Annotated in this window: 43 protein-coding genes and 9 pseudogenes (1 of these 52 running past the window's edge); 22 read left to right on the top strand and 30 right to left on the bottom strand. The window is 62.3% G+C overall.

Annotated features, from left to right (window positions below):
- The 3 genes from RN629_RS11070 to RN629_RS11060 all read left to right on the top strand — a co-directional run.
- Window positions 1-3,432: the 3' portion of a conjugal transfer protein TraG N-terminal domain-containing protein gene (locus RN629_RS11070; protein WP_407035277.1), read on the top strand. The gene continues 297 nt to the left of window position 1, outside the view; the window shows 3,432 of its 3,729 coding nt (coding positions 298-3,729); its start codon lies off the left edge, out of view; its stop codon occupies window positions 3,430-3,432.
- An 89-nt stretch (window positions 3,433-3,521) separates the two neighbouring features.
- Entirely contained in the window at window positions 3,522-4,601 is a 1,080-nt protein-coding gene (locus RN629_RS11065; RefSeq protein WP_281124265.1) for an IS630 family transposase, read from the top strand.
- Between the two features lie 69 nt (window positions 4,602-4,670).
- A protein-coding gene (locus RN629_RS11060; RefSeq protein WP_407035272.1) for an IS5 family transposase occupies window positions 4,671-5,616 on the top strand; the annotation gives its coding sequence in 2 pieces (ribosomal slippage) (window positions 4,671-4,948 and window positions 4,947-5,616; 948 coding nt in all).
- 128 nt (window positions 5,617-5,744) lie between these two features.
- On the opposite strand, the gene RN629_RS11055 is transcribed toward RN629_RS11060, so the two are convergent.
- The gene (locus tag RN629_RS11055) at window positions 5,745-6,101 is read right to left on the bottom strand and encodes a hypothetical protein (protein WP_407035271.1); all 357 of its coding nucleotides are present in this window, start codon (window positions 6,099-6,101) and stop codon (window positions 5,745-5,747) included.
- Between the two features lie 742 nt (window positions 6,102-6,843).
- Window positions 6,844-7,596, bottom strand: coding sequence for a helix-turn-helix transcriptional regulator (locus RN629_RS11050; RefSeq protein ID WP_052192319.1), 753 nt, complete (start codon window positions 7,594-7,596; stop codon window positions 6,844-6,846).
- Between the two features lie 124 nt (window positions 7,597-7,720).
- Here RN629_RS11050 and RN629_RS11045 point away from each other — a divergent pair.
- Window positions 7,721-7,828 (top strand): annotated as a pseudogene (locus RN629_RS11045) (IS5/IS1182 family transposase); the annotation flags it as partial.
- Between the two features lie 72 nt (window positions 7,829-7,900).
- On the opposite strand, the gene RN629_RS11040 reads toward RN629_RS11045, so the two are convergent.
- From RN629_RS11040 to RN629_RS10995, 10 genes are all read right to left on the bottom strand, one after another.
- Window positions 7,901-9,589 carry a long-chain-fatty-acid--CoA ligase gene (locus RN629_RS11040; protein ID WP_281124267.1) on the bottom strand — a complete coding sequence of 563 codons (1,689 nt, stop codon included), beginning with the start codon at window positions 9,587-9,589 and terminating at the stop codon, window positions 7,901-7,903.
- 26 nt (window positions 9,590-9,615) lie between these two features.
- The gene (locus RN629_RS11035) at window positions 9,616-11,376 is read right to left on the bottom strand and encodes an acyl-CoA dehydrogenase C-terminal domain-containing protein (RefSeq protein WP_281124268.1); all 1,761 of its coding nucleotides are present in this window, start codon (window positions 11,374-11,376) and stop codon (window positions 9,616-9,618) included.
- Between the two features lie 18 nt (window positions 11,377-11,394).
- The gene (locus RN629_RS11030; RefSeq protein WP_281124269.1) at window positions 11,395-12,246 is read right to left on the bottom strand and encodes an enoyl-CoA hydratase/isomerase family protein; all 852 of its coding nucleotides are present in this window, start codon (window positions 12,244-12,246) and stop codon (window positions 11,395-11,397) included.
- Window positions 12,182-13,303: a thiolase family protein gene (locus tag RN629_RS11025; RefSeq protein ID WP_194917806.1), complete on the bottom strand. Its 1,122-nt coding sequence runs from the start codon at window positions 13,301-13,303 to the stop codon at window positions 12,182-12,184. The genes RN629_RS11030 and RN629_RS11025 overlap by 65 nt, the downstream gene beginning before the upstream one ends.
- A gap of 191 nt (window positions 13,304-13,494) precedes the next feature.
- Window positions 13,495-14,205, bottom strand: coding sequence for an OmpW/AlkL family protein (locus tag RN629_RS11020; RefSeq protein ID WP_407035270.1), 711 nt, complete (start codon window positions 14,203-14,205; stop codon window positions 13,495-13,497).
- Between the two features lie 66 nt (window positions 14,206-14,271).
- The gene (locus tag RN629_RS11015) at window positions 14,272-15,900 is read right to left on the bottom strand and encodes a GMC family oxidoreductase (protein WP_033964749.1); all 1,629 of its coding nucleotides are present in this window, start codon (window positions 15,898-15,900) and stop codon (window positions 14,272-14,274) included.
- A gap of 48 nt (window positions 15,901-15,948) precedes the next feature.
- Window positions 15,949-17,409, bottom strand: coding sequence for an aldehyde dehydrogenase family protein (locus RN629_RS11010; protein WP_081988692.1), 1,461 nt, complete (start codon window positions 17,407-17,409; stop codon window positions 15,949-15,951).
- Window positions 17,410-17,472: 63 nt separating this feature from the next.
- A complete protein-coding gene (locus RN629_RS11005; protein WP_025549963.1) occupies window positions 17,473-17,688 on the bottom strand; it encodes a rubredoxin in 216 nt (71 codons plus the stop codon).
- Complete coding sequence (locus RN629_RS11000) at window positions 17,685-17,906, bottom strand: rubredoxin (RefSeq protein WP_348636854.1); 222 nt, start codon at window positions 17,904-17,906, stop codon at window positions 17,685-17,687. The genes RN629_RS11005 and RN629_RS11000 overlap by 4 nt, the downstream gene beginning before the upstream one ends.
- 165 nt (window positions 17,907-18,071) lie before the next feature.
- On the bottom strand, window positions 18,072-19,283 hold the full coding sequence (locus tag RN629_RS10995) for an alkane 1-monooxygenase (protein ID WP_281124270.1): 1,212 nt from the start codon (window positions 19,281-19,283) through the stop codon (window positions 18,072-18,074).
- Between the two features lie 202 nt (window positions 19,284-19,485).
- Here RN629_RS10995 and RN629_RS10990 point away from each other — a divergent pair.
- Window positions 19,486-19,656, top strand: a pseudogene (locus tag RN629_RS10990) (IS5/IS1182 family transposase); the annotation flags it as partial.
- 117 nt (window positions 19,657-19,773) lie between these two features.
- Here RN629_RS10990 and RN629_RS10985 read toward each other — a convergent pair.
- From RN629_RS10985 to RN629_RS10975, 3 genes are all read right to left on the bottom strand, one after another.
- A complete protein-coding gene (locus RN629_RS10985; protein WP_025549965.1) occupies window positions 19,774-20,094 on the bottom strand; it encodes a 2Fe-2S iron-sulfur cluster-binding protein in 321 nt (106 codons plus the stop codon).
- Window positions 20,095-20,174: 80 nt separating this feature from the next.
- The gene (locus tag RN629_RS10980; RefSeq protein WP_281124272.1) at window positions 20,175-21,392 is read right to left on the bottom strand and encodes an NAD(P)/FAD-dependent oxidoreductase; all 1,218 of its coding nucleotides are present in this window, start codon (window positions 21,390-21,392) and stop codon (window positions 20,175-20,177) included.
- Window positions 21,393-21,404: 12 nt separating this feature from the next.
- Window positions 21,405-22,562 carry a cytochrome P450 gene (locus tag RN629_RS10975; protein WP_407035269.1) on the bottom strand — a complete coding sequence of 386 codons (1,158 nt, stop codon included), beginning with the start codon at window positions 22,560-22,562 and terminating at the stop codon, window positions 21,405-21,407.
- Between the two features lie 1,241 nt (window positions 22,563-23,803).
- On the opposite strand from RN629_RS10975, the gene RN629_RS10970 reads away from it, so the two are divergent.
- The 3 genes from RN629_RS10970 to RN629_RS10960 all read left to right on the top strand — a co-directional run bounded on the left by RN629_RS10970 (window position 23,804) and on the right by RN629_RS10960 (window position 28,008).
- Window positions 23,804-26,317, top strand: coding sequence for a LuxR C-terminal-related transcriptional regulator (locus tag RN629_RS10970; RefSeq protein ID WP_281124274.1), 2,514 nt, complete (start codon window positions 23,804-23,806; stop codon window positions 26,315-26,317).
- Between the two features lie 194 nt (window positions 26,318-26,511).
- Window positions 26,512-27,387, top strand: a complete 876-nt coding sequence (locus RN629_RS10965; RefSeq protein ID WP_194917818.1) for an alpha/beta fold hydrolase — start codon at window positions 26,512-26,514, stop codon at window positions 27,385-27,387.
- Between the two features lie 297 nt (window positions 27,388-27,684).
- Window positions 27,685-28,008 carry a transposase gene (locus RN629_RS10960; RefSeq protein WP_407035268.1) on the top strand — a complete coding sequence of 108 codons (324 nt, stop codon included), beginning with the start codon at window positions 27,685-27,687 and terminating at the stop codon, window positions 28,006-28,008.
- Here the strand turns inward: RN629_RS10960 and RN629_RS10955 are convergent.
- Window positions 27,984-28,424, bottom strand: a pseudogene (locus RN629_RS10955) (IS21 family transposase); the annotation flags it as partial. The gene RN629_RS10960 and the pseudogene RN629_RS10955 overlap by 25 nt on opposite strands.
- Window positions 28,425-28,429: 5 nt before the next feature.
- Between RN629_RS10955 and RN629_RS10950 the strand changes: the two are divergent.
- Window positions 28,430-28,912 (top strand): annotated as a pseudogene (locus tag RN629_RS10950) (transposase); the annotation flags it as partial.
- Window positions 28,913-29,121: 209 nt separating this feature from the next.
- On the opposite strand, the pseudogene RN629_RS10945 reads toward RN629_RS10950, so the two are convergent.
- Window positions 29,122-29,319 (bottom strand): annotated as a pseudogene (locus RN629_RS10945) (transposase); the annotation flags it as partial.
- 247 nt (window positions 29,320-29,566) lie between these two features.
- On the opposite strand from RN629_RS10945, the gene istA reads away from it, so the two are divergent.
- Window positions 29,567-31,087, top strand: coding sequence for an IS21 family transposase (gene istA / locus RN629_RS10940; RefSeq protein WP_407035276.1), 1,521 nt, complete (start codon window positions 29,567-29,569; stop codon window positions 31,085-31,087).
- A gap of 11 nt (window positions 31,088-31,098) precedes the next feature.
- Window positions 31,099-31,842 (top strand): IS21-like element helper ATPase IstB, encoded by a 744-nt coding sequence (gene istB / locus RN629_RS10935; protein WP_332748175.1) that lies wholly within the window; start codon window positions 31,099-31,101, stop codon window positions 31,840-31,842.
- A gap of 50 nt (window positions 31,843-31,892) precedes the next feature.
- On the opposite strand, the gene RN629_RS10930 is transcribed toward istB, so the two are convergent.
- Window positions 31,893-32,939, bottom strand: coding sequence for an ISAs1 family transposase (locus RN629_RS10930; RefSeq protein ID WP_407035267.1), 1,047 nt, complete (start codon window positions 32,937-32,939; stop codon window positions 31,893-31,895).
- A gap of 686 nt (window positions 32,940-33,625) precedes the next feature.
- Window positions 33,626-33,791, bottom strand: a pseudogene (locus RN629_RS10925) (IS110 family transposase); the annotation flags it as partial.
- On the opposite strand from RN629_RS10925, the gene RN629_RS10920 reads away from it, so the two are divergent.
- A complete protein-coding gene (locus tag RN629_RS10920; protein WP_407035266.1) occupies window positions 33,790-34,143 on the top strand; it encodes an IS66 family transposase in 354 nt (117 codons plus the stop codon). The pseudogene RN629_RS10925 and the gene RN629_RS10920 sit on opposite strands and share 2 nt — an antisense overlap.
- A 99-nt stretch (window positions 34,144-34,242) precedes the next feature.
- Here RN629_RS10920 and RN629_RS10915 read toward each other — a convergent pair whose 3' ends face one another.
- Window positions 34,243-35,649 (bottom strand): efflux transporter outer membrane subunit, encoded by a 1,407-nt coding sequence (locus RN629_RS10915; protein WP_281124276.1) that lies wholly within the window; start codon window positions 35,647-35,649, stop codon window positions 34,243-34,245.
- Window positions 35,650-35,754: 105 nt separating this feature from the next.
- On the opposite strand from RN629_RS10915, the gene RN629_RS10910 reads away from it, so the two are divergent.
- From RN629_RS10910 to RN629_RS10900, 3 genes are read left to right on the top strand one after another with little or no spacing between them, the layout of a single operon-like run.
- On the top strand, window positions 35,755-36,330 hold the full coding sequence (locus tag RN629_RS10910) for a TetR/AcrR family transcriptional regulator (protein ID WP_025549970.1): 576 nt from the start codon (window positions 35,755-35,757) through the stop codon (window positions 36,328-36,330).
- A gap of 1 nt (window position 36,331) precedes the next feature.
- Complete coding sequence (locus tag RN629_RS10905) at window positions 36,332-37,432, top strand: efflux RND transporter periplasmic adaptor subunit (protein WP_281124280.1); 1,101 nt, start codon at window positions 36,332-36,334, stop codon at window positions 37,430-37,432.
- Window positions 37,429-40,707, top strand: coding sequence for an efflux RND transporter permease subunit (locus RN629_RS10900; protein WP_043151354.1), 3,279 nt, complete (start codon window positions 37,429-37,431; stop codon window positions 40,705-40,707). Before RN629_RS10905 ends, RN629_RS10900 begins: the two co-directional genes overlap by 4 nt.
- 492 nt (window positions 40,708-41,199) lie before the next feature.
- On the opposite strand, the pseudogene RN629_RS10895 reads toward RN629_RS10900, so the two are convergent.
- The 6 genes and pseudogenes from RN629_RS10895 to RN629_RS10870 all read right to left on the bottom strand — a co-directional run.
- Window positions 41,200-41,420: pseudogene (locus RN629_RS10895) on the bottom strand (IS1380 family transposase); the annotation flags it as partial.
- Between the two features lie 28 nt (window positions 41,421-41,448).
- Window positions 41,449-42,849 (bottom strand): efflux transporter outer membrane subunit, encoded by a 1,401-nt coding sequence (locus RN629_RS10890; RefSeq protein ID WP_407035265.1) that lies wholly within the window; start codon window positions 42,847-42,849, stop codon window positions 41,449-41,451.
- A 38-nt stretch (window positions 42,850-42,887) separates the two neighbouring features.
- On the bottom strand, window positions 42,888-43,796 hold the full coding sequence (locus RN629_RS10885) for an HlyD family secretion protein (RefSeq protein ID WP_281124283.1): 909 nt from the start codon (window positions 43,794-43,796) through the stop codon (window positions 42,888-42,890).
- Window positions 43,797-43,806: 10 nt separating this feature from the next.
- Window positions 43,807-44,019: a DUF1656 domain-containing protein gene (locus tag RN629_RS10880; RefSeq protein WP_024018728.1), complete on the bottom strand. Its 213-nt coding sequence runs from the start codon at window positions 44,017-44,019 to the stop codon at window positions 43,807-43,809.
- Window positions 44,016-45,998: an FUSC family protein gene (locus RN629_RS10875; protein ID WP_281124286.1), complete on the bottom strand. Its 1,983-nt coding sequence runs from the start codon at window positions 45,996-45,998 to the stop codon at window positions 44,016-44,018. Before RN629_RS10875 ends, RN629_RS10880 begins: the two co-directional genes overlap by 4 nt.
- Complete coding sequence (locus RN629_RS10870; protein WP_407035264.1) at window positions 45,995-46,792, bottom strand: recombinase family protein; 798 nt, start codon at window positions 46,790-46,792, stop codon at window positions 45,995-45,997. Before RN629_RS10870 ends, RN629_RS10875 begins: the two co-directional genes overlap by 4 nt.
- 215 nt (window positions 46,793-47,007) lie before the next feature.
- Here RN629_RS10870 and RN629_RS10865 point away from each other — a divergent pair, with 215 nt between their 5' ends.
- From RN629_RS10865 to RN629_RS10855, 3 genes and pseudogenes are all read left to right on the top strand, one after another.
- On the top strand, window positions 47,008-47,595 hold the full coding sequence (locus tag RN629_RS10865) for a DUF433 domain-containing protein (protein ID WP_119744115.1): 588 nt from the start codon (window positions 47,008-47,010) through the stop codon (window positions 47,593-47,595).
- Window positions 47,592-47,966 carry a DUF5615 family PIN-like protein gene (locus tag RN629_RS10860; protein ID WP_281124288.1) on the top strand — a complete coding sequence of 125 codons (375 nt, stop codon included), beginning with the start codon at window positions 47,592-47,594 and terminating at the stop codon, window positions 47,964-47,966. The genes RN629_RS10865 and RN629_RS10860 overlap by 4 nt, the downstream gene beginning before the upstream one ends.
- Before the next feature lie 782 nt (window positions 47,967-48,748).
- Window positions 48,749-49,977, top strand: a pseudogene (locus tag RN629_RS10855) (tyrosine-type recombinase/integrase).
- A 63-nt stretch (window positions 49,978-50,040) separates the two neighbouring features.
- Here the strand turns inward: RN629_RS10855 and RN629_RS10850 are convergent.
- Window positions 50,041-50,244, bottom strand: coding sequence for a helix-turn-helix transcriptional regulator (locus RN629_RS10850; protein WP_407035263.1), 204 nt, complete (start codon window positions 50,242-50,244; stop codon window positions 50,041-50,043).
- A 459-nt stretch (window positions 50,245-50,703) separates the two neighbouring features.
- Here RN629_RS10850 and RN629_RS10845 point away from each other — a divergent pair, with 459 nt between their 5' ends.
- Both RN629_RS10845 and RN629_RS10840 read left to right on the top strand, forming a co-directional pair.
- Complete coding sequence (locus RN629_RS10845; RefSeq protein ID WP_407035262.1) at window positions 50,704-50,967, top strand: type II toxin-antitoxin system RelB/DinJ family antitoxin; 264 nt, start codon at window positions 50,704-50,706, stop codon at window positions 50,965-50,967.
- Window positions 50,954-51,235 (top strand): type II toxin-antitoxin system YafQ family toxin, encoded by a 282-nt coding sequence (locus tag RN629_RS10840; RefSeq protein ID WP_407035261.1) that lies wholly within the window; start codon window positions 50,954-50,956, stop codon window positions 51,233-51,235. The genes RN629_RS10845 and RN629_RS10840 overlap by 14 nt, the downstream gene beginning before the upstream one ends.
- Window positions 51,236-51,255: 20 nt before the next feature.
- Here the strand turns inward: RN629_RS10840 and RN629_RS10835 are convergent, their stop codons facing one another.
- Entirely contained in the window at window positions 51,256-51,507 is a 252-nt protein-coding gene (locus RN629_RS10835) for a conjugal transfer protein TraD (RefSeq protein ID WP_407035260.1), read from the bottom strand.
- 22 nt (window positions 51,508-51,529) lie between these two features.
- Entirely contained in the window at window positions 51,530-51,835 is a 306-nt protein-coding gene (gene traD / locus RN629_RS10830) for a conjugal transfer protein TraD (protein ID WP_407035259.1), read from the bottom strand.
- Window positions 51,836-52,007: 172 nt separating this feature from the next.
- Here traD and traA point away from each other — a divergent pair, with 172 nt between their 5' ends.
- Window positions 52,008-55,007 carry a Ti-type conjugative transfer relaxase TraA gene (gene traA, locus RN629_RS10825; RefSeq protein WP_407035258.1) on the top strand — a complete coding sequence of 1,000 codons (3,000 nt, stop codon included), beginning with the start codon at window positions 52,008-52,010 and terminating at the stop codon, window positions 55,005-55,007.
- Window positions 55,008-55,019: 12 nt separating this feature from the next.
- On the top strand, window positions 55,020-55,730 hold the full coding sequence (locus RN629_RS10820) for a DUF6118 family protein (RefSeq protein ID WP_407035257.1): 711 nt from the start codon (window positions 55,020-55,022) through the stop codon (window positions 55,728-55,730).
- 1,833 nt (window positions 55,731-57,563) lie between these two features.
- Here the strand turns inward: RN629_RS10820 and RN629_RS10815 are convergent.
- Window positions 57,564-57,671, bottom strand: a pseudogene (locus tag RN629_RS10815) (IS5/IS1182 family transposase); the annotation flags it as partial.

Below are 57,671 nucleotides of genomic sequence, written 5' to 3'. Positions count from 1 at the left end.
ACCACCGGGACGGTCCACGTCTATGACAAGGTGCGCAACGCCTATCAGCCGGTCGGCGGCGTCCCCAATCTGCTCGTGCTGGTCGCCGGCACGACCAACCTGATGGAGCGCGCCCTGGTCGAGACGATCGACGACAACACGCTCGATCCGGATTCCAAGATCGAGTTCGGCGCCGGGGGGCACACGTTCGACCTGTTCTTCAATGCCGTCGCGCCGCGTGGCCCGATGACCGACACCTTCCTTGATGCAACGATCAAGGACTATGTCCGGCAATGCTATCCGGTCGCGCGCGTGTCGCCGGCTTACGGCATCGACGATGACAAGTTGTTCCGCACGACAACCGATCTGCCAGCCGCGTTCGCAGCGATGGCGGGACCTGCGACCTTCAGCACGGTCTATACGGCGGCGGACAAGGGCGGCACGACGAAGAGCTGCGACGAGTCTTGGCAATATATTTCTGACAGGCTCTCCGATCCGACCTTGTTCGACGATTACACCAGGCAGGTTTGCCTGCGGACGGGCTTCGACGCGACCGATGCCAATCAGCTCACTCGCTGCCGCGCCCAGCTCGGCGAGGTGGGCGGCATGATGATGGGCTCTCCGCTGTCGCTTCAGGCATTCATGACAGATGTCCTGCTCGGCAACACCGTGGGCGACGTCCTGTTCGAGGATAGCCCGGCAACAGCGGCCCGGGTCATGGCCAATCGCGCCGTAATGTCGAGCGGTCTTGCCACGATGTCGGTTGCAAACGAATGGATGCCGACGATCCGCGCGGTCGTATTCGGCATCATGCTGTTCATGATCCCGATCGCGCTTCTGTTCATCCTGACGCCGATCAACCTTCGGGTCATGAGCTTCGCGCTTGGGCTGTTCGTGTTCGTCGCCTTGTGGGGCGTGATCGATGCCGGCATTTACCAGCTTACCCTTGGGCGCGCGATGGGCGCGCTTGCCGAGATGCGCTCGAACGCCAACGGCGCCAACGCCTGGCTTCTCGCCCCTTCTTCCGCGCAAAAGGCCCTTGCGATCTTCGGCAGCTTCCGCACGGCGGCGGCGGGCCTGGCGGGCGCGTTCGTGTTCACGGTGTTCCGGTTCTCGGGGAATGTCTTCACGGCGTTCACCAGCGGCGCGCTCGGCGTCCAGGGTCAGGGCACTGCCGCCGCGTCGCCTATGGGCACAGCGGAAGGTCGCGCCTCGGCCCTTGAGGCACAGGCGTCCGCGTTGGGCACATCCGCGCGACGCGGGGCTTCGTCGAGCTTTGGTGACTTTGGCGAGCGATCGACATTTGGCGCCAACCGCAGCTTCGGCGCGGCGAGCACGATGTTGGGTGAGCGCAACAGCGGGGTGCCAGGAGTGCCGGCATTCGGCATGGGCGGGATCGACGCGGCGCGCGAACTTGGCGGGCTCGCACCGGCGCTCGTCAATGGGGATCTGTCCAACCCTGCGACGCAACGCGCAGTCAGGGCCAACGCCACGACGGCCGCGTTTCAACAGTTCGCCGAGAAGGACGCGCTCCGGGCTTTGGGTACAACCTATTTCGGTTCCGGTCAGGCTGGTGAGCGCGCCTTCGCTGCGTTCTCGCAGCATCTGGTGCAATGGCGCGCCTTTGGGGATCAGCGCGCTTACGACATGATGCAGCAGGGCGCGACGCGGGCCTTCGAGCGAGGCGGCTACTCGCCGAAGGACGCTGCGCTGAAGGCGTCCGGTGTCATCGCTCAGGCCTCGGCGGACCCGACCTTTGCAAAGCTGACCGCCAATGCCTTCGACCAGGAAGCGATGCTCCGCAATGACATCACCTCCGCGCAGGTCCAGGTCGGTGCTATGGAAGGGCGGCGCGATTTCGCCGGCAACAAGGTCGCCGGCATCGAGCGCGGAAACGTGGCAACCGAGCAGGCCCATCGGACCGGCACCAACCAGGGACAACGCGACGCCGCCGGCATGCTTGGCCTGTCGGTTCAGGAGACCAGCCGCCGCATCGGCTTTATCAACGCGCTCGCCGGCGAAGCGCGCTCTTCCGCGATCACCCAACTCTCCCGCGCGACTGGCCGCAATGAGGCGCAGGTCGAGCACGCGCTCGAAACCTATAATGCGTCGACGCAACTCGGTACGGCGGATGGGGCCACCGCGGAAGCAGGACGCGAGGGAACGAGTGTCTACGGACGGACGCGCGAGACAGCCGGGTTCGATTTTGCCGAGCGCGCGGGCAAGCTCGACGCGCAACGCGAAGTTGGGCGGGACGGTACGAGGAGCGCGGCGCGCATCGGGGAAGAGCGTCGACAGTCGGACAATTTTGGGTTTGCGGAGGGCGCGGAGGCGGCAGGCGTCTCGACGCGCGAAGCTGCGCGGCTCGATAGCTTCATCCGCACGCTTGCCGGGACGGCCGGCAATCAGGTCGATATGGCTGACGGCGGCGCCGGTGGGATCGCGGATCGCGCGCGTAATGAGCGTACGTCTCGAATCGTCGACAATCAGCGCCTGACGCGAATGCAGGGGCTGCTGCGCGCCAATGGCATCACGATGACGAAGAAGCAGCTAGCGATGAGCCAGAATGGCGACCTTGCCATGAACGTAACGCCAGAGGTCGCTGGTCAACTGCGCCGCGCCGGGCTGATCAATCACAGCCAATATGGTGCAATTGCCGGTGGCGGTTCGGCGCGGTTCAGTTTCGCCGATAATGACCTCTTGGTGTCGAGCAGCACGGGTTTCACTAGATCGGCGCGTAGCGACACCAGCACACGCTTCGAAGCCGGCAAGCAGGCCGGCCCTGACACGATCGAGCATTTCCTCGGTGGCGGTGCCGAAGGAAAGGCCGCCATGGCCCATTGGCTCAAGGGCGGGTTCGAGATGGACCGCCAGGGGAATTGGCGGCTGAAACCGCAGGTCGCCGACACGCTCGAACGGGATGTTCAAGCAATTATGGCTCAAACCGGATGGTCGCGGAATATCACTCGTCGCGCGGAGGACAGCACCACTATGGGAACCGATGTCGGTCTTTCGGTTTCAGCAAGCGCGCAGCGCGGGTCCTCCAAGGGTGGCGGAAAAGGGAGCTCGGCATCTCTTTCCGGCGGCGCGGGCGGTTCGTTAGGTTTCGCAGGCAGCGACCGCGGAACAACTTCAGAGAATGCCGACGCTACACTAGACATAGTGAATTATGACGTGAGAGGAGCCGTAGCTTCCGCAGAACGCGCGGCATCTCGCTCGCCCAATCCGGAGCAAGCTTTTACACGAGTTCTCTCCGATCAGTTGCTTGGCGACCGTGGATTGCGGAACCGGTACCTCGAGAACGCTGATTCCGCGCGTGGGACAGCCGATATTACCGGACCCCTTACCTCGATCGAGCAATCGTCAGTCCTAGGCAGCGGCAGATTTTCGGATGATCTCGCTAACGGCCCGTTTGATGGTGATCCAAAATTCAAGGAGCGGCGGGATAAATGAAACTATTTCATATCATCTAGTGGTTCTCGCCTGACGGTTGAGTCCGATTAGGGATTCCCAGTCTGCTGCGGCCGTGCGAGTCAGCGGGCATGCGCAGTGGTATCGTCATCGACCTCACGTCCGCGGACCGCGAACGTCTCGAACGGATCTGCAAGGATCGTAACGCCCCTCAGAAGCACGTCTGGCGTGCCGAGATCGTTCTTCTGAGCGCCGACGGGGTCGGCACCAGCGAGATCATGCGCCGGACGGACACGTCCAAGACGTGCGTGTGGCGCTGGCAGGAGCGGTTCATGCAGGAAGGGGTTGAAGGTCTGTTGCGTGACAAGACCCGCCCTTCGCGCATCCCTCCGCTGACCCCGGAGGTGCTCGCTTGGGTTGCCACCCGGACGCGTGAGGAACCGCCGGGTGAGACGACCCATTGGACGGCCGCGCTGATGGCCAGCGAAGCGGGGATCAGCGCTAGTTCGGTTCACCGGATCTGGCGCGCCCACGGCCTGCAGCCTCACCGCGTTCTGCAGTTCAAGCTTTCCAATGATCCTGAGTTCATCGACAAGCTCCGCGACGTCGTTGGCCTTTATGTCGCGCCGCCCGCCCACGCGATCGTCCTGTCGTTCGACGAGAAGAGCCAGATTCAGGCCCTCGACCGAACCCAGCCCGGCCTGCCGCTCAAGAAGGGGCGAGCCGGCACCATGACCCATGATTACAAGCGCAACGGCACCACCACGCTGTTTGCGGCGCTCAACATACTCGACGGGACCGTGATCGGCCGCAACATGCAGCGGCATCGGCACCAGGAATTCATCCGCTTTCTCAATCTGATCGAGGCACAAGTCCCCGCCGGCAAGGCGATCCACGTGATCCTCGACAACTATGCCGCCCACAAGCACCCCAAGGTCCGCGAGTGGCTCGAGCGGCACCCGCGCTTCACCTTCCACTTTACGCCAACGTCCTGTTCGTGGCTCAACGCCGTCGAGGGCTTCTTCGCCAGGCTCACCAAACGACGCCTCAAACGAGGTGTATTCCACTCGCTCGTCGATCTTCAGGCCGCCATCAACCGCTTCCTGGCCGAGCACAACGAGAGCCCAAAACCCTTCGTCTGGACCGCCGATCCTGATAAAATCATCGCCGCCGTCAGGCGCGGGCACCAAGTGTTAGATTCGATCCACTAGGGAACCCCTGAGCAAGTAGGCCTTGCAGAGGCAATGATGGAATGATTCTCTTCGCAAAAGGAGGGCCGCATGAAGCAGGGTCGTTTTTCAGGGATTGGGATTTCACGGCCACGCAAACAGACGCGGCTGGCGGTATTTCTGGATCAGATGGCGGCTGTGGTTCCGTGGGAGCGGTTCGAGCAGTTGATCATTGCGCATTACCCGGTGGTGGGGCGGGGGCGTCGTCCTTATCCGTTGCGGTCGATGCTGAAGATCCATTTCATGCAGCAATGGTTTGGCCTGTCCGATCCAGCGATGGAAGAAGCGCTGTGGGAGACGCCACTGTTGCGGGAATTTGCAGGGCCTCGACTTCGAGGGCGTACCCGACGAGACGACGATCTTGAAGTTCCGGCATTTGCTTGAGAAGCATGAATTGAGCAAAGCGCTGTTTGACGAGATGACGGCGGTTTTGACCGAGCGCGGTTTGCTGTTGCGCCAGGGCACGATCGTGGATGCGACTTTGATCGCCGCGCCGCCATCGACCAAGAACCGCACGAAGTCGAGCGATCCCGAGATAAAGCAGACCAGGAAGGGCAATCAATGGTATTTCGGCATGAAGGCGCATATCGGCGCAGACGCGGCTTCGGGCTGCGTGCATTCGGCCGAAATGACATCGGCCAATGTGCATGATAGCGTGGCGACCGATGCCTTGCTTTACGGCGAGGAGGAAATTGCCTTTGGCGACAGCGCCTATGCCAGCAATGAGCGTTCGCTCGAAGCCGATCGAACCGAAGCCGACGTCGTCTGGGCCACGCCCTTCAAGCGCAAGAAGGGCCAGGCCCTGACCGATGAACAGCGCCGGATCAACCGGCTGACGTCTTCGTTCCGCTCCAAGGTCGAGCATGTCTTCCGGGTCGTCAAGCGCCAGTTCGGCTACACCAGGACCCGTTATCGCGGACTGTACAAGAACAACCAGCAGATTTTCTGCCAGCTCACCCTGGCCAATATCTACATCATGCGCGAGCAATTGGCCTGAACTGCACGATAATTGCGCCCGCAGAACGGGAAACGGCCCGGAAAACAGCCAAATACCGACGGAAATAGGCCGAAAATCCACAATATTGGCCAAATTCGCGCACCGCAAGGAGAGCGGCGCGGCAAAGCTCACCGTTGACGCCGCACGACGCCCAATTCTCTACCTGCGCAGAGGTTCCCTAGATATCGCCAGTGGTTGGGCGAGCGAGGATCGAGGGGGTCGGCCATCGGGTCGAGGTATCCACCAACGGAGCGCTTCGGAAACAACTCGTCATGAGATGGCTCGACCCATTCCCAGCCGTGATATTCCATCCACGCCGGTACAAAGCGCACTCCAAGAACCATCAAAGCGGTGAACGGATAGAGGGCGATATTGAGATAGCCGGCCACCGCGGTCGAATAAGCATCGTCGAGAACTGGGCTCCAATAGGAGGCGAGTTTTGCCCGTCCAATAGATAGCGATGCTGGCCCACCAGAGTTTCGCATACCAGGGGCGCCACAGCCAGGCCGATGCTCGGGGCCGCGACCGCACAGCACTCGCGTCCAATTCTGCCTGTTCGCTCATGACGTCGACTGGGCCCATGCCGGATCCTTTCTGCCGTGGAGAATACCATCGGCAAGGAAAGATTGGAATCCCGTCATGGCGAACTTCGGCTCCAATTCACGTCCTATGGTCATTCCCTTGGCGAGCGGCCGACCGCCCTTTCCCACTTCTCTCCTCACCCTGGAGTGGTCTGTTGTCGAGTTGCCTGATCCTCGGAGACAGCATCGCGATCGGTGTCGCCGCAGCGCTGCAGATCCTTCATTTCGGAGGGTGCGATGTCCTGGCGCGGAACGGGGCCTCTGTCGGGTCGATAGCGGCAATGGCACCTTCAATCGGGTATCGCCAGGTCGTTGTCTCAGCAGGCTCCAATGATCGTCTGAGCCCGTCGCGTGCACGCGACCTTGTCACACTGCGACGTAAGCTGTGGGGCGCAAAGGTTACGTGGATATACCCTCGGCAGCCGACGCCTGCATGGGATGTGTATCGCGTGGCGCGGCGTTTTGGCGACCGGACGGTCGATATAAAAAGCGCCGGCTCGAGGGACGGTGTCCATCCGCGAAGCGATATCGCGGTGGCACGCGCAATCCTTTTCCAAGCGGACCGGGCTAATTTTCAACAGTCGCGCTGGCGATCGGTGGGCGGGACGATGCGATAACGCCATCAGCGTTGACGTTACCTGCCCTGTTAGCGCCGAAGGAGATCGGTGAAGGCGATCTGTCCATCAAAGAGCGCCCGCACGATCAAATAGGCGCGCTGCGCGTTACCATAAGCCCGCCTCACCCCCTCGACATGTTCATGGGCGGTCGATCGCGATACGCCGAGAATATTGCCGATCTCCCGGTCGGTCTTTCCCCTTCCGACGAGGACAAGCGCTTCCATCTGTCGCGGCGTAAGGTCCGGTACAACGGTATCCTCGAGCCTCAATTTCTTCCGCATGATCCGCCTGGCTGCTTCGAATGCAAATGTACCGCACAGTTGGGCGATTGGCAGTGCGTTTTCGTGGAGTTGGTCGAGCGATCGCGCCGCGAAGGAGCATGTTCCCTGATATTCACCGGGCAGATGCACAGGCACCGTGAAACCAGCGCCAAGGCCGAAGCCGATGGCTTCCGAAAGAATCTGCTTGTGACGGGGCGTCAGACGGATGATGTCTCCGACGTCGTGCCACGAGAAGCCATTGACGGTCTTGGTACTTGCAAGATGGATAGGATCCTCCGCGAAATATGCGCGCTCGAGGACATGGGATACCCAGTCTTCGTTATAGGTCGATAACCGGATTGCTCCTTGCGGCGGGCACGTCAGGTCAACATGGTGGCCCATCGCAAACTGCGAGAACCCGAGCATATTGGTGACCCGCCTTAGGGCTTCATTTAAATCGTCTTCGGTCAGAACCGAGCGAAAGGCCTTAAGGAAGTGGTTCAGATCCAGTTTGGTCAACATAACGGCAGACCCTTCGAAAAGGAGGAATGCCTCTCGAGCCCTCTCCTGAACCGTGTACTTTTGAGCGAAAATCTCTTTCGTTTCGTCGCAGGCCGAGTCTTCCCGATACCGCTAACTACATGTGTTGTTCGCTAATTTCGACCAACAGCTCAAGGAACGTGGTTATCTCGCTATGGGCGGTCAGATCGTCGATGCGACACCGGTGGCCGCGCCAAAGCAACACCGCGCCAGGATCCAGACCCTTTTTGATCAGCTATCGGGCAGTGTCGAGTTCGTGTTTATCTGCCCGATGTGGGGAGCTTCGCTATGAAGCTCTGCCGGGCGCCGGATGCCGATCCAGGTCGCCTCCTGCGGTACCTTCGTCCAGCGATCCCACCTGCAGTTCCTTCACGACGATCTCGCGGATGGCTGTCTTCAGCAGCTTCCCGGTCGCGGTATGCGGCAGCTCCTCGACGACCAGCACATCGTCCGGAATACTCCATTTGGGGATCTTACCCGTGTACAGTTCGACCATGTCCTGACGTGAGAAATTCATCTCCGGCTTGAGCTGCACGATGAGCACCGGGCGCTCGCCCCAGCGCTCGTCCGGCTTGCCGACGACAGCGGCCTCTTTGATGGCCGGATGGGCCTGGGCAATATTCTCCAGCTCGATCGAGCTAATCCATTCGCCGCCGGATTTAACCACATCCTTGGTGCGGTCGACGATCTGGATAAAACCATCGGCATCCATGGTCACGACGTCGCCGGTGTCGAACCAGCCCTCGGCCGCGTGCGCCGGGCTGATGGGGCTGTTGTAGTAGCCGGCAGCGACCCAGGGGCCGCGCACGAGCATCGAACCGAAGCTCTTGCCGTCCCTCGCGATCGGCTCGCCATCGGCGCCCTTGATGCAGAACTCCATGCCGAAAAGCGGCCGTCCCTGCTTGGCCTGCAGCGCCAGTTTCTGTTCGGCCGGTAGTCCTTCGTGCTTCGTCTTCAACGTCGCGGCGAGGCCGATCGGACTGGTCTCGGTCATCCCCCAGGCGTGCCGGACCATGACACCCTTGTTCTGGAAGCGGCTGATCATGATCGGAGGCGAAGCGGAACCCCCGATCGCGACGCGCTTCAGACTTGTGAACGATTGGGCGTGCGAGTCCATCCAGTCCAGCAGTGCGAGCCAAACGGTCGGCACACCGGCGGTAAATGTCACGCCTTCCTGCTCGAACAACTCATGCAGGCTGGCGCCGTCCAGCCTCGGCCCCGGCATAACAAGCTTGGCGCCGACCATCGGTGCCGCGAAAGGGACACCCCAGGCATTGACGTGGAACATCGGCACGATCGGAGAGGCCGAATCCAGGGCCGAGAGTCCCAGCACATCGGGCAGCGCGCAGGTCATGGCGTGCAATACGCTGGACCGATGGCTGTAGAGCACGCCCTTGGGCTCGCCCGTAGTCCCGGAGGTGTAGCACAGGCCCGACGCAGTATTCTCATCGAGATCCGGCCACTCGTATTCGTCCGATTCTCCCGCGATCAGTGTCTCGTAGCAGACGAGACCGGGAACGATCTCGGATTTCGGCATATGGGCTTCGTCGGTCATGATGACGACGGCCTTCAGGTCCTTCAGCCTGTCCGCCAGCACTTCGAGGATCGGCAGGAACGACAGGTCCGAGAAGAGGATCCTGTCTCCGGCATGCGCAATGATATAGGAGATCTGCTCTGGGAAGAGGCGCGGGTTGATCGTGTGGCAGACGAGGCCGGATCCGGACACGCCATAATAGAGCTCCATGTGCCGATAGCCGTTCCAGGCCAGTGTTCCGACCCGGTCGCCGTTTTCGAGGCCGAGGCGTCCGAGGGCATTGGCGAGCTTCTGCGCGCGCCTTGAAAGCTCGGCATAGGTATAGCGGTGGATCGGCCCTTCCACCGTGCGCGATACGACCTCCGTGTCGCCGTGATAGGCCGCCGCGTGTCGCAGAATCGACGACACGAGCAGCGGCGAGTGCATCATCTGTCCAAGCATCACATTTCCTCCCAAGGAATTTCTGATCAAAGCAGTTCGGCTTCGATATCCATCAAAGACGCTGCCCCGCTGATGATTGCCGCCTCCAGCCAGAGCGTCTGCGGCAGCACCCGCTCTGCGAAGAACGTCGCGGTCGCCAGCTTGCGGCGATGAAGCGGAGTCTGTCCGGTGGCCGCCTTGGCCGCCATCCGGACCCACACCCAGCCGAAGGCCACGAGTGCGAAAAGGCGCAGATAATCGGCGGCGGCAGCTCCGGCCTCCGCGGGCGCGGCTCGCGCCGCGAGAAGGTGGCGCGTCGTGGTTTCCAGGCGGCCGAGCGCCTGGGCAGTGGCCTTCGTGATGACACCCGCTGCGGGTAAATCCGCAGCTGTACGCAGATCCTGCTCGATGAGCGCGAAAAAGCGCGAGGCCAGCGCGCCATCCTCCATCGGCAACTTGCGGCTGACGAGGTCGAGCGCCTGAACGCCGTTGGTGCCCTCGTAGATCTGCGTAATGCGCGCGTCTCGGACGAACTGCTCCATGCCCCATTCGCGGATGTAGCCGTGGCCGCCGAGCACCTGCTGCGAGGCCACGGCCGTCTCGAAGCCGAAATCGGTGAACGCTGCCTTCACAACCGGCGTGAGCAGTGCCACGAACCCGTCGGCTTCCCTGCGCGCGGCCTCGTCAGGATGCCGGGCGGCGATGTCCATTTGCATGGCGGTCCAGATCGCCAGCGCCCGGGAGGCATCGGCCAGGCTGCGGCCGGTCAGCAGCATCCTGCGTACGTCGGGGTGTTCGATAATCGCAACGGGACCGCGGGTGCCGTCTGAAGAACGGCCCTGAAGGCGCTCGCGTGCGTAGCCCGTGGCCTTCTGGTTCGCCGCTTCTGCGATGCCGAGTCCCTGGATGCCGACAAAAAGACGCTCGGCGTTCATCATCGTGAACATGGCGTTGAGGCCGCGGCCCGCCTCGCCGACGAGCCAACCGATCGCGCCGTCGTAGTTCATGACGCAGGTCGGCTGCGCGTGAATGCCCATCTTGTGTTCGAGCGACCCGACGGACATGTCGTTGCGCGCTCCGAGCGAACCGTCCTTCCCGATGAGGAACTTCGGAGCCAGGAACAGGCTGATGCCCTTGACCCCCTTCGGCGCGCCCGGCAAGCGCGCGAGGATCAGGTAGATGATATTGCCGCCGAAGTCATGGTCGCCGGAGGAGATGAATATCTTCGTGCCCTTGATCCGATAGGAGCCGTCGCCAACGGGCTCTGCCTTCGTTTTCAAAAGGCCGAGGTCGGTACCGGCCGCGGCTTCGGTGAGCGCCATTGCGCCAGTCCATTCGCCGGAGATCATCTTCGGCAGATAGGTCGCCTTGAGGTCCGAGTTCGCGTGGCGGGAGATCGCCTCCACCGCGCCTCGGGTGAGCCCGGGGAACAGGCCGAAGGACAGGTTCACTGAGGAGATCATCTCATCGACCAGTATCTGTACGACGCGCGGCAGACCCTGGCCGCTATATTCCGGATCGCCCGAAAGACCGGCCCAGCCGGCCTCTACGAATGCCCGATAGGCTTCGGGAAAGCCCTTCGGCGTGGAGACGGCCCCGTTTCCAAGCCGGCAGCCCTCCTCGTCGCCGGACCGGTTCAACGGTTCGAGCACGCCGACGCAGAACTTGCCAGCCTCATCGAGAATCGAGACAGCGAGGTCCGCGTTGACGTCTTCGTGGCCCGGCAGCCTCCGCATCAGGCCGTCGAAGTCGAAGACCTCTCCGAGCAGGAAGGTTATGTCGCTGACAGGCGGTGCATAGGATGTCATTGTTCTGTCTTTCTCTCGTCAGTTGCGCAGCGGCTTGCCGGTCGCAAGCATGTGCTTCACGCGGGCCACTGTCCCCGGCGTCCCGCACAGGGCGATGGACGCGCGCTTTTCCATCGCGGTAATCTCGTCCTCGCCGACCGGCTTCAGCGGATCGGCGCTGACACCGCCCGTCAGGGTGTCGATCAGGGCAATGCCAACGACCCGATCATGCGCTGTGGCGCGACCGGCGATCCCCTCGCTATCCAACAGGTTGCGAATGGCGGGCGCTCCCGATAGACCGGCCAACGCGATCTTCGGCCTTTCCGGAGCCGAGTAGCCGGGCACGAGATCCAACGCCTTCCGCTTCGCATCGGCGAGCAGTCGGTCCCGGTTCATGGTGATACCGTCGGTTACCCTCAGCAAACCGAGATTGCGCGCCTCGAAGGCGCTCCCGGAGACCCTGGCCGATGCGATCAGATTGAAGGCGGCGATCGCGGGCGCCACAGGGCCGTGCGGTGCGGCTGTCAGTGCGTACTGCCTGATCAACATCTCCTTGCAGCCGCCCCAGCCGGGGACGACGCCGATCTTCGTCTCGACGAGACCGATCGACGCCTCGGCATGCGCCTGGATTGCACTGCAATGGAGCAGGATCTCGCAGCCGCCGCCGAACGCCATCGCCGCGAGTGCGCCGACGACCGGGAACGGGGCATATTTGATCGCCCTGAAGGTAGCGTGACCCCGATCGATGAAGGCATTGCCAGATGGGCCGCGATGCCGGAACCCATAACGCCCGCGCCGATCACGGCGGCTTGGGCAATCACCCTCATCAGGCCGCTTCCAGGACCATAGCGATGCCTTGTCCTCCCCCGATGCACTGGGTGGCCAGCCCATAACGTCCGCCATCGCGCTTCAGCACGCTCGACGCCTTGCCCACCAGACGCGCGCCCGTGGCGCCGAGCGGATGACCGAGCGCGATGGCACCGCCATCCCGGTTGAGACTGGCCGGATCGATCCCGAGATCGCGACAGCAGGCGAGGACCTGCGCGGCGAAGGCCTCGTTCATCTCCACAACGTCGAGGTCAGCCACGGAGATGCCGGCTCGCTTCAAGGCCTTTCGGCTCGCCTCGACAGGTCCGATGCCCATGATCTCTGGAGCACAACCCGTAATCGCGTAACCCGCCACACGCGCTAGCGGATCGAGCCCGTGCCGCCTGACGAAGTCAGCGGAGCAGACGAGCGTCGCGGAGGCGCCATCGGTGAGCGGCGACGAGTTGCCAGCGGTAACGGAGCCGTCGACCTTGAACGCCGTCTTCAATCCGGCAAGCTTCTCCGCATCCGTTTCCCGCGGACAACCATCGGAAGCGATATCGCCGACCGGGGATATCTCGGCAGCCAGCCTGCCGTCCGCCCGCGCCGCCAGCGCTTTTTTTTGGCTTTCGAGCGAATAGGCATCCTGCACCTCGCGGGAAAGGCAGTAGCGTTCCGCCAGGGTCTCCGCGGTAAGACCCATGTTGAGGAAGACGAGCCGCTGAGCATCCGTCCAACCGGGGTTGGGTTGAGGATTGAAACCCATCATCGGTACGCGGCTCATGGATTCGACACCGCCGGCGATGAAGGCGTCGCCAGCTCCCATGGCGATCGCGCCGGCGGCCATCTGGATGGCCTGCATGGAAGAGCCGCACCAGCGGTTGACCGTGGAGCCGCCGACCGATTGCGGCAGGCCGGCGGTCAGCGCGGCGCAGCGAGCGATGTTGAGCCCCTGCTCACCTTCCGGAAAAGCACAGCCGAGATTGACGTCCTCGATCTCGTCGGCCGGGAATCCCGCTCGGGCTACGAGCGCCGCGATGACGCTGGCAGCGAGATCGTCGGGTCGGACCGGGGCGAGCGCCCCCCTGTAGGCCGGAGCGAACGGCGTGCGCAGATAATCGACGATATAGGCTTCGGCCATTCCGGTCTTCCTTGATGTGTTAGTTATCGACCATCAGATCTGGGGCATTCTCGCGCCGTTGATGGCATAGGCATGGAGGACAGTTGAGCGAAGTAAGCTGCGAGATCATCAACGGGCGGTCCATCATCAGACTCGACACTCGGATTTCCCCTTGAAATTCAGACCGCCCGTTAAGAAGCGCCCGATCGAATCTAGAACCGGTAAGTTACTCCGACGCTGGTCAGGACCGGGTCGATGTCCAAACGGGTCCGGACAGGCGCTCCACCCAGTGAACCGGTGGCGTGCGTGGAGAAGGGAACGTATCGAACGTCGGCGTTCAGCATCCATTCTGCGCCAAGCTCATACCGAACACCCACCTGAGCCGCAGGCGCCCAACTGTCGTCAATGCTGAAATTAGCCAAAGCCCTGTCACGCGCATTCAGAAAGATGATCCGTCCGACCCCCACTCCCAGATAGGGATGAACCTTGCCAAGATTGTTGAAATGGTACTGGGCCGACAAGATGATGGGTCCATAGTTGACTTTGGCCACTGTTCCGAGCGGCTCAAGCGAACCGGCGCCGTCAATTTGCGCGGTCGGTGGTACGCCGAGAAACAAATTTCCGGCAATATTGGGCGTGACGAAATATCCGATATCAGCGGTCACCGTCGTTGCGTCTCCGATCCTCACATTCGAGCCGGGGACATGCCCTCCCGCCAAGGTGATGTCGGGCGCATTCTCACTCACCAAGACCCGGGTTGCATTCACACTTACTGCCCACCGCTTGAAATCTCCCGAGTCCTGGGCCCACGCAGGTTGAGGGGAGGCACTCAAGACGGCGAGAGCGGCGGTGTATTGCGCAAGCCTTGTATAGGTATGTGCTGCATTTTTTCTAATGAAATTATCCTCCCTATGGGCCGCCACTATTCTGGATCGGCATTTTTTGATGGATCTATACGGTTCCAACTGTCGTCCTATTTCTGCGACGAGTTAGCGGGCTGCCTCCATGTCGGTGCTGAGTGCGAGTTTCGTTTCCCCAAGAATGAGCTCGGCAGCTCTTTCCGCAATCATCATCGTCGGGGCGTTGGTGTTTCCGGCGACCAGCGTCGGCATCACCGAGGCGTCGACGACGCGAAGACCTTGCACGCCACGCACCCGGAGAGACGGATCGACGACCGACTGAGGGTCTCGTCCCATCCGGCATGTTCCCACAGGATGATAGATCGTCTCCGCTCGCCGACGGATATCCGCCACGATATCCGCCTTGCTCTGGACCGCTGGCCCAGGGACCAGTTCGGTTTTCGAGAAGGCCGCCATTGACGGCGCCGACAGAATTTGCCGGCCGATCTTCACCGCCGCGACCATGGTCTCGATGTCTTCGGGGGCAGAGAGATAGCTTGGATCGATCAGCGGATCGTCGAGCGGGTTGGGGCTTGTGAGCCCGATGCGGCCCCGACTCTTGGGGAGAAGATCGCAGACATGCAATGTATAGCCATACCCGAACGCAATTTCGCGCCCATGGTCCTTCAAAAGCGTGGGGAGAAAATGAAACTGTAGATTCGGCCGACTCCGCGAAGGTGTGCTTTTGACGAAGCCGCCCGCCTCGGCGACGTTGCTCGTTAAGAAGCCCTTTCGGAGGAAGGCGTAAGAAAACGCTCCGGACAGCGCACGCGGGATGAATGACGGTGCGATGCCGATCGGTGTATGGTCGTTCGCCTCATGCATGATTGTGATATCGAGGTGATCCTGAAGATTCTTTCCGACTGCCGGAAGGTCGACGACCACCGGAATACCGAATGCGTTCAGCTCGGCTGCGTCGCCGATACCGGAAAGCAGCAGTAGTTGCGGGGAATTGACGGCGCCGCCCGAAAGAATGACCTCACCCTCCCTGGTTCGCACATCGACGAGTTTGCCCCCCACGGCATAGGTCACGCCGACCGCTTTGCGGTCCTCCAGAATGATCCGGGTAGCCCGCGCGCCCGTGACTATCCGTAGATTGGGCCGGCCCTTGGCTTTGGAAAGAAAGGCGCGCGCGGAACTCCAGCGCCGGCCTTTGTGCTGGGTGACCTGGTACAGGCCGACGCCGTCCTGCGTCTCCCCGTTGAAATCGACGGCACGCGGAAACTGGGCCTGTTGTCCAGCCTCGACGAAGGCATCGCTCAAGGGGTTGCGGGTTCGCAGGTCACTGACGTGAAGCTCACCGTCGCCGCCATGAAACGCGTCGGTTCCAAATCTTTCGTTGGACTCCATTGCTCTGAATAGCGGCAGTACATTGTCATAAGACCAGATCGGATCGGCTGCCTCGCCCCACGAATCATAGTCATCCCGGTGCCCGCGAATATAGACCATCGCATTGATCGAACTCGATCCGCCAAGGGTTTTGCCGCGCGGCCAAAACAGCCGTCGACCGCCAAGATTGGCCTGTGGCTGTGTTTCGAATGCCCAATTGAGAGTCTTGCTCTTTGCCAGCAGCGCTATCCCGATGGGCATGTGAATCAGCGGGCTGCGGTCGGACGGGCCCGCCTCAAGCAGACAGACCCGCGTCCTGGGATTGGCTGACAACCGCTCCGCCAACAAGCATCCGGCAGATCCCGCTCCAACAATAATATAGTCAAACATCCTGATCTCCAGACGGCAGCTACCGACGCCGCTCTCTTGTTTCTCGATTCAACCCAAAAAGCGGACGGTTAGATTGATCAGCTTCTTTACGGCCGGGGTGTACGGCGGGAATAGAAGGCGCAGGACAGAGAATTTGTCTCTCAGAACCGCACGTTCATGGGAGAAGGCTTTGAAGCCGTAGAATCCGTGTGCCGTGCCGATACCGCTGTTGTTCACACCGCCAAACGGCAGGTTGGGATGCAAGAATTGGACGACATTGTTGTTCACGCAGACGCCACCTGAGCTGGTACTCAGTATGATATCCTCGCGAACGGCGGCGTCGTTGCTGAAGACATAGATGGCAAGCGGCTTTGGACCCGCGTTGATCGCATCGACAACGACGCTGATGTCATCATACTCGATGATCGGAAGAACCGGACCGAATATTTCTTCCTGGGAAATCGCCATCTGCGGCGTCGTCCCGCCGAGTATGGTCGGCGAGAAATAGTTCTGGCCTGGATCTCGGTCTCCGCCTTCCAGGACGGTCGCGCCGCGCGATGTGGCGTCATCGGCCAAGGCAGTCAGGCGCTCGAAATGCCGCCGGTTCACGATTCGGCAATAGTCCGGCCCGGTTTTCTGCTGGCCGTCCGTTTGCCCGTAGACCCGCCTGATCTCGAGCCGCAGCGCATCAATCAGCGCCGGGGCCTGGTCTCGAGCGACATAGACATGATCCGGAGCGATGCAGGTCTGGCCGTTATTGGCGAACTTGCCCCAGACGATCTTGCGAGCGGCTTGCTCGATATTCGCGGTCGAATCGACGATGGTCGGGGACTTGCCCCCGAGTTCAAGCGTCACGGATGTTAAATGTTTCGCCGCGGCCGCCATCACGATCTTGCCGACCTGGGGACTGCCCGTGAAGAAGATATGGTCGAAGGGCAGATCCAGCAAGGCCTGCGAAACCTGGACGTCGCCCTCGCAGACGGCAACCAGATCCCGGGGGAAGGTTTGCTCGACGATGTCCCTGATCAGGGCGGACGTCGCCGGCGTCAGTTCGGAAGGCTTGATGATGGCGGTGTTTCCGGCCGCAAGCGCGGACACCAGCGGCCCGAAACTGAGATTCACCGGATAGTTCCACGGGGAAATTATCAGACAGACGCCCTTGGCCTGATAGCGGACCTCGGCCGCGATTCCGAACATCCCCAAAGAGCCGTGAACCCGGTGCGGTCTCAGCCAGGATCGGAGGTGGCGCCGGGCATGCGATATTTCCTGATAGACCGGGAACAGTTCGGTCAGACGCACCTCGGATTCTGGCTTCCTGAAATCCGTGTAGAGAGCTCGGATAATCTCGTCTTCCCGGGTCTTCATCGTTGCCTTTAGTCGCGACAACATAGCCAGTCGCGCTTTTAGCGTGAATTTCGTCCTGTTCTCTACGGCCGATCGGCGGTGCGATGAGAACAGGGAATCGATCTCGCCGTCGCCGTCGGGATGAATCGGTGCCGCGGTGGTCGCGGTGACTGCATGAACGTTCACTCGGCCCTCCTCAAGGAATTCGCAAGGTTGCAAAGCGGGAAGACAAGTGTCCGCCCGAATGAGTCACCGATAAAGGTCATAATCTTCCTTGGTCGCGCCGCAGTCCGGGCAGTACCAATCGGCGGGTACATCTGCCCAACGGGTGCCAGGTGCCACGCCCGTATCGGGATCACCGAGGGCCTCATCGTAGATATGGCCGCAGGTCACGCAGTGCCATTTCGCGAACGGCACGGTTTCGACGGCACCTGACGGTTCCGCCTCCTGGTCGCCCTTGGTCATCGTTCGGCTCCGGAACCAGATTGAGGCCCCCCCCCCTCGTCTCCGACCTCGCCCGAGTCCAGAGGGATGAAATCGGCTTTGTCGCGCACTGCGCAATCGGGACAGGCCCAATCCTCGGGGATTTGCGCCCAAGACGTATTGGGCGGGAATCCCTCGTGGGCCTCACCCCTAAGTTCATCGTAGATGTAGCTGCAATCGGGACACTGATACCGCGCCATGGCGCCTTGTTCCTTTTGTCGACTTGAGTTTTAAAAACCTTCGGGACAGGCCGCTGACGAGGATGCGATCGCGCGGCACGCCCTTTTCAGGACGCCATCGCGGCCCGCGACTGCCGGCCGAGGAGACTCGGAACGAGCTCCTCGGCTAGTCGCCAAGGCAGGCGACTATTCGGCGGCCGCCCGCGTCGGCCGGTGTGAAGCAGCACCAAACTTGCGTTCGATCTTCTTCCTGCGCGCGCCGTCGATCTGAATCTTGCCAAGATCGCCGTCAGCCCATCCCACGACGCGGCGGTCCATGACAGATCGGAACACAGGCGGAATCAGCGCCATGAAGAACATGCCGGGGTAGCCGCTCGGCAACTCCGGCAGGCCCTCAAAGTCCCGGAGCGACTGATAGCTGCGGGTCGGGTGGGCGTGGTGATCGGAGTGCCTTTGGAGATGGAACAGGATCAGATTGGAGGCGATGTGATTGCTGTTCCAGGAATGCCGGGGCTGGGCGCGTTCATAACGTCCGTCCGCCATTTTTTCGCGCAACAACCCATAGTGCTCGATGTAGTTAGCGCTGGTCAGCTGCCACCATCCAAAGGCGATCTGGATAGGCAAGAACACCAGCAGCTTGGGGTCGGGTCCGAACGCCAGCAACAGGGACGTGTAAAGGACGATTGTAATCAGCAGCGGCGGGATGATTTCGTTGTCCAGGCTCCAGATTCCCTTGTTCAAGCGCTCCAGCCGCACCTTTTCCAGATTCCAGGCGCGCTTGAAGGCGCCCGGAATTTCGCGCAGCGAAAATTTATAGATGCTTTCTCCCATCCTGGACGTAGCGGGATCCTCGGGGGTCGCAACGTCGCGATGGTGGCCTTTATTGTGCTCGATGAAGAAATGGCCGTAACCCACCACGGCCAGAACGATCTTGGCCATCCAGCGGTCAAAGGCTTCCTTCTTGTGTCCCAATTCATGGCCGGTGTTCAGAGCCAGGCCGTTGACGATGCCCAAAGACAGCGCAAGCGCGACAACTTCCCACCAGGACATCGGCTTGGTCACCACCCACCATGCCGAGACGATGAGTGAGGCATAATGCACTGGGACGGTAAGATAGGTTAGAATTCGATAATACCGATCCGCCTCAAGACGAGCCACCGCGGCCTCGGGCGGGTTATTAGGATCATTTCCAAACAAGACGTCCATCGCCGGGATAACGGCGTACCAGACGACCAGCGTAAAGGCGTAAAACACACTCCACCCGGTCACGCTGACAAGGTAGAGGCCAATCAGCGGCGCCGCTGGCCAGACGACCGACAACATCCATAGATAGCGCTTCCTGTCGACATAGCGATCAGGCGCGGTATAGGGAGACGGATCTCGTGCGATGGTGCTCATCAGGTACTCTCCTCATCTCAATGAAGACACACTTCACTGGACTTATTAAATCGGCTCTCATTGCCCGTTCCCACCAAATTGGATTCATCAAGGTCACGGAACAACCCCACTAAAGTGTGGTTTTAGTCGGGTGCCTCTAAAATCCTGCAGCCTTTAACCGCGTGAGGCGATTCACTGCCACCGGCGAGAGCGGGAGGCAGCGATGGTACAGCACGGTTTCTTCGATGTGGATGAGCGGCTTGCGGCATTGTCGGCGGCGGGCGACCCGCTGGACCGACTGAGTGCGGTGGTAGACTTCGAGCTGTTCCGGCCGGTGCTGGATGCGGCCCTTGCGCGGTCGGATCGCAGCACGAACGGTGCCTCGCCCTGTGACGCCCAACCCGTCAAAACCTCTGTGCAGAGGTACTAGCGGACTACCTGTTCTCGGGGCGCCGTGCAGCCGGTGCGCTACAGTAACGCACCGGCTGAAACAGTGAACGGAGACGCCGGTTTAGTGCTGCGATTGCGGGGTGCGCACGACCAAGCCTTCGAGATCGCCGGACACGGTGATCTGACACGCCAACCGCGACGCGGCGGTGACACCCTCGACCATCTCCAACATCGAGCGCTCGGCCTCGCCGATTTCTGGCAGTTTTCCCGCCAGCGGACCCTCGATGTAGCAGTGGCAGGTCGCGCAGGCGCAGGCGCCACCGCAGTCGCCGTCGATGCCGGGCACTAAGTTGTCGACCGCCGACCGCATCAGCGACTGGCCGTTTTCGGCATCAACGCTGCGCTCGGTTCCGTTGAATTCGATGAAAGTGATCTTGGTCACGTTGTAACCCTTTTAGTGTTGATCCGCATCATGCGGAAATTCGAAAAAATTGGGGATGCGGCACTCGGCCGCGTATGAAATCATACCGCCAGCGCCTTTGCTTCGATGCTGTCGTCACCCAACTGCTGCGGCGACGGCGCCTTGCGGTCCCAGATCCAGCGCTTGGCCAGGGTGAACTCGGCCGGCCGGTTGACGGCGTCGACAGCCAGTAGCCGCCCGTCCTTTAGGTAGAACGCCGCAAACGAGCGCATCGCCATGTTGCCCCGGATCACGACCTGGTCGTAGCCCTGACTCAGACCGGCGGTCTGCAGCTTGAGTTCGTACTGATCGGACCAGAACCACGGCACCTGGTCGTACGCCAGCGGTTTACCGCAGATGTCAGCCGCCGCCGTTTTGGCCTGCTCCAGAGCGTTGTGCACGGATTCAAGACGCAAGCGCCGACCGTACAGGCGGCTCGGATGGTTGCTGCAGTCGCCGACCGCATAGACCCCCGATGCCGACGCCCGGCAGAACGCGTCGACGACGATGCCGTTGTCGCAGTCGATCCCGGCCGCCTGCGCCAGCTCGACGTTTGGCAGCAGGCCGACACCGGCGACGACCAGATCGGCCTCGATCCGGTCACCCGCCGTCGACACCACCACCGCCTTGCCGTCCCGGTCCTCGATCGCGCTGACCGCGACACCGGTGCGCAGATCCACACCAGCACCGCGATGAACGTTTTCGAAGAAGCCAGCGACCTCCGGGCTGGCGACGCGCGCCAGCACCATCGGCGCCATTTCCAGGACGACCGGCCGCAGCCCGTGCTTGATCGCGACTGCCGCCACCTCCAGACCGATGTAACCGGCGCCGACGATGACGATGCACGCGCCCGGAACGAAGCGGGGACGCATCGCGTCGACATCGGCGATCGTGCGCAGATAGTGCACGGCCGGGTGATCCGCGCCCGGACACGGCAACGGCCGCGGCCGGCCGCCGGTAGCCAGGATCATATGATCGTACGTCAGTTGCCCTCCGTCCGACAGCGTCAGGCTACGGTGCCCGGCGTCGAGGCCGGTCACCTCGATGCCCAGACGCACATCGACTCCCGCGCCCTCGTAGAAGGCGGACGGCCGCATCAGCAGGCGCTCGCGCGGCAACTCGCCGGCGAGGTAGGCCTTGGACAGCGGCGGCCGCTGGTACGGCAGGCTCTGTTCGGCCGTGACGAGGGTGATGTCCCCGTCAAAGCCACCCTGCCGCAGGCTGGCCACCGCCTGCCCACCGGCGTGCCCGCCGCCGACGATCACGACGTTCGCGCTCATTGCGTCGATCGCTCAGGCATTGATCCGGACCGGCAGCGCCTCGAAGCCCTTGACGAAGGTCGAGAAAACCCGGCGCGGCTCGCCCACGACCTCGATCTGCCCGGGCTTCGGCCATCGCTTGAGCGTTTCCTCCCACAGCACGCGCAACTGCATCTCCGCGAGGCGATTGCCGACACAGCGATGGATGCCGAAGCCGAACGACAGGTGATGACGCGGATTGGCACGGTCGATGATGAACCGGTCGGCGTTCTCGATCTCGTCGCCGTCACGGTTGCCCGAGACGTACCACATCACGACCTTATCGCCCTTCTTGATCTGCTTGCCGCCGAGTTCGAAGTCTTCCAGCGCCGTGCGGCGCATGTGCGCCAGCGGCGTCTGCCAGCGGATGATTTCCGATACCATCGACGGAATCAGTGTCGGGTCCGCGCACAACTTGCGGTATTCCTCCGGATTCTCATTGAGCGCGAGCAGGCCACCGCTCATCGAGTTGCGGGTGGTGTCGTTGCCGCCGACGATCAGCAGCACCATGTTGCCCATGAACTCTTCCGGGCTCATGTTGCGGGTGTTTTCCGAGTGCGCCAGCATCGACAGCAGATCGGGCTGCGGATCAGAGTTCGCACGCTCGTTGAACAGCTTGGTCATATAGGCCCCGCACTCTTGGATCTCCTTGATGCGCTGCTCTTCGGTCTCGACCCCGCAGGTGCCGAGTTCGCAAGTCGTGACGTCTGACCAGTGCGTCAGCTTGGTGCGATCCTCGAACGGGAATCCGAACAGCGTCGCCAGCATCTGCGCGGTCAGGTTGATCGAGACGCGCTCGACCCAGTTGAAGGTCTCACCGACCGGCAGCGCATCGAGTGCATTCTGGGTGCGCTGACGGATCAGGCCTTCGAGCTTGGCGAGGTTTTCCGGCGCGACGATCGGGGTCACCGTCTTGCGCTGCACGTCATGCTTGGGCGGATCCATCGCGATGAACATCGGCAGCGACGCCGCCGCATTGTTGTCCATGATCGTGATGCCGCCGGAGCGGGACGCGGACGAGAACACCTTGTGGTTGGTTTCCACGCTCATGATGTCCTTGAACCTGGTGACCGACCAGTACGGCCCGTACTGGCTGTCATTGCAATAGTGAACCGGATCTTCCTTGCGCAAGCGCTCGAAGTAGGGCCACATCATGTTGTCGCGGAACAGCGCCGGATCGGCGACGTTGATCCTGTCCAGCGGAATCGAATATGCATCGGCGCGATCGGCGGTCGCAGCAGCCTGAGTCATCTCCTGGTCTCCTTCTGAGTCATCTCTAGTCTCCTAGTCTTCTTTTTGGGCGCAGCGGCGGGCTTCGATACCAGCAAGGTGCTGGCGCCGGTTCGGTGGACGGATTTCATGCGATGGTGCTCATCCGGCGTTCTCCTCATCCCATTGGAAGACACATTCACTGTGTTCTAAAATCAGTTCTAATTGACAGTCCTCAGCGAATGGGGTTCGGCAAGGCACGGAACAACCCCACTAAAGTGTGGTTTTCAACCCCTCCCCTTCAGGCCCCCTTATGCTTGGAGCAGGCTCGCAGGCGCGGCGGGTGCTTTGACATCGCGCGCGAGGCGCTCGGTTTGGGCGAGAGGGCTTCTGTGAGCCGATCGGACGCGCATGTGGTGATCTTTGGCGCGGGCCACGCCGGGGGAAATGGTCACCGCCCTGCTTCGTCAATATTGGTTTGAGGGAGCCGTAACGCTGGTCGGCGAGGAACTCATCGCGCCTTATCATCGCCCGCCGCTGTCCAAAGCGTGGCTCCGGAACGTCCCGGCGCCGCATCGCTCCCCTTGAAGCCGGTGGAATTCTGCGCCGGACACGGCATTGGCCTCCGACCTGGTGTTCGCGCGGAAAAGCTGACGCGTCAAACCAAGGCAGTTCATCTCTCGACGGGCGAAGTCCCGAGCTGGGCAACCCGCCTTCGCCCTGAAGGAGATCGCGGAGATCGCAGCCTAACTAACAGCCGGAGATTGAAAGTTGATGACACGGACACTGCCTTGAACGCATACGAACGGCGAGTGAGGGCCTGCGGTCGGCCAACCCAATCGGCCCAAAGCCCACACTAAAGAGTGGTTCTGGATTGCACACGGGCGGCCTGCTGCTATAGTTCCGCCCCGATGACGCATGTAAAAACAGACACAGCATCTGCGAAAGTGAGAGGCATTCGAGCGGATGAGCCTGCGTCGACTCATCCGCTCGGATTTGAAATGCGGCCTCGGGAGACCGACTCTAGCCCGCGACAAAGGGCACAGCCTCCCACAGGCTCTATCAATGAGCGAGTGGCGTCGTTGGCCTCCGGATGCCTTTCGCGCCCTCGCCTCTTCGCTGCCGAAAAGCCGACGCGCTGCTATCTCCTTCGCGCGCCTCAAGGTTACGGAAAGACTGTCGCGATGGCACAGCATTGGGCCGATCGTCGGCAAGCCTGTGCTGCGGCGGCATGGGTTTCCATCAAAGAATGCCGGGGCGATCTGCAACTCCTCGCGGACCGTATCTGCGCGCAGCTCGCCGCTACCCAAGAGGCCGGCGGCCACGACACGCCGCCCCCGCCGCGGCCGAGAGAATGTCCTCGCAGCCTCTATGACCTCGCCACTTGGCTATGGGAGACCAAGGATCGACTAGGATCGAAGGTTCTCATCTGTTTCGATGATCTCGAATTTGATCTGCATTCGATAGACGAGATCGAGGCCTTCATGCTGGCGACGCCAGCCGAAGTGGAATTCATCGCGGCAAGCTCGGCAGACATCGGCTTTGCGCGCATGAAAGCGCGGCGAGAAACCCACGAGCTAAGACATGACGCGCTTGCCTTCAATTTCGACGAAGCAAAAGCAGTCGGGCTCACCGAGGAAAGGCGAGCAGCCTCAGAAGTTGAAACTTATTCGCTTTGGAAGCGCACCCAAGGCTGGCCAGAGATATTCTGCCTTTTGATGCAAGCAGCATCGGAGAACCACTCAACCAATCGCCTTATAGTCAACAGCATCACAGGCGTAGATATTGACTTGGATAAATATTTCCGGAGCACAATACTACACTCACTTCCGAATGATATTCGAGAATTTTGTCTCTGCGCCTCCATTCTTGGATCGGTATCAGCAGAATATTTCAACCATGCGTTCCAACGAAACGATGCGGCTTATTTTATAGACAAACTTTCCACCGAGCAGATGCTTCTCCAGCCTCTGGACCGATCGCAGACAGCTTATGAGTTCCACCCTTTGCTTCGCGAATTTCTAGAGCACAGATTCTCGGTGGAGAACCCCGGCTTGAAGCCGAACCTGCTCGCCCGCGCCGCCCAATGGCAAAGACAAAACAACAACATTCGCGACAGCATCAATCTCTCCTTACGCGCGGGTGAGAACGAATCGGCCGCTGATGTTGCGTCTGAAAATATGATGGATATTGCTCTGCGGGAAGGCGAGATAGATCAAATCCAGTTTTGGCAAGGCAGTTTTTCCGCTGCTGTCATTTCGGGTTCTCCAACAATCGCCCTTGGCCTGGCCTGGGCCCAGATTTTTAGTCACGACCACCGGCGGGCGAGTGGGCTGTTGGCCGATTTGCGGGCCACGGAACTTAGCGGTCTTGATCAACAAGTACGCCGACAAATAGAGTGCTGGTGCGACCTCATCGAAGCCATCGGAGAAGCAACCGGCGACAATCTGTCGGAAAGTCGGCGGCAGTGCGAAGCCTGGATGAAAGTCTATAACGAGGCGGACCTCGTCAGCAAAGGTGCTGTGCTCACCTGTCTTTGCTTCCTTGCGGCCAGCGAGCACCGGTTTGGTGATTTAAGGACACTGTCCTTGGAGACGTCATCGGTAAACAACATCGCGGATCACCACTACGCACTGGGATGGCTTTACGGCGCCATGATTCTCGCCGAGCTTTCAAGAGGAGATATGCGCGCAGGTGCTGCCTTACTCAAAAAAGCGCGCGGTGACGAAAATGCTCAAATCAACACGACCCCTTTCTCAGTAAACCTTCTGAACACGCTGGAACTAGAAATTCAGTACGAGGCGAACCAACTTGACGGCATAGAAGCACACGTCGACGAGATTCTTGATTTTGTACGGCGGCATGGCATTGTCGATTTTACATTCTCGGCCTATCGCACCGCTGCAGCAATTGCCCGCTGCAAGGGCAATCCAAAACGTGCTGCCGAGCTTCTTAACGAGATGCGCGTGATAGCGGGAGAATCTGGTTTCGTCCGGCTTGAGGTCCTGGCGCGACTGACGCTCGCGGATATGTTCGTTGCAGAGAGCGCGGAGCAGGCGCTCTCCACCTTGCCGAACCACAATCACCCAATTTTTCTCTCGACACATGGACCGTATCTCCGCGCACGGCAATCGCTTACCGAAGCGCGCATTGCGGCGCGACAGGGGAAGTTTCACCTTTCCAACCGCTTTGCAAACGTCGCTCTAGACCATGCACGCCGATTTGAACTTGGCCGGCTGGAGGTTGCGGCGTTACTTTGCACCGCCGTTGCTTGTGCCGGGACAGGAAGATCGGCCGTGTCTGAACAGCGCGTAGCCGACGCGATCGCCATTGCTTCGCGACTTGGATGTTATCGCACATTCCTCGATGAACGGTGGCATCTGGAAGCGCTTGGACCCATCTCGACGCCACTGTTGAATCTCATTCCGAGCGAGGAGGAATTGGGGCGTCGAGAACCCGCGCCCGGCGACTATCGCGTCCGCTCGCCGAGAAGCACAACTTCGGTTGTGCTCACGAGAAAGGAACTGGCGATGCTTCAAAGGATAAGAGAAGGCCTCTCTAATCGTGATATCGCGTCCAAGCATCGCATAAGTGAAGACACCGTCAAATGGCACATTCGCAATCTATTTGCCAAACTGGCAGTCAAGAACAGAGTCCAAGCGCTGCTGGAATCGGAGAGGCTCGGAATTCTACAGTAAAACTACCCGCGACCATGAGCGCTACACGATTTCAGAGGTCGTTCCTTCGCCAAATCACCCTCCGGTTCCGCTTCGCTCCACCTGCAGCCAACACTGGCGAGGGAGACAACGATGCGCTAACACTTAAGCGGGACCGCCCGGTGGAGGCGATCAAAATGCGGGCTGTCGGGTCGGGCGCAGAAATGAGATCACCTATGAATGAACCAAGCCGAGCGATCTTCAGAACAACCGATGGCCTCGACCTCGCCGCAGATATGCATGGTCGGCCAACGCGCGGCTCAGTACTCGTGGCGCACGGCGGCGGCCAGACACGGCATGCCTGGGCCAAGACGGCGGCGGCGCTTGCGGATCGGGGCTGGGAAGTGGTCACGCTCGATCTTCGCGGCCATGGCGAGAGTGGCTGGTCACCGACGGGCGACTACGGGATTCGGCGGTTCTCGGAAGATCTCGCGGAGGTCGCGCGCGCGATGGGTGGCCGTCCGGCGTTGATCGGCGCGTCGCTCGGCGGTCTCGCCGGACTGTACGCGGAGGCCGAGATCGCGCCCGGGGGTTTCAGCTCGATCACCCTGGTCGACATCGTTCCGAACATGGACCCAGACGGCGCCGCCAAGGTCATGGAGTTCATGAACGCCCATGTCGCCCAGGGATTCGGCAACCTTGAAGAGGCTGCAGACGTCATTGCGGCCTATCTACCTCACCGACCGCGGCCAGCGGATCATTCTGGACTGGCCAAGAACCTGCAGCAGGGCGATGACGGGCGGTTCCGCTGGCATTGGGATCCCGGCGTTGTCTCTGGCATGCAAAGCTGTCGATCCCTGCGGGATGCCGACGCGTTCCAAGCCCGATTGACCGGCTTGACGCTTCCGGTGCATCTCATCAGGGGTCGGCTGAGCGAGTTGGTTTCTCGGGAGGCGGCGGAAACCTTCGTCGCGCAGCTTCCGAACGGAAAGTTCACCGATGTCGCCGGCGCGTCGCACATGGTAGCTGGTGATCGCAACGACGCCTTTCTCAGCGCCGCGGTCGGATTTCTTGAGCGGCTGGACCGGCAGACGCGAGCCTATGACGGCTGAAGCCTTACCGAACGTCTTCGCCCTGACTCCTCTCGACCCGAAATTCAGAGCCGATCCCCATGATGCGCTCAACGACCTGCGAACATGTTGCATCGTGAATTGCGATGAGGTTCGTCCTCCTCGTGTGAGGATCGGCTCGGCCCACCCGAGCAACCCTCGGATCACCAGTGTAGGGCGAACCACCTCTAACAACGTAACCGACCGGTTGAGGCCGCCTGCCTTGCGGTGATGTGAGCGCGTAAGGGACGTCCATAAGGACGTCGTTATGGACGTCCTGAGCCAAAGCGAGGGACGGCGGTGGAGATATTGGGCCGGGAACGGCGTCGTCGGTGGAGCAACGCGGAGAAGCTCGATATCGTCGCCGCTGTGGGAGTGAACGGAGAGACGTTGGCGCGCGTCGCGCGGCGCTACGATGTGTCGCGAAGCCAGATCTATCAATGGCGCCATCTGTTCAGGAAGCGGGGGTTGCTACCTGCGGCGGACGGACCGACCTTCTTGCCGGTCGATATCGGGGTGCCCATGCTAAGCGCGGAGCCCGTGCTCGATGACCGGGTGGTGGTCTCGCCCTTGATCGTCGAGCTGGAGATGGTCTCGAGCAGCCGGTCAAAGGTGTGGCGATAGGCGTCGCGCGGAAAGAGCTGATCGCGGTAGACGAGGCTGAGCAGCGCCATAGGCTTGCGGCGCAGCGCGTGGATGACATGGCGATAATCGACGACATGGCCATGTTTGCCGTTGCTGCTGGCGCGCCCGCGCACCAGCGTGATGAGCGGGGTGCCGCCGATGAACAGGTCGAGACGGTCGTCGTAAAGGCGGACCCGCAGCCGGTGCCCGATCAACCGCGACGGCACTGTGTAGAACACTCTTTTGAGCAGGAAGCCGCCTGAAGAAGTGACGATGACGATGGTCTCCTCATAGTCGCAGGTCCGGCGGCCCGGCAGCGGTTGCAAGGCGGGCCGCTCGGCTTCGATACGCTTTGCGCTGCGGGCATTCTTGCGGCTGACGATCTCGTCAATGAAGCCGCGATAGGCGGTAAGATCGCCGGGTCCTGCGCCTCTCTGCCGAGACCCGCTACGCCGCGAAAAGCTGGAAGCACGAGCGCCGCGTTGTCGCCCGGATCGAAGCCCGCACCATGGGCATGGACATCCGCACCGTCGTCACCTCGTTGACCGCGCCCGGCCCGGAGAACCTGTACGAGGTCTATTACTGCGCACGTGGCAATGCAGAAAACCTGATCAAGCTGCACAAGAGCCAGCTTTCCAGCGACCGGACCTCGTGCCGGTCGGCCAACGCCAACCAGATGCGCCTAATCCTGCACACCGCTGCCTACTGGCTGATGTGGCGCGTACAGCAAGCCATCCGCAAAAAAGCCGCGCTCGCCACGGCCGAGTTCGCCACAATGCGCGTGCGTCTCCTCAAAATCGCCGCCCGCGTCATCGAAACATCCACCCGCATCCGAGTCGCGTTCGCTTCCGCCTGCCCAGATGCCGACTTGTTCCGCACCATCGCCAACGCGCTTAAACCTGCGCCACATAGTCGACGCGGCGGTGCCGCCGAACACTCGAACCCTGTCCGTAAAACCTGCAAACCTGTCGATCCGCCGCGATGAAATAGACGCAACGACGGAGTACAGCCTGCTTGGGCCTATGTCCCTGCCGAAAGCCAGACCGAACCAGTCAGCGCACCCTCACGAATAAGAGAGGTTAGTCCGGTTAGCAGGGGAATCGGGTGAAGGCATCAAGCGGCGATGAGACCTGCGAGGAAGTCATCGTCCCATGCGGCGATTTTGCGTCGCGATCGAAGCGAATCGCTGGTGTTGGGCAGTCGCAGGAGATTGGTCGCGATGTGCTTGATGGTGGTGAAATTGGCGGGAGCGTTGTCGGTTCTGACGCGGCATTCGTCATCACGGAACACCATATCCAAAACCCAGTGCATGCGAATTCCGACCGAAGCGGGCCGGGTAATCCGATGCGAAGCGGGCCCGCATTCCAACGTAAAGTGGGCCCCCGTTCCGATGTGAAGCGGGCGGCCATTCCGACGCAAAGCGGGCCACCATTCCAGTGGCAAGCGGGCCGGGTCGGTGGCGGCATTTAGGAGACCTGTTCGGGTCAGCAACTGCGGCAGAAGTCTCGTCCTTTGAACAAGGATGGAGGGGCTGATGCCGGCCAGGAGAAAGCTGACCATGCGATACTTACGGCGGATTCTGCGCCTTCATCACCAAGGGACACCGACGCGCGATATCGTGCGCGTCACGGGCATCGCCCGAACGACCATCCAGCGGGCGCTCGAGCGCTCGAAGGCTGCAGGTTTGGTTTGGCCGCTTGCCGAAGACGTGACCGACGACGTGCTGGAAGCGCGCTTGTTCGCAGGTGCTGGGACGAGAAGTAGCTCCGGCGTACGCAAACATCCGGAACCGGACTGGGCCGAACTGTCTCGCGAGTTGAAACGGCCAGCGGTTACAATGCTGATTCTATGGGAGGAGTATCGGAAGATCTGGCCTGAGGGCTATGGCTACTCCCGGTTTTGCGAGCTCTTACGGGAGTTTCAGCAGCGCCTGTCGCCGGTCATGCGGCAGCATCACGTCGCCGGCGACAAGCTCTTCGTCGATTATTCCGGCAAGCGTCTGCCAATCAACGATCCGCTGACCGGCGAAGTGCGGCTGGCGGAGATCTTCGTCGCCGTGCTGGGCGCGTCAAACTACACCTTTGCGGAGGCGACCTGGTCGCAGACGTTACCGGACTGGATCGGCTCGCACGTCCGGCTCTTCCGCCACATTGGCGGAGTTCCGCGGCTGCTGGTGCCTGACAATCTCAAAAGCGCGGTGAACAAGGCGTCCTTTTACGACCCGGAAATCAACCGCAGCTACGGCCGAATGACCGCGCACTATGACGTCGGCGTGCTTCCGGCGCGGCCGAAGAAGCCCCGTGACAAGGCGGCCGTGGAAGCCGGGGTACGCTTCGCCCAGACGTACATTCTGGGCCGACTTCGCAACCATGATTTCTTCTCGCTGGAGGAAGCCAACACCGCCATCCGCATCGTGATGGCGCAAATGAATACGCGTCCGATGCGCAAGCTCGGCGTCAGTCGCGCAGACTTGCTGGAGAGCCTGGAACGACCAGCGTTGAGGCCGCTGCCGGACGCCGAATATGAGTATGCCGAGTGGAAGCTGGTGCGCGTGGGCATCGACTATCATGTTGAAGTCGAAGACTTCTATTACTCCGTTCCTCATGCGCTGACCCGCCAACAGGTGGATGCTCGGATCACCTCCGCCACCATCGAACTTTTCCACAAAGGCAAACGTGTCGCGGCGCATCAGCGCCGATATGGTGGCGCCAGGCGGCACGGTACGTTGCCTGACCACATGCCACCGAACCACCGGCACTATGCCGAATGGTCACCGGCCCGCTTCCAGCGCTGGGGTGCGCAGATCGGACCCGAGACCGAAGGGCTGGTCATCGCCATCCTGGCGCGTCGTTCGCATCCCGAGCAGGGTTTTCGCACCTGCATGGGCGTGCTGCAGCTCTACAAAGCGCTCGACAAAACCCGCGCCGAAAGCGTGTCGGCCTATGCGCTCGCGGTCGGCGGACTGAGTTCGCGAAGCGTCGCCTCGATCCTGTCCCACAGCCTTGATCTCGCCGTGTCAGCAGAAGGCGACGGCGTCGACAGCCATGCCAACGTGCGTGGCCCGCTCTATTTTCAATGAAAGGACGTCGTATGCTGCTCCATCCTACGCTTGATCTGCTCAACACCCTCGGCCTGTCAGGCATGGCCAAGGGCCTGCAGGATCTGGAAAGCCAACCTGAGGCCCGGTCGCTCGACCATGCCGAATGGCTCGGCCTGCTGCTCGATCAGGAACTAACGGTGCGCCGCCAGAAGCGCTTTGAAAGCCGCGCCCGAGCGGCTCATCTACGCCATGACGCCAGCATCGAGGACGTCGACTACCACGCGGCCCGCGGCCTCGACCGCAGTCTCTTCCTCAAGCTTGGATCATGCGACTGGATCCGCGCGAAGCGCAATGTGCTGATCACGGGGCCTTGCGGCGTCGGCAAGAGCTTCCTCGCCTGCGCGCTCGGCCAGAAGGCCTGCCGTGACGATCTCTCAGTCGTTTATCACCGCGCGTCCCAGCTGTTTGCCATGCTGACGCTCGGCAGGAGCGATGGCCGCTATCCCAGGATGCTGCGCGCTCTGTCGCGCGCCGATCTGCTCATCATCGACGACTGGGGACCAGAAACGCTCAGCGCCGATCGCCGCCGAGACCTGCTCGAGATCGTCGAAGATCGCTACGACCGCGGCTCCATCCTCATCACCAGCCAAATTCCCGTAGACCGCTGGTACGAGATCATTGGAAATCCCACGCTCGCTGACGCGATCTTGGACCGCGTCGTCCACAACGCCTACCGCATCGATCTCACCGGCGAGAGCCTTCGCAAACGACGCGCTTCCGCACTCGACGCTTGACCTCGCAGACCGTTCGATAAATTGTCCCGTACGACCCAGGCAGGCATCCCCTAAGTGGCCCGCTTCGGATCGGTACAGGTGGCCCGTTTCACGTTGGAACGGTGGCCCGCTTCAGAGCGGTACGCCCGGCCCACTTCATCGGAATACGCACAGTGCAGGCTGTTTTCGACGGCCCAATGGCTGCGGACGATCGGCCCGAGTTTGTCGGCCGGCAGGTTCAGGGAACTGATATAGAAGCGGGTTTCGCGCTCTATCTTGCTGCCGGTTTCACGGATGCTTTCGATAATGACGATGGTCTTCAATCCGGGCCATTTGTGGCGCTCTTGTAGCCAGATGATGTCGTGGATGACCGTGGCGACCCGGGTCTCGATCCGGCCGTGATCGCCATCGACCGTCTCATGGCGGCTTATTTTGGTGTCGGCAAAATTCCTGGTTTTCTGCTCGACGGCGAACAGCCTGACGTCGTCGTGAAGCGCGCTTTGATTGCCTTTGAGCGCGAGGACATAGTCGGCCTTCTGATCGATGATCTGCCGCGTGATGGCGCGCTGGCAGCCCATGGCATCAATGGTGATGATCGCACCCTCGATCTCCAGCATCTCCAAAAGCCGGGGGATGGCGACAATCTCGTTAGCCTTGTCGGCGACCTTGACCTGACCCAGCACCAATCGTTGGCGCGCGGCAAAGGCCGATACCATGTGGATCGCTGCCTTCGCACCCTTGGATCGCCGCACCGTCTTGCCGTCGATGGCAATCACCTCTGATGCCATGCCGGTCAGTGACGATACCCAGGCGACAAAACAGTGCTGAAACGCATCGGCATCGAGGGTCGCCAGTATGTCGCCGAGATGATCATGGGACGGCGTGCCACCCGCAAACGACCGAAACCGGCGTAGGAACGCCAGCTTGCGAGCTCCAAAATTGGCGATGTCCGTGATCGTCTCCGCCCCCGACAACACCGCCAGCAGGCACAGCAGAAGAACCTCGGTTAGCGGATAACGCACTTTGCCCGGCTGTCGCGCGTCGGGAAGATCCTCAAAATACCCCAGAAATAGACCCGCTTCCGCGAAAGCCCCTTCATCCACCCGTCCGCTCGCCATCCTCCCTGCCGCTCCTCCTGTAGAAAGGAGCCCCACTGATTCAGCACATCAGCGCTTTGTCACGAACTTCTTCACCCGATTGCCCTGGTCCGGTTAGGGTCAATACTGTTCACTTAAGATAATCTTTGCTATGGTATTTGCTATGATAGTAGCCGGTGCTAGGCATCGGGAGGCATTGGCATGGCACGGACAGTAGCAGAACTTCCTTCGGGTCGCAGACATCAGGCGGCGCATGATGCGCTGCTCGCCGAAATCCTCGACGAGGTAATTACTTATATGGGGAGGAGTTATCCGGGATAGCATTATGGCGGCATTTCGTAAATCCTGATCATTGGCTGGATCCAAGGAGAGAACCCGTTGCATGACGCGACTCGATACCGAGCCTAATCCAACTTATATACGGTCGCTGCTCGAGGCAGCAGCACCAGCATTCCGCATTCGGCGGACTTGGGTTCATCGACGAGACCAATCTCAGCGAGCGGCTTTTCAGGCCCTGTAATTACGCGGTTCGTCATCCGAGCATCCACCCAGGGCTCGAAGCCGTGGGAGAATTCCAAAAAGGGCGTACGGAGCGCTACGCGGTGGTCAATTCGGCGCCCTCGATGATCACGCCAGCGCTGACATATTTCCATAGAGCCACGAGCAACTTGCGGGCGAGCGCGACGATTGTCGATGACGTGACCGGCAACATCCTTTGTGGCTACGATAAATTTCGACATCTTCTCGCCGTTCCCCGGCGCCAGGGACGTGACCAACCATTTCGATTGCGAGAGTTCCAGCGAGATAAAAAATCGCGGTAAGCTCGGTGCGAACAGCGGACGGCGCTTGGGAACGATGAGCTGCAACCGGCATGTCGATCTCCAGAGTGAGTTTTTTAGCGAGACCAGTCTGGCAGAGCGCCGCTCGCTGTTCACCTCCTCATGGAATCTATGCGAAGCTCTACGAACCTGGCGCGGATGGGAGCCCGCGTTTCCGGGAAGCAGCCTGCTTTGCCCATTGGCGACGCGATTTCCACGACATCTGGACGTCCCAAAAATCCGAGATCGCACACGAGGCGCTCGAGCGTATCGGGCAGCTCTATGACATCGAGCGCGAGATCGCCGGCAAGTCTGCCTATAGCCCCACATCATCGTGCTGGCCCAATCAGGTCGAGCGCTTCTTCGCCCTGCTGACCGAAAAGAGGATCAAAACGAGGGGCCGATAGCTCCAGGAGGGCGCTAATCGAGGACATCGAAAGCTTCATCGACAACACATCCAATCGACAAAGCTGCAAGCTCGCCTGTCGTCTCTTGGCTCAGTTGGTTTATCCACTCACCCCCATCGCTAGTGCTTTTTGCAGCGCGACGAACTGTGTCGTCAGGGCCATCCGGGCCTGAATCTGTAGATCCGCAGCCGCCAACTGATCGTTTTCGGCGGCAAGCGCGGCAAGCGCGGACGACCGCCCTGCACGGCAGGATTGCTGGGCGAGGCCAGCGCTGTGGTCCGCCAGCAGAGAGTTGCGCGTCTGCATCGCGAATGCCTTGCGTGCCTCGCCGAATCTGTTGAGTGAACTTTCCGCATCCTGAAGGGCCACGAGCACGGCGGCGCGATACGCTGCCGCCGCCTCATCGCGACCGGCGACGGCCTGCAACACGCCCGCCCGCCCGCGTCCAAAATCGGCAAGGTTCCATTGGATCGTCGGACCGGCGAGCGACCAGAGATTGTCGGCACTCGCAATATCGCCCTTCATGGCGCTGCCAAGACCGACCACGCCTGCCAGGCTGACCTTGGGCATCCGCGCGGCTTCCGCCACGCCAATCCCGGCATTGGCGGCATGCAGGTGCTGCTCGGCCGCCCGGATATCGGGCCTGCGGGCGAGCATGGCGGTGGGATCGCCGACCGGGACGGCGGCGGGGGGAAGCGGAACCGGGCCCGTGCCATCGAGCATGGCATCGAGCGCGCCAGGGGCTTCTCCCAGCAGCACGGCTATCGCGTCCTTGCGATCGTTCCGGTCCGCTTCCAGAGCCGCGATGGCTTGCCGCCGGACTTCCACGGTGCGATCGGCCTGATCGCGCTCGATGCGCGACAGCTTGCCCGCGCCTTCAAGCTGCGCCGTGAGGTTCGCGATCTTCTGCTGGTTGGCAAGCAGACGGCGCGCGAGGTCCAGACGTTGTCGGCTGGCGCGCAGGGCAAGATATTGGCGCGCGATCTCCGCAGTCAGGCTGAGGCGGGTATTCTCCGCATCGGCCTGCGCGGCCTCGAATTGCGCGCGCGTGGCCTCGATATTCCGCCGCGCTCCACCGAATAGATCGATTTCCCAAAGGGCGTCGAAGCCTGCGAGGAAGAGCGACGAGGACTTGGCCTCTCCACCCGTCACCAATCTCGATGCCTGGATATTCCCGGCCCCTGCCCCGGTGCCGACAACCGGCGCCAATGCCGCGCGCGAGCTTCGCAGTTGGGCCCGCGCCTGCCGGACACGCGCTTCGGCGATATCGATCGCCGGGTTGGAGGACAGCGCCCGCCCGATCAGTTGATCGAGCAGCGGATCGTTCAATTCCCGCCACCATGGCGTCAGTTGCGGCGTGGCGGGCATCGAAACCTGATCCGTCCGCAAGAAGGAATTGCCCATCGAGGCGGGGGGTGGCGGTGCACCTTTGTAATTCGGCCCCATCATACATCCGCCGAGTGTGGGCAACAGCAGGAGCGGAGGGACAAAGACAAGCGCACGCATCGACAGTATCTCCGGTTCAGGGCCGTAGCGACGCAAGCTTGCTGGACAGCCACGGACGAATCACTTACTAACCCACTTAACGGTCGTTCAACAAGTGAGCATTCCATGTCCGACATGCGGTCCCAATTACTCGAAACCGCCGCCCGGCTTTTCGCCGAGCGCGGCTACGAAGCCGTGTCGATGCGCAATATCGCCAGGCTGGTCGGGGTGACCCAGGCGAACCTCTATTATCACTTCCGGGACAAGGCCGACCTGATCGAGGCCACCCTCGCCTCGGTGTTCGAGGCTTGCGCCCGCGATCTGGATGCGTGGCTGGCCCAGCACCCGTCGAACCAGCTCGAGGCTTTTGTGCGATGGTTCGTCCGGAGGCTGATGACCGACCGGATATTCGCCCGCCTGCTGTATCGGGAACTGCTGGATGGAGACGAAGCCCGCATCGCCACCCTTTCACGCACGGTACTTCGGCAACCATTCCAATCGATCGTCGCTGCAGTGGAGCAAGGCAGAACGGACATATCTGCCAAGGAGGTCGCGTTGTCGCTGGTTGGCTTCGCGCTTGGACAGGTCCTGATCCTGCCCCTCGCCCCCGGCCTGACCGGAGACAGCGAGAGGTCCGAATCCGTGGATCAGGTGGCCTCTCAACTTCTCGCCCTGATCCAGTCCGCTTCGGTGGTGGGCTGACATGGATCGCAAGCACCGTGTGGCGAAGGCGATCGCCCTGTCGTTTCCTATCCTTCTCGCAAGCTGCGGCGGTGGGGACCAGACATCGCAATCGGCGGAACCTCCCGCCGTCAACCTGCCCGTGACGACTGCATCCCTGACGACATCCATGGACGGAACTGCCGCGAGCGGCACGGTCGAATCCGATGATCGCGTGCAACTCGTGGCCCGCGCCTCGGGCACTATCCGGGCACCCGACCTTTATGACGGCCAGCCCGTCAGGCGCGGGCAAATCCTTGCGACCATCGACGCGCGGCAGGCCGAGGCCGCTGTTCGGCGCGCCAGCGCCGCGCTGGATGCGGCGCTGGCCGAACAACGCAATGCGCATGGGGATGTCACGCGCGATGCACCGCTCGCCCAAAGCGGTGCCTTGGCGATGGATGCCTATCGCAAAGAACAGCTTCGAGACAGCGCGGCCGCCGCCGGAGTCACCCAGGCACAGGCGGCACTCACCGCTGCCCAGGTGGACCTCGCCTACACCTCGGTTGCCAGCCCTTTCGACGGTTTCGTCGTTTCCCGGCAAATCCGCGACGGAGACATGGTGATGCCAGGATCGCCGCTGGTGACGGTGGAGAGCCGTGGCCAATTGGTGTTCCGCTTTGCCGCGCCCCAGGCCAGTCTCGGGATGTTCGTGCCGGGAGCGGCGACTCCCGTGCTGCTCGACGGGCGCGAAGATCGCCCCGTAACCGGCAAGGTCCGGGGCGTCGTCCCCTCCGCGGACCCGGCTACCCGCCGCTACACGGTAGAGATCGTTCTTCCCGCCGATAGCGGAATCATGCCGGGCATGTTCGGTCGCGTCCGGCTCCCATCGGCGACGAATCACGGGGTCAGCGGAGATACCGTCGCGGTGCCTGCCGCCGCGATCACCGACCGCGGCGGGCTGACCGGGGTTTTCGTGGTGGGCCAGGACAAGCGTCTCACCTTCCGCTGGGTGCGGCCGGGTGACCGGCTGGGCGATCGGGTCACCGTAACCTCCGGCCTGTCGGCTGGTGAACGCATCCTCGCCCGTGTCGATCGGACCGTTCGGGACGGCGCACGCCTCGCCGGCGGAGCCACGCGATGACCGAGGCGCCGCTCAATTTAGCGGGCCGCCTTGCCAGGACATTCATCACCTCCAAGCTGACGACCGTCTTCCTGCTGGCCGCGCTGCTGCTCGGCGCGCTCGCCGTGTTGCTGACCCCGCGCGAGGAAAATCCCCAGATCGTGGTGCCCGGTGCGATGGTCACGGTCGCCCTGCCCGGCGCCACCGCCGAAGAGGTGGACCGGCTGGTGGTGGCACCGCTTGAAGGCGTGCTCAGCGAGATGACCGGGCTCGACCACAGTTACGGCACTGCCCAACCCGGCCTCGGCACGGTGCAGGTGCAGTTCAAGGTCGGCCAGCCGCCCGAGGATTCGCTGGTCAAGCTCTACAACCGGGTGATCGCCAACCGCGGCAGGCTTCCCGCCGATGCGGCTATCCCACTGATCCAGGCGGTCGATGCCGACGATGTGCCCATCGTTACCGTGACCCTCGCTTCCTCCGCCTATGACGACTTCGGCCTCAAGCGATTGGCGGATTCGATGGCTGAGCGCCTGCGCAGCACGCCGGGCGTTTCGGTGGTTTCCGTCTATGGCGGGCGCAACCGAGAGATTGATGTCGCGCTCGATCCGGTCCGATTGCAGTCCTTCTCGATCTCGCTCGCCGAGGCACGCGGAGCGCTGGGCGCCTCCGATGTGGGCCTCAACCTCTCTGGGCCGGCACGGGCGGGCCGACTGGAACGACTGCGCTACTCCGGCGAGCTGGGATCGGTGGCGGCGGTACGCGATCTCGTGATCGGGGTGCGCAATGGCCGCACGATCAAGATCGGAGATGTCGCAACCATCTCCGACGGCCCGCATGTCGAAATCACGCGCCTCAGCCGTTTCGGATTTGCGGCGGGCGACCCGCGCGCCAAGCTCGGTGAAGGCGAAATGCCCGCCGTCACCATCGCCATTGCAAAGAAGAAGGGTGAGAATGCGGTCACCGTGTCCGAAGCCGTGGCCAATCGGGTCGCGCGGATGCAGGCCAGCTTCATCCCGCGCGCGGTCCATGTCGTAACCACCCGCGACGACGGCCAGAAAGCCGACGAGGCCGTCAACGCGCTGATGGAGCATCTGGCGATCGCGCTGATTACCGTCAGCTTCATCATGCTGTTGTTCCTCGGCTGGCGCGAGGCGCTGATCGTGTCCGTCACCGTTCCGGTCATCTTCTCGATCACGCTCGGAGCGGACCTGCTCGGCGGGGTGACGATCAACCGCATCACCCTGTTCGCGCTTATCCTGGCGCTGGGCCTGCTCGTCGATGCCTCGATCGTCGTGATCGAGAACATCCACCGCCACTACCATCACGAGCGCTCCGACGCTTCGCAGGAGGATGTGACCGTCCTTGCCACCAACGAGATCGGCGGCGCCACCAATCTCGCGACATTTGCCGTGATGCTGGTGTTCGCGGCCCTGCTGCTCGTGACCGGCATGGCGGGCGATTATTTCTATCCCATCGCCTATAATGTGCCGATCGCGATGCTCGCGTCGATCATTGTCGCCTATATCGTCACGCCCTGGGCAGCGAACCGCTGGGTCAAGCGACCTGCCTCTACCGGCGGCATATTGGATGATGGAAGCGCGGAAGAGGCCGGTGCTCATGCGGAGCGCAAGCCCGACAAGTTGCGGGACGCCTATCTCTGGCTGATCCGACCGCTTCAGGAGCACTCAAAGGCACGTCGTGCCCTGATGATCGGCGCGGTCGTTGCCCTGCTCCTTTCGATCGCGCAAGGCGGCTGGCAGTTCATCCGCCCGGCGGGCGTCGGCGGGCCGGTGCCGCCGCTTGGGGTTGCCATGGGCTTCCTTCCCAAGGACAACAAGAACACCTTCAACATCGTGATCACCATGGCCGAAGCCAGCCCCGTAGAGAATACGGCCCGGATGGTTCACGAGATCGACGGCCTGCTTGCCGCCAATCCGCTGGTGGTGAACTACCAGAACTGGATCGGCCAGGCTGGGGTCCCGGATTTCAATGGATTGATGCAGGGAACGGCGGCTCGCACGGGTGAGAATGTCGCCGAAATCCGCGTCAACCTCCTGGACAAGCACCAGCGTTCGGAAAGCTCGATCACGTTCGTCCGCGAATTGCGTCTGAAGATCGAAGCCATTCGGACCCGCTATCCGGGCGCCCGGGTGAGACTGGTCGAGGATCCGCCGGGGCCACCGGTGCGTGCGACGGTGCTCGCCGAATTGCACGGCGAAGATCTCGTGGGCTTGCGCCGGCTGGCGAAGCAGGTGGAAGCCGAGTTCGCCAACACCTATGACATGGTCGATATCTCGAACAGCGAGCCTACCGACGTGTCGCAATGGCGCTTTGTTCCTGACCGCGAGAAAGCAGCGCTCTCCGGCGTATCAGCTGCCGATATTGCCGAGGTTCTGGGACTTGTCTATGATGGCCAGGTGGTCGGGCGTGCCCATATCGATCCAGAGCGCAACCCCGTTCCGATCCGCGCCTATGTGCCGCGCGCGGATCAGCCCGCCCCCGCACGGCTCGAAGGCCTCTACGTGACCAGCAGGGACGGCCGCCAGATACCGCTGGCCGAATTGGTCCGGCGCACACCATCGACCGCCGACAAGCCGGTCCAGCGCAAGGACAATGAGCGCGTGATCTTCATCGGAGGAGAACTTGCGCAGAGCGTGCCGGTCTATGCGGTGCTCGATCTCAACCGGCGCTTGTCGAGATTGCGCACCCCGGACGGGCAGCCGCTCGCCACCGGCAATCTCAGCCTCAGCGAAAAGGCACCTGACATCATCGACGGCTACCAACTGCTATGGAGCGGCGAAATGCGGATGACGCTCGATATCTACCGCGACATGCTGATGGCGCTCGGGGCGGCGCTGACGGCGATCTATTTCCTACTGGTTGCTTATTATCGCTCGTTCCTCACCCCGCTGATTGCCATGTCCGCAGTGCCTCTGGGGGTCATCGGCATCTTTCCGGGCCACTGGCTGCTGAAAACCGACTTTTCGGCGACCTCCATCGTGGGCATCATCGCACTGTCCGGCGTGGTGATCCGCAACTCGCTGCTCATCATCGACTTCATCCAGGATAACCAGAAACATGGCATGCCGCTGGCGGAGGCGGCGCGGATGGCCGGCGCGGTCCGCCTGCGGCCGATCCTGCTCACCACGCTTGCCATCGTGCTGGGCTCGGCGATCATGATCCCCGATCCCGTGTTCGGCGGCCTTGCGATCTCGCTGATCTTTGGCACGCTCGTCTCGACCGTGCTCACTGTCTTCGTGGTGCCGATCCTCTATGAGCGCCTCATGCGCGCATGAGGCTTCCGTCCCATGCCGCGGCCCTAGGAAAGACGTTTGCGACGCAGGCTGACGAGCACGAGGATCGCCGCGCGCCGGATCCCGGTAGCGGGGCTTCCAATTCGGCTTACGTCGCGTGGTCGATATGTTCCAGCAGCGCCGCTGGCGGCGCATGGTCCGGCCTTCTCGCAAGATTGCGATAATGCCACGCGGCCTCTTCAAGGATGGAATCCGCTTCGATCCGGGCGTCTTTGGGACGACTTGATCTCAGCCCGGCCAGTTCGGCGGGCGAAAGGCCGGCCCTGAGATCGCGCAGTGCTCAGCCGTTGGCGGGCTGTCGAATGCCCCGCGCGTCGTGAGGAGGGCGAGCCGATGGCCCACCCAGCCTCCCACAGCGGCGAGAAGCCCGGCGATCTCGGGCGAAATGCCCCCTGCCCCCCAGACCGTCGTGCCGACAGCACGGTGCCGGCTTTGGGTGGGGTCAAGGTTGGCAGCAAGTTCGGCCTGCCGCACTGTACCAAGCCGCTGCGCCATCGCGAGGGTGTCCATGCCCATCGTGCTGGCCTCGATGCGGGCGAGGACGCGGCGCTGGCATGCCCATTTTTTGGCGCCGTAGTGGTCTCGGCATAATTGCGCAGGACCGGATGCTGCGCCTTCGCCCGCCTGACCGCACAGGCATCGGCAACCGTGACGATTTCAAGATCGGCGCGCAGCACGGCGTTGGTGGGCAGGCCGAGCGTACGCTTCGCGAAGGCTCGGCCATCACGGCCCCGCCATCCCTCCTTCCCAGCCGCCGCCGAGCGCAAGGAACAGCCGAACGCGATCCGAGGCGATGGACGCATCCGAGGCCGCCAGCGCCGCTTCGGTTGTGGCAAGGCTTCGCTGCGTGTCGAGCAGTTCAAGACCCGTTCCAAGACCGCCCCGAGTCATCCGGGCCTGGAGCCCGAAAGCCCTCCGGCTCTCATCGCGCGCGACCCTGAGCTTGGCATTCTGGTCCAGATCGCGGGCATAGGTGCTGAGGACCGTCTCGGTTTCGCGGAGAGCTGCGAGGACGCTGCCGTCAAATGCCGCCAGCGTCGCGCGCGCCGCTGCATCGCTTTCCGCGATCCGCGCCCTGGCGACGCGTCGGTTCGGGAAGGACCACGAGATGAGCGGGCCGAAGCTGAACCGCAACGCCGAATCGTCGACCAGCCCACCCACGCTCCGCGAGGTCGTGCCGAGCGATGCGCCGAGGCTGACGCTCGGATAGAGGTCCGCCGTCGCCACTCCGATGCGCGCCGTCGCAGCCGCGAGCCGGCGTTCAGCTTCGCGGATGTCGGGCCGGCGCCGGATCAGCGCCATACCGTCGCCAATCGGCAGGGGGCGGTCGACGGAAGGGATGATCCGGCAGGTCGCGAGATTGGGCGGATAATCTTCGGGCGTCCGGCCGAGCAGCACGGCAAGACTGAATAGTGCAGCTTTGCGGCCTGCCTCGATCGGCGGCAGCGCTGCCTCGAGCTGAGCCAGAAGCGCGCGCGAGCGGGTAGCGTCGAGCGACGTGTAGAGGCCGGCGCGCACGCCTCTTTCGGTGAGGGCGAGGCTTTGCCGCTGCAGTTCGACCGAATGGCGGGCAACGGTCATCCGCGCGCCGGCCGCGCAGGCATCTCCATAGGCGCCGACCACTCCGGCCACGACCGTCGTGCGCGCAAGGTCATAGGCGGCGGCCTGCGCTTCCGCATCGGCCTGCGCGGCCTCGATCGTGCGCCGAATCCGGCCCACGACGTCGAGTTCATAGGATATGCCGACGCCGGCGTCGAATGTCGCATGGGTCCCGTTGGGCGAGCCGAGACCGAGATTGGACGGCTCGCCCACCGATACGCCGCCCGCCGTGGAAGTCTGGACGCCCGCGCCGGCCTCGACCTCCTGGACAATCGCGCGCGCGCGTTCGAGATTGGCCGCCGCGACCCTGAGGTCGGTGTTGGCCTCGATCGCTTCCTGGACGAGCGCATCGAGCTGGGGAATAGCGTAGAGGCGCCACCAGCGCTGGGGCAAGGGTTCAGCCGAATAGGCCGGCGATTTTCCTTCGGCAAAGCTCGCGGGCCGATCCGAGATGCCTGCGGGCAAGGGCGGCGCCCGATAGCTGGGGCCGACCGTGGCACAGCCAGCGAGCATCAGCGCGCCCATCAGTCCGAGCGGCCTTTTCGTTCCGACGCGCCCCATCGTCATTCGCTCCGGCCGGGGCCGAGCGCATTTTCCGCGCCATTGAGCGTCACGGTGACCGTCCGGCCCGCGATCAGATCGATGCCGGGCGGCACCTTGTCGATGGCGATCCGCACGGGGATGCGCTGGGCAAGACGGACCCAGCTGAAGGTGGGATTGACATTCGCGAGTAGCGTTCCGGACGCGGTCGTCCGTTCGCGATCGTCAATGCCCGCCGATCGGCCTTCAACATGGCCAGAAAGCGGCCTATCCTCGCCCATTACCCGGATCGTGACGCGGACGCCGGGGCGGATGTGCGAAAGCTTCGTCTCCTCGAAATAGCCGGCAACGTAGTAGCTGTCGGAATCGACCAGCGTCATCACGGGCTGCCCGGCGGCGGCATAGGCGCCGGGGCGGAGCGAGAAATTGGTGACGATGCCGTTGACCGGCGCACGCACCTCGGCGCGCGCCAGATTGATGCGGGCGAGATCGCGATCAGCGATCGCCTGGGCATAGCGTGCGCGGGCCTCCTCGGCGGTGGAGCGGCGGTCGTCACGTTGCTGTCCCGAGACGATATCAGAGAGGGCCTGATAGCGGCGGTTCTCCCGTTCGGCGGCGTTCAACGTTGCCCGTGCCGTGGCGACAGCGGCCTCGGCCTGCTCAGCGGCATTGCGCAGCCGAACATGGTCGATGGTAAACAGGATGTCGCCGCGCCTGACCACCTGGTTGTCGCGAACGTGGACCTGCTCGACCCGGCCCGACACGTCTGCCGCGAGCGGGACCACATCCGCCCTGATCTTCCCGTCGCGCGTCTGTGGCGCGTAGGTGTAGTAATTATAGAGGTGCCAGAAGACGAACACGCCCGCACCCACCACCAGCAGGGTGAGCAGGGGCTTGAGCAGGCGGAGGAGGGTATCGCGATCTAGGGTCATGGCGGGCACTTCAGGATGCGGTGACAAGGCGTAGAGCCAGAAAGGCGGTGCCGGTCAGGATGAGGAACAGGGCGGTGTCGAACAGCGGGCGCTGCCAGACGAGGCGGTAGAAGCTGATGGACTCGAGCACCCGCGACAGCAGCAGGCGCATCGCGAAGCCGAGGATCGCGCAGAGGAGCAGCGGCGAAACGAACACGCCCGCGATGTCGATTTCGCCGATCATGTCGCCGGTACCCAGGCCGGCGCGCGCTCGAACAGGGCGATGCGCAGACCCGCTAAGGCATGAATGGCGCGGTCGGGGCGAGCGCCGGGCGAACCATCTCCCGGCCAGAGCGCATCAAGTGCTTCGTCGATGAGCGCGAGCAGACGGGACGACGGCTGCGGCTTGTCGAACTCGCTGCGGAGTTGATCGAGAACCCGATCCGTCGCCTGCCGCCCATCGGCGGGAAGCGCGTTGCCCATCGAGCGCAGGTCGGCGACGTTCGCGCCGACCCGCAGCCGGATGAGCAGGCCGGCGCTCCGCTCGATTTGCCCGGCTGCGGCAAGGCGCGCCGTCACCACCGAAATGCGGTCGAGCGCCCGCTGGACATAGCTGTCCCGCAACCGTCGGCTGGGCGACCGGCTCAGCCGCGCGATCTCGCGCGCTTCGATGCGGAGGACGCGCTGAAGCTGATGCTGCACGCCCCAGGTACGGAACAGGCCGGCGCCGAGAATGGCGGTGAATATGCCCAGCATGCTGGCGACGCTCGCCTCGACGAAGGTTCCGAAATCGGGCGGCGAATAATGGCCCTGGAGATTGATGTTGCTGAGCCCGAAGGCGAGGATTAGCGTCGCCATCGGATTGACGGCCGCCCAGACGCCCAGCGGCAGCATGAACAGGCCCATCATCAACGCAAAGGTCGAGAAATCGGCGGCGAGCGGGAGCAGGCCATAGCACAGGATCCCCGCCAGCAGGGTCGCTAGCAGGGCGAAACGCGCGAACATTCCGATCGCTCGGCCCGGCTCGTCGCCGCCACCGAAAAAGGCCAGCGTTACGGTGCCCAGCAGAACCGCGTTCGCGCCCTGATGCCAGCCCGTCGCATACCAGAGCCCGCAGAGGAGGGCGTAGGTTACGAGGATTCCCGCCGCGATCCGGGCAGCGTGATCAATGTCGGGGTTGAGCGGAAACGCCCGCGTCTCGCTGACTGTTCGCGCGAGCGCGGGCGCAAGCTTCGCCTTTCCGCTCAACGCCGCCTCGATCCGCGAAACCTCGCTCCAGAGCGTCAGCATTTCCGTCAGCATGTCGGCCAGCGCATCATGAACGAGTTGCTGCCACGCGCGCGCGTCACTGGCATCGAGCGGAAGCGAGCGCACGGCATCGGCCAGATCGGGTGGCGGTTCCGTACCGGCATCGAGATGGGCCCTGGCCGTGGCGAGAGAGGGTCGGAGGGCCAAGCGCTCCGCTTCGCCAAGGCCCGCGATGCGGCTGCCGATCGCGGAAAGGAGCGGGACCATGCGCAGCAGGCGTTGCTGGATCGCGAGCGCGTGCCGCAGGTCATCGCGATGGATCGTCGGATCGTAGCGCAGCGCACCGGTCAGCTGTGACAGGGATGTGATGTCGGCCAGCGTCTTTAGCCGGTCATGCTCTCCTTGGGCGTCCGCCTCATGGCCATCAAGGACATCCTTCGCCCAGGTCTCGATGCTGGGCAGCCAGCGATGCAGGCGCGCGCGTAGCGCACCTTCAAGAGAACGCGGAGCGATCACGCCGTCAACGAGGGTCGTCGCGAGGATGCCGAGGGTGATTTCGCTGACCCGCGCCACAACGGTATCGAACATGATCTCCGGATGATCCACGCCGGCGACGGCCACCAGCATGAGCGTGATCGCGAAAAGCTGGAAGCCGTAGCTGCGCGGCGTGCGGTCGAGGAAAGAAATACCGAACGCCAGGGTTGCCACGATTCCCGACGCCGCGATCAGCAGCAGCGGCGCGCTCGCAAACAGCGCGACCATGGCAAGCGTGACGAAGCCGGCGCAGAAAGTTCCGGTGAAGCGATAGACGGCCTTCGACCGGATCGCCCCGCTCATGGAGTTCATGCAGACGCAGCAGGTGACAAGTGCCCAGTAAGGATTGGGCAGGCCGATCCGCACCGCTATCGCGAATGCGATCATGCCCGCGACGAACAGCTTAACAGAGAAGATCAGCTGATCGGCGCTGACTTTCATCGGCCCGTCCGCGCCTGCTGCAGGAACTGACCGATCCGTTCCTCGAACAAACGCAGCGTGCGCGTCGTCGTTTCGATGTCCTGCGAAGGAAGATCACCAAGGAGATCGTCGCGGAGCCGCGTGACCGCCTTTTCCATCTTCTTCGCAAGGTCACGACCTTTCGGCATGACATGGATCGTCTTGATGCGCCGGTCGTCGGGAGAATCGCGCCGCTCAAGCAGGTTGGCGGCTTCGGCCTGGTCGAGAATGCGCACCATGCCGCCCGGATTGACCCCGACTTCCTCGGCCAGCGCGTTCTGCCTGACACCCTTGTCTCCATGACGGGACGCCAGAATGAGCGCCGAAATGAGCGATGCGGGAAGTCCGAAGTCGGCGAGTGCGAGACTGACTGCCTGAACCCATACACGCCGGATCTCCTTCACGAAATGGACCTCGATCCCGAGATCGTCGATAATCGCCCAATCCTTCAGGTTCCGATACAGCCGGTCGGTCTTCTCGACGAGCAGGATCCCGATATCGGGATCGCGGTGGAGATGGCGCAGCATCTCGCCGAAGGCGGTGCGCTCGGCCTTCTTCGCCGTCTCGACGTCCACATGTGTGCTGGCGACGATTATCCCGTTGAGCGCCGCATAATCCTCGAGGAGTTTCATCTGCGCGGGAATCGAATAGCCCTCCCGCTCCTGGTCCGGTGTCGACACCCGTGTATACAGAACTGCCTTTCTGGCGCCGGAGCTGTGGTCAGTCTTCGTCTTAGTCCGCTTATATCGATTTCCGGGATTCCTCGGTCTCGCCAACGCTATCGCTCCTGCTTCATTACCCTCGGGAGCCGAGGCCTATAGGCACCGATTTCGATTCATGTCCGTAACATTTTTCGTCTATGATATTGAATCTGTGGGACTCGCTTCGGACAAAGCCACATCCCTCAGCGTAGCTTGTGGACGGTGCAGCCGCGCGCAGCCTTGAAATTCAATCCCAGATAGAATATATCCCCCGATCTAGGGAGATATTTATGCCAAACGCTTTCACGACCCGCGAGGTAGCCGAACTGGCCGACGTGTCCGTGCGCGCCATCGACAAGGCGATCGAAGAGAATGTTCTGATCGGCATCCGCAGCGTGATGTCACGCGGCAAGCTGCGACGGATGCTGCCGCTTCACGCGGTGCCATACGCCGCGATCGTAAAGCGCCTGCCTATGACCCTCGGGCGGATCGAGAAGAGGAACTTGGCGCGAGCGCTCGCTTCCCGCTCCCCTGCCCTCATGACGAGCGAAGCGCTCGAGATCGCACCCGCCGTATCGGTGGATGTTCCTCGCCTGGTCGACCGTGATCTTGCGGAGCGGGCAGCAAACTATGCGCGGGCGCGCGATGTCCATATCGAGGAGAACCCGGACATCCTCGGTGGCACGCCGGTCATCAAGGGAACGCGTCTCAGCGTCTACGCCATCCGCGGCCGGCTGGACGGTGGCGAGAGCATCGATGCAATCGTCGACGACTATCCGAGCCTGAGTCGCGAAGCGGTTACCACAGCGCTGCTCTATGCCCGTACTCACCCACTCGTCGGGCGTCCGGGTGGGCGGCCCTGGAAGAAGGCTGCTTGAGACTCTTCATCGACGAGTGCCTCTCGCCCGCGCTCGCCCGACATCTCAATCAATCCGGTGCGCATGATGCCCTGCATCCGCGCGACTATGGGCGTCTGGGCGAGCGCGACGCAGAAGTGCTCGCCCGTTGCCTCACCGAGGATCGGGTGATCGTCACCGAGAATGCCGCCGACTTCCGTAAGCTCGTGGCGCGCGAAGATATCCATCCAGGCTTGATCATTCTGCCCAACGTCACCCGCGACGCATCGCTGGCGCTGCTGCTTGCCGCCATCGCCTATCTCAAAACGCTCGGATCTCCCTCGGACGTGATCGTGAACCATGTCCTGGAGATCGACGTCGATGGGTCGGTCCGTCTCTATCCGCTTCCCTGATTTGGTTGGTCGCTTCCCGCTGCAAACCAGTGCACCGCTCCGCGCTTAGCGGCACAACGACATCCTAAACCAAACGACAGAGAACCGATTTGTCATCCCGTTTTCAGAGCGATTCCAGACTCGATTATATTCACCGAGCAAAACGTCACACCAGACGCGACATTCTTGCCGGATAATATAACCGAGGCAAATGATGGTCCGCTGACAGCTTCATGGGGAGCAATCCACACTTATCGGCACCAGACTGCCGGATGCGGTACGTCAGTGCCCTCCCCATTGCGCGACCGAGAGCGTGTCGTCATTCTCGCCACAGACCGATTTCCTGCTCTGGCGCATCATCAGACATTGGTGAGGCCCACCAGAGATCGATCAGGGGATGCATATCGCAAGTTACGCCGGTACAATTGAACCTGGACTCGAAGGTGCTACACGCTCGACATGGCGAGTGATGAACCCTTTGAGTTCGGTGCTACGAAAGTACCCGGAGCCATGCCTTGAGTATATGCCTAACGAAGTCACGCTGCATCGGCAAATGCGGCGCGGTATCGCTCGACCATTTTTCGAGATTCTATTGAAGGAATTCTGAAAAAGTTCGATACGTGTCCAATTTGGGTCACCAAAATCCTCTCCCAGAGGGTTCCAGATAGTGCCGGGAACGGCGGAAATCTGCGGTTTTTTGTGGTACAGGTATCCCATGCGGAGCGGTCTCGGACCACCGGATACTACCATGCTGATGGTATGTCTGATGGTAGCGCGGCCCTCCCCTAGCCGGAGATACCATCGTGGCACTCACCTTTGCCGCCATCAAGAACGCCAAGGGCCGGGAAAAGCCCTATAAACTGACCGATAGCGACGGCCTGTTCCTCTATGTGACGCCCAATGGCGGGCGCTACTGGCGGATGAACTATCGCCACCTCGGCAAGCAGAAGACGCTCGCGTTCGGCGTCTATCCCGACACCGGACTTGCTGAGGCCCGCGAGCAACGCGACGCCGCCCGCAAGGTGCTGGCGAAGGGCGACGACCCCAGCGAAAAGGCCAAGCTGGATCGGCTTGCCGCCACCATCGCCGCCGCCAACAGCTTCAAGGCGGTCGCCGACGAGTGGCTGGCGAAGGCCGAGCGCGAAGGCCGCTCGACGGTCACGATGAAGAAGCTGCGCTGGCTGCTGGACTTCATCAATGCGTCGATCGGCAAGCGTCCAGTCGCCGCCATCACCGCGCAGGAGCTTTTGACCATGCTCCGCAAGATGGAGGGCAAGGGCAAGTATGAGACGGCCAAGCGGCTGCGCAGCACATGCAGCTCCGCTACGCCATCGCCACCGCCCGCGCGGAGCGTGACGTGGCGGCAGACCTGCGCGGCGCGCTGATCGCACCCCAGCCGGTCCACCGTGCCGCGATCACCAGCGCCGACGACGCGGGCGGGCTGTTGCGCGCGATCGAGGCGTTTGCGGGCTTCGCCAACACCAAGGCGGCGCTACAATTGCTCCCGCACGTCTTCGTCCGCCCGGGCGAGCTACGCCACGCCGAATGGGCGGACTTCGACTTCGACAAGGCATTGTGGACGATCCCGCCGCACAAGACCAAGATGCGGCGCGCGCATACCGTTCCCCTCTCCCGGCAGGCGCTGGCGATCCTCGGTACCATCGAGCATGATGCCGACTACAGCCGCTACCTGTTCCCGTCGCTGCGTTCGGTCGATCGGCCCATGTCGGAGAATACCATCAACGCCGCCCTGCGCCGGATGGGCTTCGCGCAGGACGAGATGACCGGCCACGGCTTCCGCGCGATGGCGGCGACGCTGCTCAACGAGATGGGCCTGTGGCATCCCGATGCGATCGAGCGCCAACTGGCCCATTGTGACAATAATGCCGTGCGCCGCGCCTACACGCGCGGCGAGTATTGGGACGAGCGGGTGCGCATGATGCAGCACTGGTCCGACCATCTCGATGTCTTACGAAACGGACAGACCGTCGTGACCGGCAGGTTCGGCAACGCGAACAGGAAAGCCGCCTGATCCAAAGCCATCCGTGTCGCCGTACCCTCGTCATCAGCAGAGAGAGTACGGCGACGCCGTGCGTCAGGCGTTTCCCTCATCGCGATAGCCAGCCGGGTCGGCGATCCAGCGGTTGACCGCTGACTCGCGCCAGCCGGCACCGTGAGTACTGATCGACAACTGACGAGGGAACGTGCCGTCTGCGATCTTGCGGTAGAGCGTCGATCGGGACAGTCCGGTGCGGGAAAGTACGGTCCTTAAGCGAATAATGCGATCCAGGTTCTGCATGTCGGTGTTTCCAGATGACGTGTGGCGCTGACAAGAAGGAAGGATCGGCGGCACGGCCGTCGAAGACAAGGAACCCCTTGGGCGCTGTTGGGCTATGTTGAGTGCGACGGGTCGGGTGACCGGCGGGGATCGGCGGCAATAGGCAGCTACCGGCGGCAATCGGCGGACGATCGTCTTGCGCGTGGTCAGCGAAACTTTCGTCTCACCTTGTGCCAGAACGACGCCGTAAAGCACCCGCCATCAAGCGCATCCGCTGGCGTTTGATCGTCGTCAGGTCGAGTCGTTCATGGGCCGAGCCTTTCACAAGGACGCCCGCGCAGTGGTGATGAAGCGCGCAGATGGTCGGACTGAATGGGATATGTTGTCAAGCGGGAGCGTCGCCCCCTGCTGCTGGCGCTTACGCCGCCGTGGCTATTCCGGTGTAAATGCATTACATCGTCATGCAGAAAGGAAACGAAGATGCCGAGCAACGCGCTGGTCCAGACCCGGATCGACGGGACCGTGAAAGAGGAGGCCGCCGCCGTGCTGGCGGCGATGGGACTTACCGTGTCGGATGCGGTACGCCTGATGTTGACCCGCGTCGCCCGCGACAAGGCGCTGCCGTTCGAGCCGCTGGTGCCGAACGCCAAGACCATCGCGGCGATGCGCGAGGCGCGCGAAGGGAAGGTCAAGCGCGTCGGCACGATGGCGGCGCTGATGGCCGACCTCGATGCGGACGATTGAGCGCACCGGCCAGTTCAAGCGCGATTACAAGCGGGAGAAGAAGGGGCAGCATCGTGTCACGCTCGACGCCGACCTGTTCCCGGTGATCGAGACGCTGGCGAAAGACGATCCGCTGGAGCCGCGCCACCGCGACCATGCGCTGACCGGCGACTGGCGCGATCATCGCGACTGCCACGTCAAGCCTGACCTCGTACTGATCTACCGGAAGCCTGAGAACGACACCCTGCAACTCGTGCGTCTTGGATCACACGCCGAGTTGGGCTGGTAGCCGCTGCAACCTGATCCCCATTACGCCCCAGCAGGCGGGGTGCCGACCACTTCTCCTTCCATGTTGAACGCCCGCTTGCCCCGGCGCTGCCACAGGGTCAGCGCAGTGGCGCGATCCGCGCGGCGCAACTGGTCGGCAATGGTGAGGAACGCGCCGTACATCGCAGCGCGATCATCGTCGGTGAGATCGACCAGTCCGGCCTTCACGACGAGGCCGCCGAGTTCGATCAGGTGGCGCGTGCGTTCGCGCCGTTTGACTTGCCAGTCGCGCATGTCGGTTCGGGCCTTTCCTGCCTCAAGCCGATGCCGCGCCACCGTCGCGCGGTAGAGCGCCGCCCGGCTGACGTTGAGGTGCCGGCGCAGGCTGGCGCTGCCGGCTGCGAAAGAAGGCCGCGCCCGCCGCACGCCACGCCTCCTTCGTCACGTCGTCCTTGACCGCAGCGGCGTGAAGCAGCGCACCCGCAAGCAGGTCGGCGTCGAGCGCGTCGGCACCGGTCACCGCGACCAGTTCGCCGAGCTGGCGCACGCGGCGATCCTTCAGTTGGCGCGCCTTGTCGGCAAGGGCTTTCAGTTCCGAGTCATAGTCACGCGGTTTGCGCATCGCCGTCTCCATTGTCGATGTGGTGCGACGATGATAATGGAGCGATGGCCTTGGCGCAGTAGAGACGGCGGGACGGACTGGCACCACCCGATCCCTTCCCGGATTTTATCAGGAAGGGCGCGCTTATACGTCGTTCCGACGTGCGCTTTGTTCCAGTAGATTGATGATCGCTATGGCGATCTACCATTTCAGCGTGCAGGTCATCAGCCGGTCGAGCGGGCGCAGCGCCGTTGCCGCCGCCGCGTACCGCGCCGGCGACCTGCTCCACGACGAGCGGCTGGACCGCGACCACGACTTCCGCGCCAAGGCAGGCGTCGAACATAGCGAAATCCTGCTGCCCGAGAACGCGCCGGACGCGTGGCGTGACCGCGAACGGCTGTGGAACGACGTCGAGGCGTTCGAGAAGCGCAAGGACGCGCAGCTTGCCCGCGAGGTGGAGTTCGCCATTCCCCGCGAGATGACCAAGGCGGACGGGATCGCGCTGGCGCGTGATTTCGCCGCTTCGGAGTTCGTCGCGCGCGGCATGATCGCCGACCTCAACGTGCATTGGGACATGGGCGCGGACGGCCGGCCCAAGCCGCACGCGCATGTCATGCTGACGATGCGCGAGGCCGGGCCGGACGGGTTCGGGCAGAAGGTGCGCGACTGGAACCGCAGCGAGCTTGTCGAGCAATGGCGCGAACGCTGGGCGGAACACGTCAATCAGCGGCTTGCCGAACTCGATATCGACACTCGTATCGATCACCGCAGTCTGGCGGCGCAGGGGATCGACCTCGAACCGCAGGACAAGATCGGCCCGGCTGCATCGCGGATGGGCGCGCGCGACCTCGAATCCGAGCGTCTAGAGGAGCATCGCGCCATCGCGCGGCGGAACGGTGAGTGCATCATCGCCGAGCCGCGCGTCGCGCTCGACGCGATTACCCACCAGCAGGCGACGTTCACCCGCCGCGATCTGGCGATATTCGTCCACCGACACAGCGACGGACAGGCACAGTTCGACGCGGCGATGGCGGCGGTGCGGGCCTCGCCCGATCTGGTCGCGCTCGGCAAGGACGGGTGCGGCGACGAGCGCTTCACCAGCCGCGAGATGATCGAGACCGAGCAGCGGATGCGACGCGCGGCCGAGATGATGGCCGAGCGCGACCGACACCATGTCGGCGACCGCGATCGGGAGGCGGCACTGGCGAACGCGGCGGCGCGCGGGCTGGACCTGTCGGGCGAGCAGCGTGCGGCGTTCGACCACGCCACCGGCAGGCGCGACCTCGGTGTGGTCGTCGGCTATGCCGGCACGGGCAAGAGCGCGATGCTGGGCGTCGCGCGTGAGGCATGGGAGCGCGCCGGCTTTACGGTGCACGGCGCGGCCCTGTCCGGCATCGCGGCCGAAGGGCTGGAGAACGGCTCCGGCATCGCGTCGCGCACGCTCGCCAGTCTCGAACATGGCTGGGCGCAGGGGCGCGACCCGCTTACCGCCCGCGACGTGCTGGTGATCGACGAGGCCGGCATGGTCGGCACCCGCCAGATGGAGCGCGTGCTGTCCCATGCTGCCGAGGCTGGCGCGAAGGTGGTGCTGGTCGGCGACCCGCAGCAATTGCAGTCGATCGAGGCGGGCGCGGCGTTCCGCGCGATCCACTCCGCCCAAGGCGGCGTCGAGATCACCGAGGTTCGCCGCCAGCGCGCCGACTGGCAGCGGGACGCCACCCGCCACCTCGCCACCGGCCGCACCGGGCAGGCTATCGCCGCCTATGCCGAGCACGACATGGTCCATACCGCCGACACGCGCGAGGCGGCGCGGGGCGAACTGGTCGAGCGCTGGGACCGCGAGCGCCGCGCCAGCCCGGACGTGACCCGGATCATCCTCACCCACACCAATGCCGAGGTGCGCGACCTCAACGAGACCGCTCGCGGGCTGATGCGGCAGGCGGGTGAACTCGGCGCCGACGTGTCCCTTACCGTGACGCGCGGTGCGCGCGACTTCGCCAGCGGCGACCGGGTGATGTTCCTGCGCAACGAGCGCGGGCTGGGCGTGAAGAACGGTACGCTAGGCACGATCGAGCAAGTCGATGGCAAGGCGATGACGGTTCGCACCGACACCAGCCATGCGGTGTCGTTCGACCTGAAGGACTATGCCGACCTCGACCACGGCTATGCCGCCACGATCCACAAGGCGCAGGGCATGACCGTGGATCGAGCCCATGTCCTCGCCACGCCGGGAATGGACGCGCACGGCGCCTACGTTGCGCTGTCGCGTCACCGCGACGGCGTGGACCTCCATTATGGTCGTGACGAGTTCGCCGATCAGGGGCGGCTCACCCGCACGCTGTCGCGCGAGCGCGGCAAGGACATGGCGAGCGACCATGCCCCGTCCGACCCTGCCCGCGCCTTTGCCGAGCGACGCGGGATCGGGGTGCGGGAGCGCATCGCGGAGGTGGTGCGCAAGGTGGTGCCGGAGAGGGTGCGCGCGATCTTCGACGGGCTGGATCTTGGTGGCGCACGGCGAGGCGAACGAGCGCCGCAGCGCGACCCGGTTTCGCCCGACCGGCCCGACCGCGCCCCCGGCATGTTCGATGGCTTCCGGCCCAACGCTCCTGCGATCGATCCCGCACAGGCCGCGCGTGTCCAGCGCGATCGGGCACACGGCCAGGTGGTCGAACGCCACGCCCGCGCTGTATCTGCCATCTGGTCGATGCACGACAAGGACCTGCCCGTCCTGCCGCACCAGACCGCCGAACTCGACAAGGCGCGCGAGGCGATGAACACCACCGCCCTGGGCGCGGCGAGGGACATGGAGGAAGCGTTTCGTCGCGACGGTTCGCTGGTCGCGGAAGCGGCGGGTGGCAGGCCGCAACGCGCACTACAGGCACTGCAACTCGAACGGGAAATCAGGACCGATCCTGACCGTCGCGCCGATCGCTTCGTCGCCGAATGGCGCGGCCACGATCGTGCGGCCGATGCGGCGCACGAGTCCGGCGACCGCGAGGGCTACCGCGAGCACCGCGGTGCGATGGGCCGGATGACCAAGCAGCTCGAACGCGACCCGCAACTGGAATCGGTGCTGCGCGGACGCGACTGCCGCGACCTCGGGCTGGAGATCGAGACAGGCGGACGGCTCGCGCACGACCTTGCCGCAAGCATCGGTTTCGGCCGCGAGCGCGACCGGGGACTCGAACGATAAGGAGAGAATGCGATGGATGACGACACCCCCACCCGCAGCGCCGCGGAAGCGTTCGACGCGATGAGCGAACGGCTGGCGCTGCTGACCCGCGCCGTTCAGGGGCTGGCGGCGGAAAAGGAGCGTGCGCCCGACTACACCGAGACGCTGGGGCAGATTGCCGTCCGGCTCGACCAGCATCGCGACGCGATCAATACCCTTGCCAAGCGGCCGGCGATGACACTCACGGTCACCACCATCGCCGAGCAGATCGTGGAGGCGGCCAACGAAGACCGCAAGGCGGATGCGATGACGATCCGCGACGCCCGCGACGGACTGGATGCGGCGACCGCGGAAATCGCTCGCCTGTCACGAACCGCACGCACGGCGGACGAGCAGACGCGACACGTCCGATGGCTGGTCGGCTACGCCGTTGCCGGCACGATCCTCGCCATGATGATCGTGCCCGGCATGGTGGCACGCAGCCTCCCGGCCGGCTGGTTGCTTCCAGAGCGCATGACTGCCCGCATGCTGCGGCTCGACCGCTGGCAGGCTGGCGAACGGCTACTGGCGACCGCCGATCCTGAGCGCTGGCAGGGCGTCGTGGCCGCCGACCGCATCGTGCAGGATAACCGCGACGCCATCATAGCGTGTCGAACAGCAGCCGCCAAATTGCGCAAATCGCCTCGGCTGGTGACGTGTCCGATCAGGATCGGTACCGATCATCCGTATACACAACTACCATAAACGCGATATGAATCGCACGCTTAGGCGCACCGATAAATGATTCTGTTTCAATGCCTCGCCGCGTCCGCTGCAACTATGCCAAGATACATTTTATTGCCCAGTTCGGACAGTCACTCGACATCCATGACTGGCGACACGACCACCTCCTGCAAGGCGGATAACATGGCGACCTTGTAAAACAACGGAATAATTGTAAAATCGCCCTACATGTCTTGGTATTCGATTCACAATTTACAATGTCAAATAGGGATATTGCACGATGTATCGTTTTTCAGCAATTGCTAGATATTTACCATTAGTATTTGCCATCGCACTTCTCTCGGTGGGGATATACTTATATTTTCGAATTCCACATATAAATGACCTTTACAACGCCATAAATAACGACTCCAGACCACGAAAACCAGAAAACTCATTCTTGTTTATTCTCTCGATGCCAGTATTGCTTTTTATTTACGGAACATACGTGGCTTTCAGGATAACAGCGACGCAGGACTCTGTAGATTGGCGATTTTCATCAGGCAGAGGCTTTGCGATTGCGCTCATCGTCTATGTTATCATATTTTCCATTAGTTTAAGTCGCTATTATCAAATCTGTAATTATTATAATATAAGAATTCTATGAATGCTAACATTCATTAAGCCTTCTTTGACCTTTGAATGCTATCAATTCAGATTGAGTCAGGAAATGAATAGTTAGCGTTTGCGATAGCGGCAGCAGTCTTAATGACTCAGCGACTTGTCTATTATTATCTGGCCAAGCCCCGGAAAACGATATACCAATTCTTTCCAAGATTGACTTATCAGGAATATATACCACCGCAGCTGTCGCAATACGATTCTGATCCGGGTCTTTGAGAGAAGCGTTTCGCGACATTAGTAGGCATAAGGGCCTCAAGCCCGCCCACGCTACTTTAACAAGCGACGCCCTCAATCCAATTTTATCGTAAAGCCTTTGTTCCTGTAACGCTCCCGTATCGAATCCGGACGCCTGTTTTGGATAGCCACTTAGTTGGTAAGCCGAACGAAGAAGGCTTGGCGAGCTGTGAAAAAGCACTAGAGACGACCCAACGATTACTCGGCGCTTAGCAGCCAAGAAGAGATACTGAGCGCACGCTGACGCACAGAATCCGACAACTCTGATCGTTGCATGGTGTGAATGTAAGACGTCCGCTAGTCGAATTGCAGGCAAGGCCTGCCCCCCGAACTAGTTACCTCTAGAGTAAAGCCGTATAAGTTTTGACTTTCTATCTGGCGTATAAGTTTATTGACAGAATTGCTTGTTATTTCTCCCCGCAGAAACAGATTAGGGGGTCTACTCTGCTGCGCCCTTACGACATATTCACTCTTTGGCGTTTGCAAGTATGCATCGCTTAAAGGGAGCATATTGAGATCCAAATTTTTCTAAAGGCTGCAGGTCGACGCAAAAAGCGTCGACCTGCCTTTGCGAGGAATGCCGAGTGCTTACTGGAGCACGACGCGATCGATTGCTCCAGCAAGCCCATACATTGCTTGCGACGCCCCCCAGCCGTACGTAGCCGACCAACCGGGTGACCCAACGGTGAGAGCACCGTTTTGGAAATCTGGCGTAGCCCCCGCTCCGACTTTGAAGTCGCCCGAGATTCCACCTGACCAACCGGTCAGATAACCGTTGATATCATTTGTGTACCCCCCAGCAACTCCGGGGGTGCCAACACCTGCATCGACGAAAACGCTTAATCCCGAGTCGGCTCCATAGGCTACCGACGCTCCAATCAGAAGACCATCCCCACCCACGTTCAGCGTCCCAAAGTACCCGCCGTCGTACGCGTTGCTAGGGTCAGGACTCGTTGATCACAGCCAGAAGATGACGGTTGCAGCGAGCGCGATGGCGGAGAGGAAGACGGTCGGGCACCGATCGTAGCGGGTGGCGACGCGGCGCCAGTCCTTCAGGCGTCCGAA

It is taken from the genome of Facivitalis istanbulensis (assembly GCF_040560405.1).
Taxonomy (GTDB): domain Bacteria; phylum Pseudomonadota; class Alphaproteobacteria; order Sphingomonadales; family Sphingomonadaceae; genus Sphingomonas; species Sphingomonas istanbulensis.
The sequence above is the reverse complement of the archived record's forward strand: the minus strand, read 5'-3'. Positions and strand labels throughout refer to the sequence as shown.

Excerpts from the sequence above, each read along its gene's own strand:
- RN629_RS10930 (WP_407035267.1), bottom strand. The coding sequence starts at position 32,939 with ATGGCGAGCGGACGGGTGGATGAAGGGGCTTTCGCGGAAGCGGGTCTA.
- RN629_RS10965 (WP_194917818.1), top strand. The coding sequence starts at position 26,512 with ATGAATGAACCAAGCCGAGCGATCTTCAGAACAACCGATGGCCTCGAC.
- RN629_RS10995 (WP_281124270.1), bottom strand. The coding sequence starts at position 19,283 with ATGAGCACCATCGCACGAGATCCGTCTCCCTATACCGCGCCTGATCGC.
- RN629_RS10840 (WP_407035261.1), top strand. The coding sequence starts at position 50,954 with ATGCGGACGATTGAGCGCACCGGCCAGTTCAAGCGCGATTACAAGCGG.
- RN629_RS11015 (WP_033964749.1), bottom strand. The coding sequence starts at position 15,900 with ATGTTTGACTATATTATTGTTGGAGCGGGATCTGCCGGATGCTTGTTG.
- RN629_RS11005 (WP_025549963.1), bottom strand. The coding sequence starts at position 17,688 with ATGACCAAGGGCGACCAGGAGGCGGAACCGTCAGGTGCCGTCGAAACC.
- RN629_RS10850 (WP_407035263.1), bottom strand. The coding sequence starts at position 50,244 with ATGCAGAACCTGGATCGCATTATTCGCTTAAGGACCGTACTTTCCCGC.
- RN629_RS10905 (WP_281124280.1), top strand. The coding sequence starts at position 36,332 with ATGGATCGCAAGCACCGTGTGGCGAAGGCGATCGCCCTGTCGTTTCCT.
- RN629_RS10900 (WP_043151354.1), top strand. The coding sequence starts at position 37,429 with ATGACCGAGGCGCCGCTCAATTTAGCGGGCCGCCTTGCCAGGACATTC.
- RN629_RS10980 (WP_281124272.1), bottom strand. The coding sequence starts at position 21,392 with ATGAGCGCGAACGTCGTGATCGTCGGCGGCGGGCACGCCGGTGGGCAG.
- RN629_RS11035 (WP_281124268.1), bottom strand. The coding sequence starts at position 11,376 with ATGACATCCTATGCACCGCCTGTCAGCGACATAACCTTCCTGCTCGGA.
- RN629_RS11050 (WP_052192319.1), bottom strand. The coding sequence starts at position 7,596 with ATGTTGACCAAACTGGATCTGAACCACTTCCTTAAGGCCTTTCGCTCG.
- RN629_RS11000 (WP_348636854.1), bottom strand. The coding sequence starts at position 17,906 with ATGGCGCGGTATCAGTGTCCCGATTGCAGCTACATCTACGATGAACTT.
- RN629_RS10875 (WP_281124286.1), bottom strand. The coding sequence starts at position 45,998 with ATGAAAGTCAGCGCCGATCAGCTGATCTTCTCTGTTAAGCTGTTCGTC.
- RN629_RS10835 (WP_407035260.1), bottom strand. The coding sequence starts at position 51,507 with ATGCGCGACTGGCAAGTCAAACGGCGCGAACGCACGCGCCACCTGATC.
- RN629_RS11030 (WP_281124269.1), bottom strand. The coding sequence starts at position 12,246 with ATGGGCTGGCCACCCAGTGCATCGGGGGAGGACAAGGCATCGCTATGG.
- traA (WP_407035258.1), top strand. The coding sequence starts at position 52,008 with ATGGCGATCTACCATTTCAGCGTGCAGGTCATCAGCCGGTCGAGCGGG.
- RN629_RS10820 (WP_407035257.1), top strand. The coding sequence starts at position 55,020 with ATGGATGACGACACCCCCACCCGCAGCGCCGCGGAAGCGTTCGACGCG.
- RN629_RS10970 (WP_281124274.1), top strand. The coding sequence starts at position 23,804 with ATGGCACAGCATTGGGCCGATCGTCGGCAAGCCTGTGCTGCGGCGGCA.
- RN629_RS11055 (WP_407035271.1), bottom strand. The coding sequence starts at position 6,101 with ATGCGAAACTCTGGTGGGCCAGCATCGCTATCTATTGGACGGGCAAAA.
- RN629_RS11025 (WP_194917806.1), bottom strand. The coding sequence starts at position 13,303 with ATGGCCGAAGCCTATATCGTCGATTATCTGCGCACGCCGTTCGCTCCG.
- RN629_RS10845 (WP_407035262.1), top strand. The coding sequence starts at position 50,704 with ATGCCGAGCAACGCGCTGGTCCAGACCCGGATCGACGGGACCGTGAAA.
- RN629_RS10880 (WP_024018728.1), bottom strand. The coding sequence starts at position 44,019 with ATGATCGGCGAAATCGACATCGCGGGCGTGTTCGTTTCGCCGCTGCTC.
- RN629_RS10865 (WP_119744115.1), top strand. The coding sequence starts at position 47,008 with ATGCCAAACGCTTTCACGACCCGCGAGGTAGCCGAACTGGCCGACGTG.
- RN629_RS11065 (WP_281124265.1), top strand. The coding sequence starts at position 3,522 with ATGCGCAGTGGTATCGTCATCGACCTCACGTCCGCGGACCGCGAACGT.
- istB (WP_332748175.1), top strand. The coding sequence starts at position 31,099 with ATGCTGCTCCATCCTACGCTTGATCTGCTCAACACCCTCGGCCTGTCA.
- RN629_RS10915 (WP_281124276.1), bottom strand. The coding sequence starts at position 35,649 with ATGCGTGCGCTTGTCTTTGTCCCTCCGCTCCTGCTGTTGCCCACACTC.
- istA (WP_407035276.1), top strand. The coding sequence starts at position 29,567 with ATGCGATACTTACGGCGGATTCTGCGCCTTCATCACCAAGGGACACCG.
- RN629_RS10890 (WP_407035265.1), bottom strand. The coding sequence starts at position 42,849 with ATGGGCGCGCTGATGCTCGCTGGCTGTGCCACGGTCGGCCCCAGCTAT.
- RN629_RS10920 (WP_407035266.1), top strand. The coding sequence starts at position 33,790 with ATGTCGATCTCCAGAGTGAGTTTTTTAGCGAGACCAGTCTGGCAGAGC.
- RN629_RS10910 (WP_025549970.1), top strand. The coding sequence starts at position 35,755 with ATGTCCGACATGCGGTCCCAATTACTCGAAACCGCCGCCCGGCTTTTC.
- traD (WP_407035259.1), bottom strand. The coding sequence starts at position 51,835 with ATGCGCAAACCGCGTGACTATGACTCGGAACTGAAAGCCCTTGCCGAC.
- RN629_RS11040 (WP_281124267.1), bottom strand. The coding sequence starts at position 9,589 with ATGCTTGGACAGATGATGCACTCGCCGCTGCTCGTGTCGTCGATTCTG.
- RN629_RS10885 (WP_281124283.1), bottom strand. The coding sequence starts at position 43,796 with ATGACCCTAGATCGCGATACCCTCCTCCGCCTGCTCAAGCCCCTGCTC.
- RN629_RS10975 (WP_407035269.1), bottom strand. The coding sequence starts at position 22,562 with ATGTGGCCCTACTTCGAGCGCTTGCGCAAGGAAGATCCGGTTCACTAT.